We start from the raw sequence: 57,671 nt of genomic DNA, 5'->3' as shown, positions 1-57,671 counted from the left end.
TCACCCGCTTTCGCACGTTTTTGGTAATCCGCCCATTCATAGGTAACAGGGTTAGTTTTTACACCAACTTTAGCCCAGTCCGCCATGATAAGTTCAGCCATACGTTTTGGATTTGGGTTAGACGCACGTACAACAGGTTGAATCCAAAAATCAGTTTCAAAACCATTTGGGTAACCCGCTTCTGCTAAAAGTTGTTTTGCTTTTTCTGGATCGTACGGATAATCTTGAACTTCATCGTTGTAACTCCAAATTGTTGGAGGAAGTGGATTTTTAGCTGGTGTACCCGCGCCTTGGTAAACCGCTTCAATAATCGCTTTTTTATCCACTGCGTAGTTCAGTGCTTGACGAACTTTGACATTATCAAACGGTGCTTTTTCGGTATTGAATGCGATATACGCCACGTTCAAACCTTTTTGTTCCAAAAGTTGTACTTTTGGATCTGTTTTCATTTTTGCTAAATCCGCTACATTCGGGAATAAAATTAAATCACAAGATCCCGCCTGTAATTTTGCATAACGTGTTGTCGCATCTGGCACAATATTGATAACTAAACGATCCAATGGTGTTCTACCCTTCCAATAGTTTTCGTTTGCTACATATTGAGCAGCTTGATCCGTTTTGTAATCAACAAAAACAAATGGCCCCGTTCCCACTGGACGATTATCAATTGTTTCTGGCTTACCTGCTTTCAGCATTGCATCAGCATATTCTGCGGAATAAATAGAAATAAAATCCATGCCTAAACTTGCCAAGAAAGTTGCATCTTTCTTGTTTAAGGTAATACGAATTGTATTGTCATCTACTTTCTCCACTGATTTCAACAATTCAGGGAATTTCATTGCTTTGAAATATGGATAAGTCCCTTTAGATACATTGTGATATGGATGATTCGGATCTAACTGACGTTGGAATGAGAATACAACATCATCCGCATTAAAATCACGTGTTGGGGTAAATTCTTTTGTTGTATGGAATTTAACACCTTTTCTTAAATGGAATGTGTAAGTTAAACCATCATCGCTAATTTCCCAGCTTTCAGCTAGGGCAGGTTCAATATCTGTTGAGCCTTTTTTAAATTCAACTAAGCGGTTATACACTTGTTGTGAACTTGCATTATAAGACGTCCCTTCCATCACAAGAGCAGGGCTAAATCCTAAAGGTGCTTTTGCTGTACAGTAAACAAAAGTATTGTTAGATGCAGATTTAGTTTCAGCTTGTGCGGTCGGTTTATTTGCTGAACCTGATTGATCACAAGCTGCTAATACAAGCGTTGCAGCCGCAAGAGTTAGTGTTGCTTTTAGCTTCATGATAGTTCCTCACTTTGTTGGCAGAGATTTATTCGAGCATAGTGATACCAAAATGCTAGATAAATCCTATCTAAAATAAATGTTTAATAAGATATAAGCAAATATCACTTTTTTTAAATAAAAAAATTCTATGGATTATAACAAATTAATCTAAGGATTTTTCCGTAAATGATCGCCATCATTTTTGTGTAATTTCATAAGCGACCAAACTAAGGCGATTGCAAAAAGTGATGAGGTTAAGAAAGTATAGCCAAATGCCTGTTGTAAGCCATCACTCGCGCTAAAGAAATGTCTATAAAGATTTAGAATTATCGATGAAATAGCAATACCAAATCCAATTCCAACTTGCTGCACAATACTTAATACTGTAGAACCTGTGCCTGCCTGTTGTTTTGAAAGATCGCCTACAGTCAACGTATTGATTGAAGTAAAAATTATCGACATGCAAGCACCGTACCACATGAGATTGCAAATAATCCAAGTCAGAGAGCTTTGTTTATCTAACCAAGCCATTGAAATCACAGAGCCAGCCATCAAAAGTGCGGATGAAATTAACGTTGTTTTATAGCCCCAACGATTTAAAATTCGTCCAATTAATATTTTCAAAATCACAGAAATTAGCGCAATCGGCGCTAAGAGCCAGCCAGACATTTCAGCACTATAACCGAAAGATAATTGAAACATCAAAGGCAATAAAAAGGGAACGCCAGATGCAGATAATCGGATAAAAATATTGGCAATAATGCCTAATCTGAATGTACGAGTGCGGAAAAGGGATAAAGGTAAAATGGCATATTCATTGTTTTTGGCATAACTAGAATAAGCCACGAGTAACAGAATACCAACGACTAACACGCTATAGGTTGTAATTGCACTATGCTGGCTTTCACCAAGTAAATCCAAACCAAGCGTGATGCCAACTAATCCTAATGCAAATAGTAAAAAACCTGTCCAATCTAGTTTCTCTGCTTCGCCTTTGATGTTACTCATCACGCTACCCGATGCCAAAATCCCTAGTGCACCAATTGGAATATTAATTAAAAAAATCCAGTGCCAACTGGCGTGAATGACTAACCATCCACCTAAAATAGGCCCTAGAATTGGTCCGATCAAACCTGCAGTTGCCATTAAATTCCAAGCATTAACTAATTGTTGTTTCGGGACAGCTTGAATAATTGCTAAACGCGCCACTGGCATCATAAAAGCACCGCCTATCCCTTGAATCACTCTGGCTAAGATTAAACTTTCTAAATTAGGGGCAGCAGCACAAGCGATAGAACCTAAAATAAAAGTCAACACTGCACCACGAAAAACGCTCAATGTCCCAAATTTTACAGCCGCCCAAGCGGTAAGAGGAATAAATAATGCAACAGCTAAAGAATAAGCAATAATCGCCATTTGCATTTCAAAGGCGGGTTTATGTAAATCAGAAGATATTGCGGGTAAAGCTGTATTTAGAATGGTCGCATCGAGGCTTTGCATAAAAAGCGCCATTGCAGCCACCCACGCTAAACCGCGATAGGCATTGGGTTCAATCATCGTGTTCCGTGAAAATGGTACAACCAATTCTCAATAAAATCGGCAATTTGCAGAATGCGGTTAATATCCAACAAAGTGCGGTCAATTTCAAGGGGATAATTCGTTGCAACTGCGAGCACATATTCGTCAATTTCGGGTAAAGATTTTGTCATTTCCTGACGATGGAGCAAAATCTTTGGAATTGGCTCTTGTTTAAAGCCTTCCACCAAAACTAAATCCGTTAAAGTGCGGTCAAATTGTTGTGCTAAATAATCCAATGAAACAGGTTTTGGTGTTTCCGTCATGATAGCCCAGCGTTCATCATTCGCTAAAATGACTTGAGAAGAACCCGCCTCTTTCATACGCCAACTATCTTTTCCTTCTTTATCAACTTGCATATTGTGATGGCTATGTTTAATCACTGAAACGCGAATGTGACGAGCGATAAGTTCTGGAATAAGTTTTTCTAATAATGTTGTTTTGCCACTACCGCTATAACCGGTAATTCCAAGTAAAGGAATCTGATTGTTCATAAAAATAACCTTAAAAATCACCGCACTTTAGATACGGAAAACCCCGAGATATCGGGGTTAATAAATTAAGAATGTTTTGCTACATAATTGGCAAAAATAAGTCCGCCGATAGCAAGAAGAGCAACAATGCCAAGCCCTATAGTAAGCCACATATTATTTTCCCTCCACTAATTGACGAAATTTACGCCCCATTACGAGACAAACATAAGCAATAATGAGCAAAAAACTAATATTTAATCCTTTTAGGAAAAGCGGTTGCTCGCCATAAAGTATAACAGGCATTGCTAGAATAGCAACTTTTGCCACATCATCACTAAGTTTTGACCAAGCCTCTAAAGAGCTTTTTTCAATGGGTAATTTAAATAAATTCAGCATAGTTTCTCCGATTAATAAAAGAGAAATTTTGCTGGAATAGAAAGAAAATTACTCAACTAGCTTTATAGTTTTCGATCTAGATCGCAGAAATAATAAAAAGCGAATAAAAAAATTAAGATAATATGCGCAATAAAACAGGCTGAAATTCTGTTTGTTGACCTAATTTCCTGCTATAAGATTTTACAAAAATGAAAGAAAGTGCGGTTAACCCAAAAATTAAAATGGCACGCAAGATTTCATTGTGGCTGATGTAATCAGACAACATGGTTGCGATCAATAAAGTCAAAAGCGGTACAACATACATCAATAATGCCGACAACAACATAGACTTTTCTTCTAATCCAATTTCAACAATTTGACCTTCGCATAATGGCATTAATGTTTCCACATTAAAAATATGCTCGCCCCGTTTTCCGTTTAATTCTGAAAGGCTTGATGTTCCACAACTGTTTTTAGCTGCGCATTGGCCACAGGCACTTTGGGATTGGCATTTCACTTTGGCAATGCCATTTTCATAGCTAATAACAACGGCACTTTCTCTTAGCATTGGGATTCTCCCATATAAATATCAAAGCGATGATTTTTCGTTTCACGGCTAAAGTGCGGTTGCTTTCCATCAAGAAACTCCGCATAGTCAGGACGCTTCACAACCACACGTTTTTTAGCTAATTGTAGTGCAGGTAAAAGTAATTCATCGGCATCTAAATCTGCTCCAACTAAATGCTGGAATACGCGCATTTCTTTTTTTACTAACGCAGATTTTTGTTTATGCGGATACATTGGATCGAGATAAACCACATCGGCATAATCAATATTAGGATCAAGTTCATTAATATGGCGAACATTCAACAAACGCAAATTTTGTTGCAACATCTCGCCGATTTCCTCATCTTGATAAGCACGATTTAAACCATCTTGCAGAAGTAAAAAAATAACAGGGTGGCGCTCCACTAAACGAACTTGGCAGCCAATCGACGCCAGCACAAAGGCATCACGTCCTAAACCTGCTGTTGCATCAATAACGGTTGGCAATTCCGAACCTTTAATCCCGACCGCTTTTGCTACAGCTTCACCGCGACCACCACCGAATTTACGACGGTGAGCCATTGTGCCACCAGCAAAATCAACATAAACCGCTCCGAGTTTAGGTTCGTCTAATTTACGAAGTTCTAAACGTTCATCGGTTTGAACAAGCGCAAGTGGGCTTTGTTCATCATGAATAATGTTATATTCAGCACAAAGTGCGGTCAATTCTGCTAGTGTTTTTTCTGGAGATTCAGAAATCAGCTGAATTCCTACTTGCGAATGAGCCATACGCCGCTTTCCATGTGGTCAGTGTAAGGGAATTGGTCAAATAACGCGGCTTTTTCAATGCGGTGCGTTTTTGAAAGTTCAACAAGATTATCGCACAGCGTATGTGGATTACAGGAAATATACAAAATGCGATCGTAATTTTGTACAAGTTTCACTGTATCAGGATCAAGCCCTGCGCGAGGTGGATCGACAAAAATGGTATTACATTCATAAGATTTTAAATCAATCCCTTTCAATCGGTTAAAGGCTCGAACCCCATTCATAGCCTGCGTAAATTCTTCTGCAGACATACGGATAATTTGTAAATTATCGACTTTATTTTCAGTGATATTAAACTGTGCGGCAGCTACGGAAGGTTTGGCGATTTCTGTTGCTAATACCTTACGGAAATTTTGTGCAAGTGCGATAGAAAAATTGCCATTACCGCAGTAAAGTTCTAATAAATCACCTTCACTATTTTGGGTACAATCAATTGCCCATTCAAGCATTTTGCAGTTTACCGTTGCGTTTGGCTGAGTAAAACTATTCTCGACTTGTCGATAGACATAATTTCTGCCATTCACAGGTAAAACTTCATCCACATAATCTTGCTCAAAACAGATTTTTTGTTTACTTGCACGCCCGATTATTTGCACATCAAAATCTTGCTTTTCGAGTAAATCTTTCAGGTTTTTAGCCGCACTTTCCCATTCTTCAGTGAGTGTTTTATGATAAAGCAAGCTCACAATAATCTTATTACTCAAGGTGCTAAGATAATCAATTTGGAATAATTTTTTGTGTAGCACCTCTTGTTGTTTTAACAAAGGTAATAAGGTTTGCATCATACGATTAATCAGCATGCTAGCGATTGGAAATTCATCCACGCGATAACGCTGTAGCGTCGCTTGATCAAACATAATATGGTAAAAATCATCTTGCTCATGCCAAATACGAAACTCCGCACGCATACGATAATGGCTTGTTGGAGAGTCAAAAACTTGAATATCCGGCGCATTAAAAGGGCGCAAAAGTGCGGTTAATTTTTCAAGTTTTTTTTGTAGCAGTTCGTTGTATTGAGAAATCGGTAATTGCATAGAAATTAGTATTCATAGGGCGTATGAAGACGAATCGTTCATACAAAGATAGGAGAATAAAGTTATCAGCCGTGAATTACGCGTGATTTCACAAGCTATTCAAAAACAAAAAGCAGACTTCCGCCTGCCTTGTTCAACATATCTTATTCGCCGGAATAATCTTCACCGCCAGAGGCAGCTTCACTCACATCACCAGATAAGGTGTAAACACGTTTTTTAGTGTTAATACGAGTACGATATTTATTCCAAGTTTTTTCAAAGAAAGTCTCTGCTGCGCGCTCACCACGGCAAAAAGCGACGAAATCTTTTTCTTCTTTAGTCGCTGGCTCACGTTCCCCTAAGTCCAATGCTTTGAACGCTTGACCATATTGCTCAAGCACTTGTGATTCCTTGATTGTGTAATCACCGTGACGGGAAAAACCACGTGGGTAGTTTTTGTCGTCAAAGAAACGACGCGTTACGCTAAAACTTGCAGCCATAATATTCTCTCTTCTTTCATTAATATTTACAAAATAGGGCAGGCATTAAACCAATTTTTCGTTATTTTTGCAATAAACCTTTTACGGTTTGTACATAATCTTTCACGAAATCATCGTAATTTAAACCTTCAGGGTTTACACGGAATTTACCATTTACATAAAAATCAGGTACACCACGCACTTTAAATTGTTCTGCTGCATTCACTTGTTTATTAACCAAACCATTTACTGCGAAACTATTAATGCCACCATCAAATTGCTCGGAGGTTACACCATTCGATAAGAAAATAGTTCTAATATCATCCATTGATTTCAAAGCATCCTTTTGAGCAGCTTCAAATAATGGTGCCTTTACTTTACTTTCTGCACCTAATGCCATTGCTAACGCCCAAGCTCGCGTTAAGTTTTCAGACTGGCGACCTAAGAAATTCACATGATATTGTTTAAATTTCACATCTTTTGGTAAAGCATCTGCGACTTGTTGTGGAATTTTGTATTCCATTTCAAAGGCATAACAATGCGGGCAATAGAATGAGAAAAACTCAATCACTTCTTTTTGCTGTGAAGCCTGTTGACTCACTTGAACATATTGTTTGCCTTCCTGTAAATCTGCTGCAAAACTATTTACAGACATAAGCGTGCTGATACCAAAACCTAACGCAAGTAATACTTTTTTCATTTGCTTTCCTTTTTATTTAATGATACCGCGAGCACGGAGCAATGCGGTTTTAAAATCTTCTTCGTAATCTTTTTTGAGACCAGGAATTGGCTCATGTTTATCTGTACCATCCATTTTTAACTGATAAATAATCACTTCATCAGTTAATTCATTTAATGGCTTTTGGAAACCTGATTCATTGGCAATTTTTTGCAAAATTTCCATTAAGCTCAAATCCGGGTCTTTAGACCAATAAGGTTGTAAAAGTTCCAAAACTTCATTTAAACGCTTACATTTCATTGCTATTTCCTTTTTAATCGTAAAAAATAGGCAAATGATACTTGAAATAACGATAGATTAAAATATGACAATCACAATAAGCGCGGTAATTTTGGCTGGTGGCAAAGCACGCAGAATGGGCGGGCAAAATAAAGGATTACAGATTTTAGGTAAACAATCTTTAATTCAACATGTTATTAATCGCTTGCAACCACAAGTTCATGATATTTCAATTAACGCTAACCGAAGTCAAACAGAATATGCAAAATTTGGCTTTCCTGTTTTTTCCGATGAACTGCCCGATTTTCGGGGGCCATTGAGTGGTATGCTAACAGCCCTAGAAAAGACAAAAAGTGACTTTATCCTTTTTACACCTTGTGATACACCTTTTTTTCCTACGAACCTTTTAGATAAACTCAAAAGTGCGGTTAAAAATCACCGCACTTTAATTGCTTATGCTTGCGATGAAGAACGTGAACATCCCGTTTTTTGTTTGATGTCCATTCAGCTAAAGGAAAAATTACGACACTATTTAGCATCGGGTGAACGACGCCTTTTACAGTTTATGAAAGAAAATGGCGGGATTTCAGTAAAGTTTACGAAAGAAGAAGGCAACTTCGAGAATTTTAATACGATGGATGATTTAAAGAAAAACAGTCATCTAACCGAACACTAACAAAAGTGCGGTTTATTTTTATTATTTACGAGCACCAAATATCGCAATCAATTCTTTCACTTTTACGCGTTTTTCTGAATTCTGACTAATAGAACGTTGGACTTTTACCCGTTTAAATTTTGCACCGTTATAAATTTCACGGGTAAATTTAGTATCGTGATTAGAAATCAATATGGGAATCTGTTTTTCTTTTTGTATAGATTTCGCTAAATCTGCCAAGGCACGTTGCTGCATCAACCCAAACTCATTGCCCGCATAACCAGTAAAATTAGTATCCTGTTGTAGCGGAGCATAAGGCGGATCGCAATAAATCACCGAATCCTTATCGGCAAATTCAAAAGTTTTTTGAAAATCACAACATAAAAACACCGCACTTTGCGCTTTATGAGCGAAATAACGTAATTCATCTTCTGGAAAATAATGAGTTTTGTAAGCACCAAAAGGTACGTTAAATTCATTTTTGCTGTTATAACGGCATAATCCGTTAAACCCAAAACGATTCAAATACAAAAAAATAATCGAACGTTCGAAAGGATCCGTAGATGCATTGAATTGGCGACGTTTGGCATAGTAATAATCGGATGTATTGGCATCATAATCAAAGAAAATCGGCTTACAAGCTTCAATATAACCATCTACATTTTCTTTAACAATATTGAATAGATTGATTAAATCAGGGTTGATATCTGCCAAAATATAGCGTTCAAAATTAGAATTAAGAAATACTGCTCCAGCGCCCACAAATGGCTCAATTAAGCAGTTTTTTTTGTTTGGAAAGGCTTTATTTATATCGTCCGTTAAGCGAAATTTTCCCCCCGCCCATTTTAAAAATGGACGGTGTTTTAACTTAGGTTTTAAAGATTGTTTTTTCGGACGTAACATCTTAATCCGTTTGAGTACAACGACGAATTGCGTTTAACACGAGGGTATGATCGGTATCATTCGCCACATAAGCTTGGCCTAGAGATTTGAGTAGCACCAGACGCAATTTACCCGCTAGAACTTTTTTATCACGCATCATATGCGGTAAATAGTCCTCCGGCTGCATCGTATCCGGTGATACGGTGGGCAAATTGGCACGAGCAAGTAATTTTTCAAGGCGAGACACATCTACAATAGAAATATCTCCAAGCTCTTTCGAAAGCGCCGCTGCCATCATCATTCCCGTCGAAACAGCTTCGCCATGAAGCCAGTTTCCATAACCTAAGTGAGTTTCAATGGCATGTCCAAAAGTATGTCCAAGATTGAGCAATGCACGATCGCCCTTTTCTGTTTCATCTCTCGCAACCACATCCGCTTTAATTTGACAACAACGAGAAATACAATGTTGAAGCGCCTCAGGATACAAAGCGACAAGTTCATCAATATGTTGTTCTAGCCATTCAAAAAATTCGTAATCTAAAATGGCGCCATATTTGATAACTTCGGCAAGACCCGCGTTTACTTCACGTTTAGGAAGCGTATTAAGCGTGAGCGTATCAATAATAACCATTGATGGCTGATAAAACGCGCCAATCATATTTTTGCCTAATTCATGATTAACCGCCGTTTTACCGCCCACTGAAGAATCCACTTGTGAAAGCAATGTGGTTGGAATTTGAATTAAACGCACGCCACGCTGATAACTTGCCGCAGCAAATCCAGCAACATCGCCAATTACGCCGCCACCCAATGCAATAATCGTGGTATCTCGTCCATGATTACCTTGTAAAAGTGCGGTGAAAATTAAGTTTAAAGATTCAAGCGTTTTGTATTTTTCGCCATCTGGCAATAAAACATGATCGACCTCGCAACCACGTTTTTCCAACGCATAAATGACTGTATCAAGATAAAACTGTGCGACCGTGGGATTCGTTACAATCATCACGCGATCCCCACGTTTAATTGGGTAACTACGTTCATCTTGTAACAATCCGCTACCAATTAAAATAGGATAGCGACGCTCTTGCAATTCCACGTTGACGCACAGCATAATTTATCCTTAGGTGTGTTTAAAGTGCACCATTCAATCCATTCATATTATCAATTAAATCAACTATTTGATTTACCATTACTTTGGCATTTTGCTCATCGGTTGGCAAAGTGATGTCCGCAATTTCTTCATAAAGCGGGTTGCGAATTTTTGCTAAATCTTCCAATACTTGACGAGGATTCTCTGCATCTTGGAGCAATGGACGTTTTTTATCACGTTGAGTACGTTGGAATTGTTTTTCCACCGTTGTTTCTAAATAAATCACGATACCGCGTGCAGATAAATAATTACGACTCTCTTTAGAAAGCACTGCGCCACCACCAGTTGAAAGTACAATGCCTTGCATTTGAGTAAGCTCATTAATAATGCGTTCTTCACGCTTACGGAAGCCTTCTTCACCTTCCAAATCAAAAATCCAGCTAATGTCCGCGCCAGTACGCTCTTCAATCACGGCATCGGAATCAATAAAATCCATATTAAGCTGTTGTGCTAATTGACGACCGATAGTGCTTTTACCTGCACCCATTGGTCCCACTAAAAAAATATTACGTTTTTCCGCCATTGTTCTTTTCTAATTAAATTAAAGGTGAAATAAAAATTTGATCTTTCTAACAAAAATACACAGTCCAAAACAAATTTGACTACTTGAAAGATCTCCCCAAAAATGGCCTAGATTATCGCAATAAACCACCCTATTTTTCAACCTTTCTAGGGAATTTATTTTCCACGAGAAACCATTCAGGTGTGGAATAATCAATATTCTCAATCATCTATGAAGTTTTCAAGCTACAAAGTAATAACAAAAATAGCGCGTTAAATACGCGCTATTTTTAGTCTATTTTTTAATTTTATTTTTTAGGTTAATGCATCAGTTGAAGCATTAAATTTCACATTTGATGAAGTGTAAGCCTCAAAGTGCGGATGTTTTTTCATAAATTTAATGAAGCTTTCCGCATCAGGTAAGTAGGTATCAACGCCCTCATATTTTGGATCGTTAAATAATTTACCAAAAGTTTTATAACCATCTTTACCGCTAGCTACATAGGCATTGGTACCAACGAGATAACGTTTATTATCATCAATTGGTTCCCACTGTTGGGTTTGTTTATTCAAAACTTCCACGCTGACTAAGCGTTTACCTTCCGCGTTTGGTGTTTCATTCGCTTCGTAACGAATGCCTGCGCCATAAGGGAATGCCCCTGTAGAACCATCAACTAAAGCAAATTGCATCGCATCTTCAAGTACTTGTTTCACTAATGCACCTTCCATTTTATAGGTATATAACGTATTACCGAAAGGCAAGAAAGTATAAGCATCATTAAAAGTTACATTGCCCGGTAAAATATCCGCACGCACACCACCTGCATTTTGAATCGTTAAATCCACTGTTTTGAGTTCGTTATACATTGTTTCTGCAATAAAACGCGTTGCGATAGAACCTTCTGGATTTGAGCCTACTTTATTTGGGATACGGTTTGCTGAACCACCTGGCATTGCAGAACCTGTGATAACACCAACAATTTCTTGTGCTAAACGATCTTTTTCACTTTTATATTTTGAAATAAGCATGTCTGTTTTTGCATCATGATCATCAAGTGAAATACTCTTCATTGATTTTAAAGTATCAAGTGCTTTTTTACGTTTATCGCCTGTTAATTCAGTCCATTTACCTTCCGCATTTTTCACTTGAAGTTTATGAGAACTCATTAACACATGAGGAATTTTACGGGTAATAGACGCAATACCTTCAGGACTGAATTTCACGCCTAAGTCCCCCACCACTGCAGAATAAGCCCAACCTTCCATTACAAATACCGGTTCGCCATTCGGATTTTTAAATTCAAGCGGATATTCATAGATTACTGGCAATTTTAAACCACGTAATTCATCATTTCCGTATAAATAATGTGAATCTCCAGTAACAATAACGTCAATATCATTTACTTTTTGAGCGATTTCGATATTTTTTTCACTTCCTGCATGTGAAAGTAAAATGATTTTATTAATGCCTTGTTGTTTTAGCGCATTTGCCATAATTTGTGCGGTAGCAATTTCATCATAGAACTTCACATCCTTACCTGGTGAAGAGGAATTAACCGTTTTATTCACGGTATCTAAACCGATAATAGCAATTTTTTCTCCATCCACAGTGAAAATATCGTAAGGTTTCCATTTGTTATATAAAATTGAATTTTTATCAGGAATAACATTGGCTGAAAGTACTGGGATTTTTAATGGCTCAAGTAGTTTTAATAAACCTTCATTGCCCGCATCAAATTCATGATTACCCAAAGTAAAATAATCAAAATTACCTGCATTCATGACAGCCGCATCAGCGGAACCGCCAAAAAGGGTGAAATACAGCGTACCAGTAATCGCATCACCAGCATGTAGCACTAATGGATTTTTATACTTTTTACGTAACTCATAAAGTTTTCCATTCACAGCAGAAAAACCACCAATATCAACCTTTGTTTGTTGACCATTTAAATTAATTCTCGCTTCGTGCGGTTCCAAGTAAGAATGGTGGTCGTTAATATGTAAGATACTTAACTCCACAGCTTTATGAGCTTGTGGCGCTTCTTTAGCAAAGGTTGAACCAGAGCAAAGCATTGCTAACGCACTAACTGCAAAGGTAACTGATTTTTTAGATAAAAACATAATGGCTCCTTATGAGTAAACGGATTAATTTAAGCCTTCAAGCATTGCTTGGAAAGTCTTATAACGAATAGCATAGTTATTGTGTTGAAGATTTTCACGTGCTTGATCTAAATACGAAAAATCATCAACCTCGACCCCTTTAAATTGGCGAGCAAACATCATATTAGCTAGAGCGAGACGGGGCTTAATTTCTGAAGAAGGGGTTATCAAACTCACTCGATTCTCGGTAATAGAAAAAGTTGTTTGATTAGGAAAATCTTGACGTATTTGTTCAATAATTTTTTGAAATATGCCTTTAGCATCCAAAGACAATAATATGATTTGATCTGCCTTTGCTCCCCGTTCTATTAAAGCCTGAACAAATTGCTCCGAATTATCTGTTTGACGAATATAAATTTTTGCCTGCTCATTCGCTAAAAAAGACACAAGTAAGTTTTTCTTCATTTCCTGAATTAAATTAGCATCGCCAGTATTTATCGGCTCAAAGTATAAGTAATCAAGAAATTTAGGAGTGAGATTTTTATCTGTTTTAAAAATGCGAGTGAGGATTTTTTCACTTATTTGGATCTGATTATCAAGAAATTGGGGAGGTAAAGAAAAAAGTGCGGTGAGTTTTTTCTGTAAAATCGAAACTTGTTGTTTTTCTTGTTTGGCTAAAGCAATTGAAAATTGTTGTTTTAAAGCCTCAGCAGACTCAGTAGATACTGATTGTTGAGAAGACGGAGGGGGACTCGCTATCACAGACTGTTGAATGCTAATACATGACGCTAATCCAAGTAACACAGAATGAAAACCGATTTTCATAATAAACCTCATTTAACTGATATTTTATCAATGTAAAATACCGCTTAACGCGTAAACTTGACCTAAAACTGTTTAAGAATTTCTTAGATTATACGTAAAACAAAATTGTATGTGAATGATAATGTTTACTTTTTCAAGAGAATATAACGTACTTATTAGAATGCTCATCCAAAACTTGCAATTTTGCTCAAAAAGTATAAAATTCGCAGGCTTTTTGTCTATATATACAGAGAAAAAAGTAAGCTATATTCTTAAATCGCTTTCGAGTTTAGGAATATTCTTTTAGAAATTAAACATTTAGAGGAAGGTTATGGTAACCATTCGTTTATCTCGTGGCGGAGCTAAAAAACGCCCATTTTATCAAATCGTAGTAGCTGACAGCCGTTCACCACGTGACGGTCGTTTCATTGAGCGTGTAGGTTTCTTCAACCCAATCGCACAAGGTAACGCAGAACGTGTTCGTATCGACCTAGACCGTGTTAACCACTGGGTTGGTCAAGGTGCATCACTTTCTGATCGTGTTGCGAGCTTGGTAAAAGAAGCACAAAAAGCAGCATAATTTTGCTTTTTGATTTAGTTCTTAAACTAAGATAGGTGAGAAATATGGAACAACAACGTATTGAAGTTGTGGGCAAACTAGGCTCAACCTACGGTATTCGTGGGTGGTTACGTATTTATTCATCAACAGAACAAGCTGAAAGCATTTTTGAGTATCAACCTTGGTTTTTAAAAATCAAAGGTGAATGGCAGCCAACAAAATTAGAAAACTGGCGTCATCATAATCACGAAATCATCGTGAAATTAAAAGGCGTTGATGATCGTGAAGCCGCACAAATTTTAGCAAATGTTGAAATTGGTGTAGATTTATCTGTTTTCCCAGAACTGGAAGAAGGCGATTATTACTGGCACGATTTAATTGGTTGCTCAGTCGTAAACCTAGAAGGTTATACAATGGGAACGGTGACAGAGATGATGGAAACGGGTTCTAATGATGTTTTAGTAGTTAAAGCCAATACTAAAGATGCTTTTGGAAAACAAGAACGGTTAATTCCGTTTTTGTATGAACAAGTAGTTAAAAGAGTCGATCTCACCACGAAAACTATTGAAGTGGATTGGGACGCTGGTTTCTAATCTCAAGTATGCACAAACGTAATGTAGTAGGCTTTTTATGTGGATAGGGGTGATTTCATTATTCCCCGAAATGTTTAAAGCGATTACGGAATTTGGGGTTACAGGCAGAGCCGTAAAACATAATCTTCTGCAAGTGGAATGTTGGAATCCAAGAGATTTTACATTCGATAAGCATAAAACCGTGGATGACCGCCCTTATGGTGGTGGCCCGGGAATGCTGATGATGGTGCAACCTTTACGGGATGCGATTCATGCTGCGAAAGCAGCGGCAGGAGAAGGCGCAAAGGTAATTTACCTTTCGCCACAAGGACGTAAACTCGATCAAGGCGGCGTAACAGAGCTTGCTCAAAATCAGAAATTGATTTTGGTATGTGGACGTTACGAAGGGATTGATGAACGATTGATTCAAACTGAAATTGATGAAGAATGGTCAATCGGCGATTACGTTCTAACCGGAGGGGAATTGCCGGCAATGACATTAATTGATGCTGTTGCTCGTTTTATTCCTGGTGTATTAGGCAAACAAGCTTCCGCAGAAGAAGATTCTTTTGCAGACGGTTTATTAGATTGCCCGCATTACACCAGACCGGAAGTGTTAGAAGGATTAACTGTGCCACCCGTGCTGATGTCGGGACATCACGAAGAAATTCGGAAATGGCGATTAAAACAATCGCTACAAAGAACCTGGCTCCGACGCCCTGAGCTCTTAGAAAGCCTAGCTCTGACTGACGAACAACGTAAACTGTTAAAAGAGACGCAAGCCGAACATAGCAGTTAGTTTCAGTTACATCTAGGATCAATAAAGGATCAAACAATGTCTAACATTATCAAACAACTTGAACAAGAACAATTAAAACAAAACGTACCTAGCTTCCGCCCAGGTGATACTTTAGAGGTTAAAGTATGGGTAGTTGAAGGTAGCAAACGTCGTTTGCAAGCATTCGAAGGCGTGGTTATTGCAATTCGTAACCGTGGCTTACACTCAGCATTTACTTTACGTAAAGTATCTAACGGCGTAGGCGTTGAGCGTGTATTCCAAACTCACTCTCCAGCTGTAGATTCTATCGCAGTTAAACGTAAAGGTGCAGTACGTAAAGCTAAACTTTACTACTTACGTGAACGTTCAGGTAAATCAGCTCGTATTAAAGAGCGTTTGGGCGAATAATTTCGCAAAGAAAAAGGCTTGGAATTCCAAGCCTTTTTTGCATTCATTATATTAATCAGCACTATAATACAATTTTCCGATTTCAATTTTTTGACGACCAGTCTCTTCTCGCCATTTATTACTATCACGTAAAGAATACACACAACCGCAATATTCCTGTTGATAAAACCGCTCCCGCTTACTAATCTCAATCATGCGTTGCGAGCCACCTTCTTTACGCCAGTTATAATCCCAATAAATAACATCATCATATTTTTCCGCAGCGCGATGCCCACAGCCATTGATTTGATTCATATCCTTCCAACGAGAAATCCCCAGGCAACTAGTAAACACAGGGAAACCATGTTCATGAGCATATTCAGCAGCTTTTTCAAAGCGCATATCAAAACACATAGTGCAACGAATTCCCCTCTCAGGCTCCCATTCCATGCCTTTGGCACGATCAAACCAATTTTGACGATCATAATCTGCATCAATAAATGGAATGCCAAATTTTTGGGCAAAACGAATATTTTCTTCTTTACGAATTAAATATTCTTTGAGTGGATGAATGTTCGGATTGTAAAAATAAATCGTAAATTCAATGCCTGATGCAAGGATTGCTTCCATCACTTCACCCGAGCAAGGCGCACAGCATGAATGTAAAAGAAGTTTATTATGCCCATCCGGCAACTCAAGTTTTTCACGAATAAAAGGTGCGTTAGGATCTTTGCGTACTTTTTGTTTACGAGTTTTACCTTGAAAATTAACCGCTCTTTGCTCAGGTTTAGATTGAAGTTCTGTATTCATAAAGTTTAATTAAAATTAATTAGTTCAAGTATATAAGCTAAATCAAGGGCTAATAATTTCTATCCACAGACAAATAAGCTAAAGAAATCAACGCCTTCTTATAATCACTCTCTGGCAACATTGCAATTGCATCTACTGCTTTTTGAGCTTCTTCTTTTGCACGATTCATCGCATAATCTAAAGACTTATGCTCAGCCATAATAGCTAATACTTCATCAATAGCTTCACGTTTACCGCCTTGCTCAATCGCTTCGCGAATTAAAGCCGCCTGTTGAGCATTACCATGACGCATAGCATGTAGTAGAGGAAGAGTTGGTTTTCCTTCAGCTAAATCATCGCCTACATTTTTACCTAGAGCTTGCGCATTTGCACTATAATCCAATACATCATCCACAAGCTGAAATGCAGTTCCAAGATAACGCCCATAATCTTGTAAAGCCTTTTCTTGAGCTTCTGTTCCGCCCGCAACTATTGCCGCAGCCTGACCAGCCACTTCAAACAAACGCGCAGTTTTGCTATAAATTACACACATATAATTAGCTTCACTCGTTTCAGGATCATTAACATTCATTAGCTGCTGAACTTCGCCTTCCGCTAAAACGTTAGTCGCATCGGCCATGATTCCCAAAATCTTCAATGACTCTAATTGTGCAACTAATTGAAATGCACGCGTATAAATAAAGTCTCCTACCAGTACACTTGCAGCATTCCCAAATTCTGAATTCGCCGTAGCCCGCCCACGACGCATATCGGACTCATCCACCACATCATCATGTAGTAAAGAGGCAGTATGAATAAATTCAACAAAAGTAGCACAAGTAATTGAATTAGAGCCTTCGAATCCTAAAGATCGAGCCGCAAGAACTGCGATCAATGGACGGATCCGCTTACCGCCGCCTTGAACAATATAAAAACCTAACTGCCCTATTAATGGAACATCTGAATTAAGCTGAGCAAGAATATTTTGATTAACTTTTTGCATATCGGGATCTGCAAGTTTCTGGATCTCGTCCATGCTCATAAGATCTTGTTTCTTCATTTTTTCATCTATTATTAGTCAAAAGTGCGGTGCATTTTACCCGAATTTTCGGACTTTCTGAAATCAATCCGCAAATGAAGGGAATTTTTTTATTTTATTGTAAATAAATTCTTGCCATAGGTAGGATTTTTCCGTAAAATTTGCGGCCTATTTATATGAATTTTTAAGTGTGGACTGCTAAAGAGCAGGGAAACACAATTAAGCGGAGTATTTATGTACGCAGTTTTCCAAAGTGGCGGTAAACAACACCGTGTGAGCGAAGGTCAAGTTGTTCGTTTAGAAAAACTTGAACTTGCAACTGGCGCAACAGTTGAGTTCGATTCTGTGTTGATGGTCGTTAATGGTGAAGATGTTAAAATCGGTGCACCAGTAGTTGCTGGCGCAAAAGTAGTGGCTGAAGTAGTTGCACAAGGTCGTGGCGAGAAAGTTAAAATCGTTAAATTCCGTCGTCGCAAACACAGTCGTAAACAACAAGGTCATCGTCAGTGGTTCACAGAAGTGAAAATCACTGGGATTCAAGCATAATTTCAGAGGAGATCAAGTAGATGGCAACTAAAAAAGCTGGTGGTTCAACTCGTAACGGTCGCGATTCTGAAGCTAAACGCCTTGGTGTTAAACGTTTCGGTGGCGAATCTGTATTAGCAGGTAGTATCATTGTTCGTCAACGTGGTACTAAATTCCACGCGGGTAGCAACGTAGGTATGGGTAAAGACCACACTTTATTCGCAACTGCAGATGGTAAAGTTAAATTTGAAGTAAAAGGCGAGAAAAGCCGTAAATACGTAAGTATTGTTACTGAATAATTTAAAATCTATTCGATTGAAACGCCCTACAATTTTGTGGGGCGTTTTGTCTTTTTTAATTTTACATAAGCGAGCAAGCAATGAAACAACAACCTTTATTAGGCTTTACCTTTGCGCTTATTACCGCTATGGCTTGGGGATCCTTACCTATCGCTCTCAAACAAGCTTTGTCTGTAATGAATGCGCAAACTATCGTATGGTATCGTTTTATTGTAGCCGCAATATCATTATTAGCCCTACTTGCTTATAAAAAGAAATTACCTGAACTAATGAAAGTCGGTCAATATGCTTGGCTTGCTCTTATTGGGGTAATTGGCCTTACCGGCAATTTTCTATTATTTAGTAGTTCACTGAATTATATTGAACCTTCAGTTGCACAAATTTTTATTCATTTATCCTCTTTTGGAATGCTAATCTGTGGTGTACTGATCTTCAAAGAAAAATTGGGGCTGCACCAAAAGATCGGGCTTTTCTTATTGTTAATTGGTTTAGGCTTATTCTTTAATGATCGTTTTGATGTATTTGCTGGACTCAATCAGTATTCAACAGGTGTCATCTTAAGTGTAGCAGGATCCCTTATTTGGGTCGCTTATGGAATGGCGCAAAAATTAATGTTGCGTAAATTTAATTCACAACAAATCTTGCTAATGATGTATTTAGGTTGTGCCATAGCCTTTATGCCGATGGCTGAATTCTCGCAAGTACAAGAACTCACACCTTTAGCTCTGATTTGTTTTATTTACTGTTGTTTAAATACCTTAATTGGGTACGGCTCTTATGCGGAAGCACTTAATCGTTGGGATGTATCAAAAGTCAGTGTTGTTATCACACTTGTACCTCTTTTCACGATCCTATTTTCTCATATTGCGCATTATTTTAGCCCATCAGATTTTGCCGCACCAGAATTGAATAATATTAGCTATATTGGCGCATTTGTTGTAGTATGCGGGGCAATTTTATCCGCGATTGGACATAAATTATTACCGCATAAAACTCATTAAAGTGCGGTTTATTTTGGAGAAGTTTTAATGAAATTTATTGATGAATCCCTTATTCGAATTGAGGCTGGGGATGGTGGCAACGGTTGCGTAAGTTTTCGTCGAGAGAAATTTATTCCGAAAGGCGGCCCCGATGGTGGCGACGGTGGCGACGGTGGTGATGTATATTTACAAGCCGACGAAAACCTCAATACCTTAATCGATTACCGTTTTAATAAACGCTTTGCGGCAGAGCGTGGAGAGAATGGACGGAGTTCAGATTGTACCGGACGTCGCGGTAAAGATATTATTTTACCTGTTCCCGTAGGAACTCGCGCTATTGATAATGACACCAAAGAAACCTTGGGAGATTTAACCCAACACGGTCAAAAAATGTTGGTAGCCAAAGGTGGTTATCACGGTTTAGGGAATACCCGTTTCAAATCATCGGTAAACCGTGCACCGCGTCAAAAAACAATGGGAACACCAGGCGAAAAACGCGATTTATTATTGGAGTTAATGCTACTTGCTGATGTGGGAATGCTGGGTTTACCTAATGCAGGTAAATCCACTTTTATTCGTGCCGTTTCAGCAGCCAAACCAAAAGTTGCAGATTATCCATTTACTACCTTAGTACCAAGTCTCGGTGTAGTGAAAGTTGATGACTCACACAGTTTCGTAGTCGCCGATATTCCAGGATTAATTGAGGGCGCAGCAGATGGTGCAGGACTAGGCATTCGCTTTTTAAAACATCTAGAACGTTGCAGAGTGCTTATTCATTTAGTCGATATTGCTCCAATTGATGGCTCTAATCCAGCAGATAATGTCGCTATTATTGAATCTGAACTTTTCCAATACAGTGAAAAATTATCAGAAAAACCACGTTGGTTAGTATTCAATAAAATTGATACGATGAGCGATGAAGAAGCTGAAGAGCGGGCTCGAGAAATTACTGAACAATTAGGTTGGGAAGAAGACTATTACCTGATTTCAGCTGCAACAGGGAAAAATGTTCCACCACTTTGTCATGATATTATGGACTTTATCATAGCAAATCCACGCGAAGCTGAAACACAACAAGTTTCACCTGAAGAAGTGAAATTCAAATGGGAAGATTATCATCAGGAACAACTAGCGGAGCATCAACTTGATATTGACGAAGATTGGGATGATGATTGGACCGAAGAAGATGATGAAGGAATTGAGTTCATCTATAAACCTTAAGAAGGTCTAATTTTGTAAGCATTTAAAATGCAAAAGCACCTAAACAATAGTTTAGGTGCTTTTTACTATCAATCAATGCTCAAAAATTTCAGAATCAGTAAAGAAATAAGCAATTTCACGATTTGCACTTTCCACACTATCCGAACCATGAACCGAATTCTCGCGCTGACTCAATGCAAAATCTTTACGAATTGTACCTTCTGCTGCAGTTTCTGGATTCGTTGTACCAATCAAAGTGCGGTAATCTTTCACTGCATTTTCTTTTTCAAGAACAGAAACCACTATCGGTGAAGACATCATATAATCAACTAAAGGAGAAAAAAATTCTTTGCCTTGATGCTCGGCATAAAAGCCTTCAGCCTGCTCACGAGTTAAGCGTACTATTTTAGAGGCTATGATTTTAAAGCCATTTTGCTCAAAACGCGTTAAGATCGCCCCAATTAGATTGCGCTTTACCGCATCAGGTTTAATAATCGAAAAAGTTCTTTCTGCCATCATATCTCCCTACTTCAATGATTTTGATAACATTAAATTTGCTAAAGTTTGCACACCAATCCCTGTTGCTCCAACAGCCCATAAATCACTACCAGATTTACGATAAGTCGCGGAACAATCAATATGCAACCAATTTTGTTGATAATTTTTTATAAAATACGATAAAAATGCAGTTGCAGTACTTGCCCCCGCTCCAACAGGAACCGAACCAATATTAGCAATATCGGCAAAAGATGAATTAATTTGTGAGCGATGAAAATCTTCAAATGGTAAACGCCAGAAAGGTTCATTTTCTGTTTGTGCTGATTGGAAAAGGTTCTTCACTAACTCATCATCCATAGATAATACCGAATGATAGTCGTTTCCTACAGCCACTTTTGCTGCGCCAGTTAACGTCGCACAATCAATAATAAAACCTGGATTTTGGTTATCAGCCTCAATCAATCCATCAGCTAACACCAAACGACCTTCAGCATCCGTATTCAACACTTCTGCGCTCACGCCATTTTTATAAGTAATAATATCCCCAAGTTTAAAGGCATTATTGCTTACCAAATTTTCTGCACAACATAAATACAGTTTAACGCGTTGATTTAATCCACGAGCGATAGCGAAACCTAATGCCCCCGTTAATAATGCAGCCCCGCCCATATCGGTTCGCATTGTACTCATTCCATCACTTGGTTTAATGCTGTAGCCGCCACTGTCAAAGGTAATCCCCTTGCCAACTAAACAAGCTAACACTGGCGCATTCGGATCTTGTGTTGGATTGAAATCAAGTTGCAACATAGCGGGCAAGTTAGCAGAGCCTTTACCCACCGTCCAAATTCCATGATAACCTCGTTGCTCAAGTTCCTCACCAGAAATAATCTTAAAACTTACCGCACTTTTTTCATCATAAATATCAGCTTGGTTTAAGATAAATTCAGCCGCACGCTCCGCTAATTTCACAGGTGTTAAACTTTGTGCTGGTTCATTAATAATCCCACGCACAAAATCACCACATTCGATACGCGCCAATAATTCATCTTGTAGAGCATGATCCAGATGAGGAAACTCAATCCCATAATCTTGTTTTGCGGTATAAAAACCTTGATAAAACGCCCAACAAAATTCTAAATCCCATTCTTCACCGACCAATTCCACATCTTTAATTCCCTGCCCACGCAATTTACGAGCGGCTTGTTGAACTAAAGCGCGGTCAGTTTTTTGATTATTTTTTAAATGAATCGTAGCTTTATTAGAGTCAAAGCTCAAAATAGCATTTTTGCCCCAAGCGTCAGATGCTTGGTTTATTGATAATATAATTTCCATTTTTATTTCTCGAATATAAGCTCATAGCGGAATAAAACTATACCAGTTTTATTTTTTATTTAACATTATTTAAAACTCTTTGACACCATTCTCGATGGTTCAAATACCAAATTACCGTTTTTCTTAATCCAGATTCAAAAGTCTCTTTAGGCACCCAGCCTAACTCATTATTGATTTTACTTGTATCAAGCGCATAACGAATATCATGACCAGGTCTATCGTTGACATAGCAAATCAAATCTTCATATTTATCAATATGTTTTGGTTTATTAGGTAAACATTCTTCCACCAAAGAGCAAATGGAACGTACTACATCAATATTGGACTTTTCATTATTTCCGCCAATATTATACGTTTCCCCAATATTTCCTTTCGTCAAAACGCTATACAATGCAGCAATATGATCTTCAACAAATAACCAATCTCTAATTTGTAAACCATCGCCATAAATAGGCAGTGTTTTTCCCTCTATCGCATTTAAAATCATCAATGGAATTAATTTTTCAGGGTACTGATACGGGCCATAATTATTTGAACTATGTGTAATGATTGTCGGTAACCCATATGTTCTATACCAAGCCTGAACAAGATGATCGCTTGCCGCCTTTGAAGCAGAATAAGGGCTACTAGGTTTATAAGTTGATGTTTCAGTAAATAATCCCTCATTACTTTTTAAATCTCCATAAACTTCATCGGTGGAAATATGTAAGAATCGGAAGCTGGATTTTTTTTGATTATCTAAACGATGCCAGTAATCTAGAGTTGATTCAAGTAGCTTATAAGTTCCTACAATGTTAGTTTGTATAAACTCCGAAGAAGCATTTATAGAACGATCAACATGACTTTCAGCGGCAAGATGGATAACGGCATCAGGTTGATATTGTGCAAAAATATAAGACAACGCTTTAGTATCACAAATATCTGCTTGTACAAAAGCATAACGTGGATGGTTTTCTACGGTTTTAAGTGAGGATAAATTTCCTGCATAAGTCAGCTTATCAACATTTACGATCTTATTATTTGTCTTTTCAAGAAGATAACGGACAAGCGCAGAACCAATAAAACCCGCTCCACCAGTAACTAGAATTGTTCTATTTGTATTCGACATTTTACCCGAGTCTCGTTATAAACAATTTCAAACGAAAAGTGCGGTAAATTTTACCGCACTTTTAAAAATGATTTCATCAATAATGATTACGCATAATACATCTCAAACTCAACTGGATGTGGTGCCATATTTAAACGTTCCACTTCTTTACGTTTGATACTGATAAACGCATCAATAAAATCTTTAGCAAATACGCCACCTTTAGTTAAGAATTCATAGTCTTTTTCTAATGAATTCAACGCTTCTTCTAGTGAGCTTGCTACCGCTGGAATATCTTTTAATTCTTCTGGAGGAAGATCATAAAGATTTTTATCCATTGCATCACCTGGGTGGATTTTGTTTACTACACCATCAAGACCTGCCATCAATAATGCAGCAAATGCAAGATATGGGTTTGCCAATGGATCTGGGAAACGTGCTTCTACACGAATCGCTTTCGGGTTGGTTACTGCAGGGATACGAATTGAGGCAGAACGATTGCTTGCAGAATAAGCTAACAATACTGGCGCTTCATAACCAGGCACTAAACGTTTATATGAGTTCGTACTTGGATTAGTAAATGCATTTAATGCTTTAGCGTGCTTAATGATACCGCCGATGTAGTAAAGTGCGGTTTCTGAAAGGCCTGCATATTTATCGCCTTGGAAAATATTTTTTCCGTCTTTGCTTAATGACATATTACAGTGCATGCCCGAACCATTATCGCCCGTAATTGGTTTTGGCATAAAACATGCTGTTTTGCCGTGCTCTAATGCAACGTTTTGCACGACATATTTATAGATTTGCGTTTCATCTGCTTTTAAAGTTAGCGTATTAAATTTAGTCGCAATTTCGTTTTGTCCCGCAGTCGCCACTTCATGATGATGTGCTTCGATAACTAATCCCATTTCTTCTAAAATCAAACACATTTCAGAGCGAATATCGTGTGCCGTATCAATTGGAGCAACCGCACAGTAACCGCCTTTTTTCAATGGACGATAAGCGTTGTTACCACCTTCGTATTTTTTGTTGGTGTTCCAAGCAGCTTCTATATCATCAATAGAAAAAGACGCTTTGTTCATTGATACATTAAAACGCACATCATCAAATAAGAAGAATTCTGGCTCTGGGCCGAAAAAAGCTTGATCTGCAATACCAGTTGAACGCATATAATTTTCTGCACGAATTGCAATAGAGCGCGGATCACGATCATAGCTTTGCATTGTTGTTGGTTCATAAACACTACAACGAATAGAAAGCGTTGGAATTTGCGCGAATGGATCGACAACTGCGGTTTCAGCCATTGGCATGAGCAACATATCGGCTTTATTAATGGTCTTCCATCCTTCTACAGAGGAACCATCAAACATCTTGCCATCTTCAAACATTTCTTCATCCACAAGGCTTACTGGAATGGATATACCATGCTCTTTGCCTTTAATATCGGTGAATCGAAGAAGTACAAATTTTACATTATTTTCTTCAATTAGCTTAAATACATTGGCGATTGCATTTGTGTTTGGCATTAGGGAGTCCTCTATAATTAGTCCGATTAAAATAAGTCCGCATTATAACGTAACCATACTATTTTTTCATGAGATTTATTTTTCTTATTCTGGCCATAGCAGAAAAAGAAAAATGCATGTATAATTTTTGCCCCTTCGACAAATGTAGAAACGTAGGGTGCAACTCGTTGCACCATTTTTTATGTTAACGATGCAATAAGAAATTGCATCTCATCTAATCAAAGCATTAAACAATGAAAAACGAAATTGACATTAAAAAACTCCGTAACATCGCAATTATTGCGCACGTTGACCATGGTAAAACCACTCTTGTAGATAAACTTCTTCAACAATCTGGTACTTTTGAATCTGCACGTGGTGATGTAGATGAACGAGTTATGGACTCAAACGATCTTGAAAAAGAACGTGGCATTACAATTCTTGCAAAAAATACCGCAATTAACTGGAACGACTACCGCATTAACATCGTGGATACTCCAGGACACGCAGACTTCGGTGGTGAAGTTGAACGCGTACTTTCTATGGTGGACTCTGTTCTATTAGTTGTTGATGCTTTTGACGGCCCAATGCCACAAACGCGCTTCGTGACCCAAAAAGCATTCGCTCATGGCTTAAAACCTATCGTCGTAATTAATAAAGTTGACCGCCCTGGTGCACGTCCTGACTGGGTTGTAGATCAAGTATTTGATTTATTCGTAAATCTTGGTGCAACCGATGAGCAATTAGACTTCCCAATTATCTATGCTTCAGCATTAAATGGTGTTGCGGGTCTCGAACACGAAGAATTAGCGGAAGATATGACGCCGTTATTTGAAGCGATCGTTCAACACGTTGAACCGCCAAAAGTAGAACTTGATGCACCATTCCAAATGCAAATTTCACAATTAGACTACAACAACTATGTAGGTGTTATCGGCATTGGTCGTATTAAGCGTGGTTCAGTTAAACCAAACCAACCAGTTACTATCATCAATAGTGAAGGAAAAACTCGTCAAGGTCGTATCGGTCAAGTACTTGGTCATCTTGGTTTACAACGTTATGAAGAAGATGTTGCTTACGCGGGCGATATCGTGGCGATCACTGGTTTAGGTGAATTAAATATTTCTGATACGATTTGTGATATCAACGCAGTTGAAGCGCTTCCATCATTAACCGTTGATGAACCAACTGTAACCATGTTCTTCTGTGTAAATACCTCTCCATTTGCAGGCCAAGAAGGTAAATACGTAACATCTCGTCAAATTCTTGAACGTTTAAATAAAGAATTGGTTCACAACGTAGCGTTACGTGTAGAAGAAACCCCAAACCCAGATGAATTCCGTGTGTCTGGTCGTGGTGAATTACATCTTTCCGTGTTAATCGAAAATATGCGTCGTGAAGGTTATGAGCTTGCCGTTTCTCGTCCTAAAGTAATCTATCGTGATATTGACGGTAAAAAACAAGAGCCATACGAACAAGTGACTATCGATGTGGAAGAACAACATCAAGGTTCTGTGATGGAGGCCTTAGGTATCCGTAAAGGTGAAGTTCGAGACATGCTACCTGACGGTAAAGGCCGTGTTCGCTTAGAATACATCATTCCTAGCCGTGGATTAATTGGCTTCCGTGGTGACTTTATGACCATGACTTCTGGTACAGGCTTACTTTACTCAAGCTTTAGCCACTATGATGAAATCAAAGGTGGAGATATCGGTCAACGTAAAAATGGTGTGTTGATTTCTAATGCAACAGGTAAAGCACTTGGCTATGCATTATTTGGCTTACAAGAACGTGGTAAGTTAATGATTGATGCAAACGTAGAAGTTTATGAAGGTCAAATTATCGGTATTCATAGCCGTTCAAATGACTTAACCGTAAACTGCTTACAAGGTAAAAAACTCACCAATATGCGTGCGTCAGGTAAAGACGATGCGATTGTCCTGACTACACCTGTAAAATTCAGTCTTGAACAAGCGATTGAATTTATCGACGACGATGAGTTAGTGGAAGTAACGCCTGAGTCGATTCGTATCCGTAAAAAACTTTTAACGGAAAACGATCGTAAACGTGCAAATCGTACAACGACAAGTACTAGCACGCATTAATAGACAACGCTAGCACGAAAATTTGTAAAAAATTAACCGCACTTTTGGAATATAACTAAAGTGCGGTTATTTTTATGCTCAATTTACTAAGGAGAAAGTCTTTCTCTAATCCAATTATCGCTTTCTTTACGATAACGAATGCGATCATGTAAACGGCTTGGTCGCCCTTGCCAAAACTCCACGGTTACTGGCAAAACTAAATAGCCGCCCCAATAATCTGGTCGAGGCACCTTTAACGGATGTTTAGCAGCAACCAATGCTGCTTTTGCTAACAAAGATTTATAATTAGAAATCACCGCACTTTGCTCACTTGCCCAAGCTCCTATGCGACTGGTGTAAGGGCGGGTAGCAAAATATTTATCGGATCGTTCTGCTGGGATTTTAACCGCCTTACCTTCAATTCGCACTTGGCGTTCCAATTCAGGCCAAAAGAAAGTCAGCGCAACATAAGGATTACGCTCAATACAGCTACCTTTTCGGCTAAGATAATTCGTAAAAAAGACAAAACCTTGCTCATTGACTTCTTTTAGCAAAACCATTCGGCTATTTGGGCGACCTTGTTCATCAACAGTCGCAATATTCATTGCAGTAGGCTCATTCACTTGTGCATGAATTGCCTCTTTCTGCCACTGTTCAAATTGCGAGATTGGATTTTCATAACAATCATGTTGTGAAAGCACTCGTTTAGTATATTCATCGCGAATATTGTGTAACTCCATTTTCTCTCCTTTCAAATTTGGTGGAAAACGCAAATAGAATAAAGGCTGTAAAATCGTTCGTCAATTTTCATAAAATAAAACTCAAATGACATCAAATCTTGCAATTATTTGAAATATGCGTATTATCTAGCCCCCTATATTCAACCTCGGGTTCCCTAACCCCGATTTATTTAAACTAAAAAGGTACAACATGAAATTAAACTCTCCGATCTTTAATGATCAACAAAAACGTCGTGCAATCATCTGGCTCAGCTTTTTCCACATATTCATAATTGCAGCGAGCAATTACTTTGTACAAATCCCTTTTGAAATTACGCTGAAATTAACCGCACTTGGTGCAGCAAATGATTTTTCTTTCCACAGCACTTGGGGAACGCTCACATTCCCATTTATCTTTTTGGCTACTGATTTGACTGTGCGTATTTTCGGTGCGGAAGATGCAAGAAAAATTATCTTCGTGGTGATGTTTCCTGCACTTATTGTAAGTTACGTCATATCTGTTTTATTCTCTGAAAGCAAATTCCAAGGTTTCGAATCATTAACGCATTTTGATCTGTTTGTATTCCGTATTGCTATTGCGAGCTTTGCCGCTTACGTAGTAGGACAATTGCTTGATGTAATCGTATTTAACCGCTTACGCCAGTTAAAAACATGGTGGGTAGCACCAACTAGCTCAATGACATTTGGCTCAATGGCGGATACGTTTGTATTCTTCAGTGTCGCCTTCTACCAAAGTGCAGATCCATTCATGGCTGAACACTGGGCACAACTCGGCTTTGTAGATTATCTATTTAAATTATTTATAGGAATTATCTTGTTCGTCCCAGCCTATGGCGTAGTATTAAATGTTATTTTACGAAAACTACAAATGCTCGTAGCAGAACGCGTTCCTGCATAAACCAAATTTCTGACGCATATAAAACAATTAACCCCGCTCTTTTGAGTGGGGTTAATTATTAAGAAGCTCATTAAATCGCTTGAGAGCGCCATAAAGTCTTCCTATTATATTCTTCTCTACACTTACGTTGCTAAAGCTGTGTGGTAAAAAAGTATAAATTTATAACCTCACTTTTTTATATCAAAAAAATATATTTTCTAGCTAAAAGTTATTGGCGCAACCTTCTTATTTTTTTAGAAAATACCGACCTACTTAGTTCTAAAAGAGAGGGAATATTTATGCTTTTAACCGGATTACTTTGCGGAATTTTACTCGGATTTGTGATGCAGCGTGGGCGCTTTTGTATTACTGGCGCATTTCGCGATATGTATGTCACCAAAAATAACAAAATGTTTGTAGCCCTTTTATTGGCGATTACCGTACAATCTATTGGTTTTTTCCTGTTAAAGGAAATCGGGGTATTAAATGTTGATCCAGCTGAAAATTTTGCCTTTTTAGCCGTGATTATCGGTGCCTTTGTGTTTGGTATCGGCATTGTTCTTGCTGGCGGTTGTGCGACAGGTACATGGTACCGTGCTGCGGAAGGCTTAGTCGGCAGTTGGGTCGCGTTATTCACTTATATGTTGTTAAGTGCCATCATGCGTACTGGCCCATTAGGGGAATTCAATAAAACCTTACGCAGTATCAATATTGAACAACGCAATATTTACGATACATTCGGTATTTCACCTTGGTGGTTAGTCGCATTATTAACTTTAGTGACGGCTTTCTATGTGTACAAACACCTAAGCAAACCAAGCGTAAAAGTCGCGGCATTAAAACCAAAGAAAACGGGGCTTCCTCACTTATTATTTGAAAAACGCTGGCATCCATTTTTCTCTGCCGTATTAATCGGATTAATCGCACTTGCGGCTTGGCCACTCAGTGTCGCTACTGGCCGTGAGTTTGGACTTGGGATCACTGGTCCATCAGCCAATATTATGCAATTCCTCGTTACTGGCGACGGTAAATTTATTAACTGGGGCGTATTCTTAGTCTTAGGGATTTTTATCGGGTCATTCATCGGCGCGAAAGCGAGCAATGAATTTCGTATCCGTGTACCAGATGCTACCACGATTCTACGCAGCGGACTCGGCGGTATTCTCATGGGGATTGGCACAACCCTTGCGGGTGGCTGCTCTATCGGTAATGGATTAGTCGAAACCGCCTTTTTCTCTTGGCAAGGTTGGGTTTCATTGCCATTGATGATTCTCGGCACTTGGGTAGCTGCCTACTTCACTATTATCCGACCACAACGTTTAAAATTAGCAAAAGTATCATAAGGAGTTTATATGATCATTAAATTACCAACACTTGGCCTTGTTTGCCCATTTCCTCTAGTTGAAGCGAAGGAAGCCATGGCTAAGTTAAATAAAGGCGATGGCCTAGAAATTGAATTTGACTGTACCCAAGCTACTGAAGCTATCCCTGCTTGGGCTGCTGAAGAAGGCTATGAAGTAACAAACTTCGAGCAAATTGATGATGCCAAATGGTCAATTACGGTGATTAAATAATAAAAAAGAGCGGTTAAAAACAAAAACATGATTAACCGCCCTTTTTCAAAAATTAAATTAATTTAACAGGCACTTTCACGACTAATTTTTTAATTTTTTCTGTTTTTCCATTCACTACGCAGCAAGGTTTATGCGGTTCGTAAGGATAAAATACAGCGAACATTTTTGGTTTCATTGTGACGGTAAATTTATTATCAATATCTGCACAAAGTTGATAATCGTCTGCTTCATTATAAGATTCATATTTAGACAAATCAGGATAATTAGCGCCAACTTCTATATTTTCCGTGCCGCGGATTAACACCTGAACATCTAAGTATTCATGATGTAACTCTGTTTTTTTGCTACTTGGCTCTGCTGTTTCTGGCTCCATTACGTTCATATAAATTTGATCGTTAATATCATGGCGACCATTTTCTAACGCATTCAAATCTAATGTATTTAAATAATCACATACTTCAGCAATCACTTTTGGTAAACCAACTTTAAAATTTGGGCTGGTTAAACTGCTAATAATCATAGAATTTTCCTTATAGTGGATAAAAGTTATCCTATGATACCAAGTCGGTTAAATTAAATAAAGCTACCGATTACATCATCTCTCTTGATTAGTCCAATTAGCTCTTACAGTACCGAGCGGAAGAGAGCAAACATCTTGCCAACTTATTGACGCATAAAGTCTAAACAATGAAATTACGGCATTAACACAAGCATTCTCAGAAAAAATATTATCGAGAGGCTTATGAGGACCTGTAAAATGAAAAATAACAGGAGAAATATCAAGACTATTAATTGAAATCATATGATCTAATTGAAAATTATAACGCTTGTCTAATGGTATCCAACAATCTTTAAAATAGTAATTTAGTATATCTTGATCGCCATAAATTAAACGTTCTTTTAACTTTTCATGTAATTCAAATAATTCTTTAGAAAATGATGAAATACCTAAGCGATACTTCTCCATATTCAAATATAAAACTCCCGCATTAAAATAATCCCCATCTTGATAAGGATGGCCTATACGAGTTATATAAGGATCTAAAACTGCGGCTAATGAGCGTCGAGAAAAATCTAAGCATTCAAAAGGAAGCATAATATTGCCATTAATCACGATATCACAATCAAGATAAATCCAATAAGGAATATCGCTATAATGAAGTAATCGATCAATATAAAATCTTAAATAAGTAGCAGAAGTAATATAATTATTTGCACTGAAAGAATCTAATTCTAATTTATCTATATGAATTAATTGTAATGTTGAATAGCGTTTAGCAAAATAAGGTTGAAGATCATTTTGCCACGACGCAGAAATATCTCCTGTATGTAAAATAAAAACAGAGAGATTTTCATGGTGCATTAATAAAGATTTCAGTGTAATTTCTACATAAGGAAGATAGTTGGCATCACTAGCCATAATTACATTATATTTCATAAGGGGAATCTAATTTGAGTGAGTCACAATCAACTTTTTTAGAGCAAAATAAAAGTGACACAATCATAACAAGTTGACAATGTGAAATAAAGTTACCCACTAAGGCAAAACATCCTGTATAATGCTCAGGCTTTATTTTCTACATTAGCGTGCGGCTATCAAAAGCAATTTTAAGCGCTCGAAAGTGCGGTTATTTTTACAAAAGATTTCTTTTGCTAGTCGCAATCTGGAAAATAAGGCATTGTTTTTAATATAAATTTTAAGGAAAACATTGTGAATCCAATTGTTAAACAATTTAAATACGGTCAACATACCGTTACTCTAGAAACCGGCGCAATTGCACGTCAAGCAACGGCAGCGGTTATGGCAAGCATGGACGATACCACGGTATTCGTGACTGTTGTGGCTAAAAAAGATGTGAAAGAAGGTCAAGATTTCTTCCCATTAACCGTAAACTATCAAGAGCGTACTTATGCAGCGGGTAAAATCCCTGGTGGTTTCTTCAAACGTGAAGGTCGTCCATCTGAAGGCGAAACTTTAATTGCACGTTTAATCGACCGTCCAATTCGCCCATTATTCCCAGAAGGTTTCTTCAACGAAATCCAAGTTGTGGCAACTGTGGTTTCTGTAAACCCACAAATCAGCCCTGACTTAGTAGCAATGATTGGTGCTTCTGCAGCATTAACTTTATCTGGCGTGCCTTTCAATGGCCCTATTGGTGCGGCACGTGTTGGTTTCATCGACAACCAATTCGTATTAAACCCAACTATGGCAGAACAAAAACAAAGCCGTTTAGACTTAGTGGTTGCAGGTACTGATAAAGCAGTATTAATGGTTGAATCTGAAGCTGATATCTTAACTGAAGAACAAATGTTAGCAGCGGTCGTATTTGGTCATCAACAACAACAAGTTGTAATCGAAGCGATCAAAGAATTTGCAAAAGAAGCTGGCAAACCTCGTTGGGATTGGGTTGCACCACAACCAAACACAGATTTAATCAACAAAGTAAAAGCGATTGCTGAAGCACGTTTAGGCGATGCATACCGCATTACTGAAAAACAAGCACGTTACGAACAGATCGACGCGATTAAAGCGGATGTGATTGCACAAATCACAGCTGAAAATGAAGAAATCAGCGAAGGTAAAATCGTAGATATTTTCACCGCACTTGAAAGCCAAATCGTTCGTGGCCGTATCATTGCAGGTGAACCACGTATTGATGGTCGTACCGTTGATACCGTTCGTGCATTAGACATTTGCACTGGGGTATTACCACGTACTCACGGTTCTGCAATTTTCACCCGTGGTGAAACGCAAGCATTAGCTGTTGCAACGTTAGGTACTGAACGTGATGCACAAATCATCGATGAATTAACAGGTGAACGTCAAGATCACTTCTTATTCCACTACAACTTCCCTCCATACTCTGTAGGTGAAACCGGTATGATCGGTTCGCCAAAACGCCGTGAAATCGGTCATGGTCGTTTAGCAAAACGTGGTGTAGCAGCAGTTATGCCAAGTCTTGCAGAATTCCCGTATGTTGTGCGTGTTGTATCTGAAATCACTGAATCTAACGGTTCTTCTTCTATGGCGTCTGTATGTGGTGCGTCTTTAGCATTAATGGATGCAGGTGTACCAATCAAAGCCGCTGTTGCAGGTATCGCAATGGGCTTAGTGAAAGAAGAAGAGAAATTTGTGGTTCTTTCAGATATCTTAGGTGATGAAGACCACTTAGGTGATATGGACTTTAAAGTAGCGGGTACACGTGAAGGTGTCACCGCGCTTCAAATGGACATTAAAATTGAAGGTATCACCCCTGAAATTATGCAAATTGCATTAAACCAAGCGAAAAGTGCACGTATGCACATTCTTGGTGTAATGGAACAAGCAATCCCTGCTCCACGCGCAGATATTTCCGATTACGCACCGCGCATCTATACAATGAAAATTGATCCTAAGAAAATCAAAGATGTCATTGGTAAAGGTGGTGCAACAATTCGTTCACTAACTGAAGAAACTGGTACATCAATTGACATTGATGACGATGGTACCGTGAAAATTGCCGCAGTAGATAGCAATGCAGCGAAAAACGTAATGGGACGTATTGAAGAAATCGTTGCAGAAGTTGAAGCTGGCGCAATTTACAAAGGTAAAGTGACTCGCCTTGCTGATTTTGGTGCATTCGTAGCAATCGTTGGAAATAAAGAAGGTTTAGTTCATATTTCTCAAATTGCTGAAGAGCGCGTAGAAAAAGTTAGCGATTACCTCCAAGTGGGTCAAGAAGTAAACGTAAAAGTTGTTGAAATCGATCGTCAAGGTCGTATTCGTTTAACAATGAAAGACTTGGCTCCAAAACAAGAAACTGAAATTAACCAAGAAGATTCTGTAGAAGAACAAGAATAATCTTGGGATATCGAATCAAAACTTGGTAGCAACCGCTGCCAAGTTTTGTTGTTTTCCAACTTTTAGGCATAAAGAAAGCAAATGCAGTGTTTTCGCTTATCTCGCCATTTTATAGTCTATTTATTTAGCTTATGTGCGATCTTACTCCTTGCAGGCTGTGTTCAGTCTAGGGGCGGTTTTGTGTCTAAAAATCATGTCGTGTTGGCGGAACAAAATCCGAATACTCACTTTGAACAAGAAGTGATGATCGTGCGATTAAGCCAAGTACTACTCGTTGGAAAAATGAGTAATGAAGAACGTGCATCGCTACATTTTGAACGTGGCGTACTCTATGATTCCCTTGGGTTATGGGGACTTGCTCGTTACGATTTTACTCAAGCCCTTGCATTACAGCCTAAAATGGCATCTGTGTACAATTACTTAGGGCTTTATTTATTGCTTGAAGAAGATTACGATGGCGCATTGGAAGCATTCAATACGGTGTTTGAATTAGATTCAAGTTATGACTATACCCACCTTAATCGTGGTTTAAATTTTTATTATGTAGGGCGCTACCATCTTGCTCAGCAAGATTTCTTACAGTTCTACCAAGCCGATACAAAAGATCCCTATCGTGTCTTATGGCTATATTTGAACGAACAAAAATTAAAACCACAAGAAGCCCAAACAAACCTTGTTGAACGAGCAAAAGGGCTATCAGAGGACTTCTGGGGTACACATATCGTTCAATATTACTTAGGACACATCTCTGTAGAAGAATTACAACAACGTGCGAATGAATTTGCTGAAAATTCACAACAATATGCTGAAATTCTCACAGAAACCTATTTTTATCTAGCAAAACAAAAACTCAATGTAGGGCTAGTAGATGAAGCGGCAGCTTTATTTAAACTAGCTATGGCAAATCAGGTTTATAACTTTGTTGAGTATCGTTTTGCCGCGTTTGAACTAATGAAATTAAAACCGGTTCAAACAGAAGACGAAAAAGAAGAGAAAAGTGCGGTAACAAAAGCGATTGTTTTCTAAAAATCAATCGAAAACTCACCGCTCTTTACAGTAGAACGAATAGAAAAATTCATTTGCTCTGCTCAACTTAATAAACCGAAGGCCTCTTTGAGCTTTCCTTATTTATATTCGAGTATTTTAATGACTGACAAAATTACTTTTAATGACTTAGGCTTACCTGAGTTCATCTTAAAAGCTGTTTCTGACTTAGGTTTTGAAACCCCTTCTCCAATTCAACAAGCTTGTATCCCGCATTTGCTCAGTGGCAATGATGTGCTAGGTATGGCACAAACGGGTAGTGGTAAAACCGCTGCCTTTGCACTGCCTTTATTAGCTCAAATCGATCCAAGTGAAAAACATCCACAAATGTTAGTGATGGCGCCTACTCGTGAACTTGCTATTCAAGTTGCCGATGCGTGCGAACAATTTGTTAAATATGCTCACGGCTCCCGTATTGTTACCTTATATGGTGGTCAACGTTATGACATCCAACTTCGTGCATTAAAACAAGGGGCACAAGTGGTTGTGGGTACACCTGGCCGTATTCTTGACCATATTCGTCGCGGAACATTAAATCTTTCTGAACTTCGTTTTATCGTATTAGATGAAGCAGATGAAATGCTACGTATGGGTTTCATTGATGATGTAGAAACCGTCATGGCAGAATTACCAGAAAATCACCAAACTGCGTTATTCTCTGCAACAATGCCTGAACCGATCCGTCGTATTACGAAACGTTTTATGAATGATCCGAAAGAAGTGAAGATCAAGGTTAATAACGAAAATGCCCCAGATATCGACCAAAGTTGTTGGTATGTGCACGGCGTGCGTAAAAATGAAGCCCTTCTTCGTTTCTTAGAAGTGGAAGATTTTGATGCTGCGATTATCTTTGCTCGCACTAAAACCGGTACTTTAGACATTACAGAACTACTTGAAAAAAATGGTTTCCGTTCTGCCGCACTTAATGGTGATATGACACAACAATTGCGCGAGCAAACACTCGATCGCTTACGTAACGGCAGTTTAGATATTGTTGTGGCAACCGATGTGGCCGCACGTGGTATTGATATTGAACGTATCAGCCTTGTGGTGAACTACGACATTCCGCTTGATGCAGAATCTTATGTACACCGAATTGGCCGTACTGGTCGTGCAGGTCGTTCTGGTCGTGCTTTATTATTCGTTGAGCCTCGTGAGCGTCGTTTACTTCGTAATATTGAACACCTAATGAAAAAAGGTATCAATGAAGTAGAATTGCCAAATCATCTTGTGTTACAAGAATGCCGCCGCAAAAAATTCGTCGCAAAAATTACGAAACAACTCGAGCATCACGATTTAGAACAATATCGTAGTTTATTAGAAGACTTATTCACAGCCGATCAGGATCAAGAAGATATTGCTGCAGCAATGTTGATGCTGCTCCAAGGCAAACAAAAACTCATTCTTCCACCTGATCCACTAATGGAAAAACGTCGTCGTGAACGTAATGAACGAGGCGATCGCCGTGAAAATCCACGTTCAGCTGAACGTCGTGGCGAACGTAAAGGCTACGGAAATCCACAACCAATGGATTTATATCGTATAGAAGTGGGTCGTGCGGATGGTGTAGAAGTTCGCCATATCGTGGGGGCAATTGCTAACGAAGGTGATATCAATAGCCGCTATATTGGTCATATCAAACTTTATGATGACTACACTACCGTTGAATTGCCACAAGGTATGCCGAAAGAACTGCTTCAACAATTCGGTAAAACACGCGTATTGAATAAACAAATGCAAATGTCTTTCTTAGGTGCGGTGAAGTCTGATAGTTCGCGTGGCGGCGATGATTTTAACGGTAAACGTAAAGGCCGTGGTGGCGATTTTCGTGGAGAACGCGGACGTAATGAACGCACTGGTGACAATCGTGGAAATCGTAAATTTAATGAAAAAAGTAACCGCACTTTTAGCGATAAACCACGCCGTGATCGCCGAGGATAATATCCTTAAGATATAACGAATAGTGCTATTTCCTAATGTTTTTGCCATCATTTAAAATTTAGCACTATTGATAAAGTAGAATTAGCCCCTTGAACCTCAAGGGGCTTTTTATTGTCTATTGCTTAAATTCTGGCTACAATCCCGCAAAATTTTTATATAGGAAAAATCATTGAAAGGTCTCTTTTTACGTATTATTACTGCCTTGGCTTTATTGCTTTGGGCTATTGATATGGTATTCCCATGGCAATTTCTACGCCATGCTGAAGAAAACCACTATACAGCAATTCAAGAACGAGGCTCACTCATTGTGGGCACAATGAACAACCCTATTTCTTATTTTATCAATAAAGACGGCGAACGAGGCTTTGAATATGAATTGGCCAAAGCATTTGCTGATTCACTAGGTGTAGAACTCGAAATTAAAACTTTCGATAATCAAGAACAATTATTTAATGAGTTAGATAAGCATAATATTGATTTAGCTGCCGCTCACCTTTTATATCATCCTAATAATGCAGAACGTTTCCAAATTGGCCCAGCGTATCATTCAGCTTCATGGCAATTAGTTTATCGAAAAGATGAACAACGCCCTAAAAATCTAGGCGATATTAAGAAAGAAATTTATATTGCTAACAATTCATCATTGGAAGAAACACTAAAAGAATTACAAAAACAATATCCACAATTAACTTGGAAAAGAAATCAAGCGTTTACTCAAGAAGAACTATTACTACAGCTGTCTGAAGGAAAAATTCCTTATATCATTGCTAATTCCATTGATATCGCAGCGATCCAACAAATCAAACCAGAATTAGCCATTGCCTTTGATATTACTGATGAGGCAAACATTCACTGGTATTTACCGAATAATGCCTACAATGATCTGCAAGCTGCCTTACTCAATTTTATGAATAATGCACAAGAAACAGGGCTAGTAGATAATTTAAAAGAAAAATATTTAGGGCATATTTCACAATTTGATTACGTGGATACGCGCTCTTATATGAAAGCAATTGAAAATACCCTGCCACAATTCTCACCGCTCTTTGAAAAATACAAAGGTGAATTAGATTGGCGATTACTCGCAGCAGTCGCTTATCAAGAGTCTCATTGGAATCCTGATGCAACATCACCTACGGGCGTGCGTGGCATAATGATGTTAACTAAAAATACCGCACAACGTATGAAAATCATCGATAGAACAGATCCTGAACAAAGCATTAAAGCGGGATCAGAATATTTACACTGGCTGATTAGTCAAATTCCAGAAACCATTGAAAAAGAAGAAAGAATTTGGTTTGCCTTAGCCGCCTATAACATGGGATTGGGTCACTTAATTGATGCGCGTCGTTTAACTAAAAATCTTGGTGGAAATCCAGATTATTGGATCGATGTGAAAAAAAATCTGCCTTTATTAGCAAAAAAACGATATTATTCCCAACTGAAATACGGCTATGCGCGAGGCTATGAAGCCCATCAATATGTAGAAAATATTCGCCGCTATATGAATAGCATTGTGAATTATCATCGAGTCCAAGAAAATCAAACAACGAATGATAATGCCAACAACGAAAGTGCGGTTGAAAATTCAGAAGAAATAAAAGAAAAAAAGGATAAATAAAATGTTAAAACGCAAAACTTTTCTTAAAAAGAAAACCAATTTACAACAAACCTCTTTATCACGTAATCTACGTCTGAGACGCTTGAAACACCGTAAACAACAGCAATTTGCGAGACATTCATTACAATTTGTCGTACAAGAAATTTGTTGTTAATTAAAGCATCTCTCTCCAACAAAAAAATGGATGCTCGGCACCCCATTTAACAAAAGCAGAAATAATCCCTGCAACGATACCAACAAATACTGCCACGCCATAACGACGACGGTTTGCTAGACTTTGAGTAAAAATACCTGACATATTTTGCTCTCCAATAAAAGTAAAGAAAAAAATAACCGCACTTTTATGTCATTGTTTATACAATTTAAAGTGCGATCCCTATTTTGTCTATATAACAAAATATGGGTAGAATACTAGAATATTTTGTGGATTAGTCAAGTTATTATTCTGATTTCACACCAAGATTCCCAATTTTCACGCCTAATAATCCAATAAAAACGGGATCAAAATAATCACCCAGAAATTTGAATAACTCATTTAGTTCTATAAAAGAGCGTTGAATTTTTATTTGATCTTCTACTTTACGAACAAACTCATAACGTACTCTATTTTCTTCAAAATATGCTGTTAAAGTTAGGTAGATAGTTTCAAAAAAATGGCTTTTAGCCCCCTCTTCACCAGGATCACTAATGCGTACATTCCATGTATTATTAAATAGGACTTGAGGCTGATTTGACATTTTTATACTCCTTTTTACTATTTTTAGCCTAAGAAAAACCCGATTATAAAGTTTCTGTAATCAAAAAATTTATAATCGGGCTTTTCAAACATTTTCCCTGCGTGTTTCGCTTTACGTTGGTAACTCCCTTTCCCTTTACGTTTTTTCTCAACACGCTGGCGAAATAATTTATCATGCAATAATGCCATCACTGCATTATCTTTGATCACTCCTCGAGTGTGCTCATAAACGGTTTCATTTTCAACCGCACTTTTTTGTTGCTTTGCCATAATTTTTCCTCAAAAAAGCCGCGAAAGGATTTCCACGGCGGGAGTATTATACGCGCAAACGTTTAAATTACAAAATCTCAAGTACACTTTCTGGCGGACGCCCGATTTTAGCTTTATTACCATTGATAACAATTGGGCGTTCAATAAGCGCTGAATGTTCACTCATGGCTTTTAATAATTCAGCTTGAGAGAGAGCTAAATTATCTAAATTTAAGCTTTTATATAAATCATCTTTCGTACGCATCATTTGACGCACATCATCAATTCCTAATTTTTGGGCAATGCTTTGTAATTCATCAATGGAATACTGCTTTTGCAAATACAATTCAACGATTGGCTGAACACCTTGATTTTCTAATAATGCTAGCGTTTCACGACTTTTTGAACAATGAGGGTTGTGATAAATTACGACAGACATAGGATTTCCTCTTAGTAGCTATAAACACTATAAATTTTAACTTATAATGGCGAAAAATACTTATAGGAAAAAAAATTATGCTAGAAATGTTGAAAAGCTGGTACTCGCGTCGCTTAAGCGATCCACAAGCGATGGGACTATTAGCAATATTATTATTTGGCTTTATCTCCATTTATTTTTTTGGAGATTTAATCGCGCCTTTGTTGATTGCTCTAGTGTTATCCTATTTACTAGAAATGCCGATTAATTTTTTACATCAACATTTAAAATGCCCAAGAATGCTAGCAACAATCATCATTTTTGGTGGCTTTATTGGACTAGCAACAATCTTCTTTTTAATCCTCATGCCAATGCTATGGAATCAAACTATTTCCTTATTAAGTGATTTGCCCGCAATGTTTAACAAGCTCAATGAATGGTTACTAAACTTACCAGAGCATTATCCTGAGCTCATCGACTATTCAATGGTAGATTCTATTTTCAATTCTGTTCGAGAAAAAATCCTTGGTTTTGGTGAATCTGCGGTAAAACTTTCTTTAGCCTCCATCATGAACTTGGTTTCTTTAGGGATTTATGCCTTTTTAGTGCCATTAATGATGTTTTTTATGTTGAAGGATAAATCAGAACTTTTACAAGGTGTGAGCCGTTTCTTACCGAAAAATAGAAACTTAGCCTTCAAAGTATGGAAAGAAATGCAACAACAAATTTCCAACTACATTCATGGAAAATTATTAGAAATACTGATTGTCACGCTTATAACCTACATTATTTTCTTAATATTCGGGCTAAATTACCCGCTCTTATTGGCTTTTGCTGTTGGTCTTTCAGTTCTCATCCCTTATATTGGCGCGGTAATTGTCACGATTCCTGTTACATTAGTTGCTCTATTCCAGTTTGGAATCAACCCAACGTTTTGGTATATCATCATCACTTTTGCTGTAAGCCAGCTCTTAGATGGAAACTTACTCGTCCCTTATTTATTTTCTGAAGCAGTGAATTTACATCCATTGATTATTATCATTTCAGTATTAATTTTCGGTGGTTTATGGGGGTTTTGGGGCGTATTCTTTGCAATTCCTTTAGCGACTTTAGTGAAAGCCGTTATAAATGCCTTACCTCAAGATTAAAAGTCTAAATTAAAAAGTCATACAAATAAAAAAATAGTTAACCATGAATTTTTGGTTAACTATTTTTTATTGAAGTTTATTCTAAGAATAGAATTTAACTAAGGTAATTCATCAATTTCCTTATCTACTTTAGGCGGGATCATATGTTCACGGCGTAATCCAACATCGTATGCAATTGCGATTGCAATAAAGATTGAAGAATATGTACCAAATCCAATACCCACAAGTAATGCTAAAGAAAAGTTATGAATTGATGGACCACCAAAAAAGAACAATGCAACAACAACAATTAATGTTGTAGCAGAGGTCATGATGGTTCTTGATAAAGTTTGCGTTAAAGAAACATCAATAATATCAATCGTATCTAGACGTCTTATTTTTCTGAAGTTTTCACGCACACGGTCAAAGACCACGATACTATCGTTAATAGAATAACCCACAACAGATAAAATCGCTGCAACGAAGGTTAAATCAATTTCGGTTTGTAACGCTGAAAACACACCAAGAGTAATAATTACGTCATGTGCAAGAGATGCAATACCGCCGAAACCTAAACGCCATTCAAAGCGAGAACCTACATAAACTAGCATCATCGCTAATGTTGCTAATGTCGCATACACAGCGCCTTGAGCCAATTCTTCCCCTACGTTTGGTCCAACGAATTCAACACTACGAATCTTAATGCCAGAATCTACTTCTTGGAGCATTCCTTTTACACGATCGCCAATGCCAGAATCATTATCCGTAGCTGGTAAACGAATCATGACATCTTGAACAGAACCCGTTGTCTGCACAATTGGGCTTTCAATACCATTTTGATGGAGCTTACCACGGATTTTTTCTAAGTCTACAGATTGTGAAAAATGGGTATCAAAAACAACCCCACCGGTAAAATCCAATCCCCAGTTAAAGCCCTTTGATATGATAAAAAATAGCGAAACGACCATTAAAAGTGCGGAAAAAACATAGCCCCATTTACGAATTTTCATAAATTCGGTCAATGGGAACGGGAGTTTAATCCCATTGATTTCACGGATAAAATGTCCGTCTTTATCTTTTGCAAAAATTTTCATCGTTCCCTACCTAAATTGATAATTTCTTAAGTTGTTTGCCGCCATAAAGCGCATTAACTAATGCACGTGTTCCTGTAATTGCGGTAAACATTGAAATTGCCACACCAAGTGAGAGTGTAATTGCAAATCCTTGTATTGGACCAGTTCCCACTGCGTACAATATAATTGCGGTTAAAATTGTCGTTAAATTTGCATCAAAAATAGAACTAAATGCCCCGTTATAACCTTCGTTAATTGCTTGTTGAATTGGACGACCATTTCGAATTTCTTCTTTAATACGTTCAAAAATCAACACGTTGGCATCCACCGACATACCTAGGGTTAATACGATACCAGCAATCCCGGGCATTGAAAGCGTCGCACCAGGTAAAATAGACATTAAACCGACTAACAACACAATATTAATGACCAAAGCAAAACTTGCGATAATACCGAACATTTTGTAGTAGAACAGCATAAAGACAATCACAGCAATGAGCCCCCATAAACTCGCATTAATCCCTTGCTCTACATTTTGAGCTCCTAAAGATGGGCCAATTGTACGTTCTTCAACAATTTGAATTGGTGCAATTAATGCCCCAGATTTCAATAAGGTAGAAAGATTGTGCGCTTCCGCGATACTATCAACACCAGTAATTTGGAAATTAGAACTGAAACGACCTTGGATCGTCGCCACATTAATGACTTCCTCATGTTTTTCTAAAATGGTTTTACCATTTTCGTCTTTTTTGCCATTATCTTTATATTCAACATAAAGTGTTGCCATTGGTTTCTTGTAATATTTTTTGGTGGTTTGAGACATGATCTCACCGCCTTCCCCATCCAACGTTACACTTACTTGCAAAGTGCTTGAATGTGGATCTAAACCGGAACTTGAATTAATAATATGCTCACCACCTAATACCGCGCGTTTAAATAATGCAACAGGATGACCTTGGCGATCATATTTAATTTCCGTATCGGCTGGTAACATATTACGAGAAATTGCATCGGCTGTAACATTTTGATTTACGATACGAAACTCAAGCGTCGCTGTTGCCCCTAAAATTTCTTTTGCTCGTGCTGTATCTTGTATTCCAGGTAATTCAATAACAATACGTTCTGCACCTTGCCGTTGAATCACAGCTTCAGATACGCCTAATTCAGTGACACGTTTACGTAAAATAGTTAAGTTTTGCTCAATTGCTAAGTCACGTGCTTCATTTAATGAAGCGGTAGATAACCCTAAATTGATACTATCGTTATCCAATTCTGTTATATCTAAGGTTGGATGTAACTGATGAATAATACGTTCTGCTTTAGAGCGTTGACTTGCATCGACCAATGTGACAGAAGTACCAAAATGCTCAGTATTTTTAATTGTCTTATATTGAATTTTTTCTTTACGCAGTTCGTTACGTAAACTGTCTTGTAATTGATCTTGGCGTTTTACAAGTGCCGCATTCATATCGACTTCCATCAAAAAACGAACCCCACCTCGTAGGTCTAATCCCCATTTCATGGGGGCTGCACCAAACATACTTAACCAAGCTGGAGTGGCAGGAGCGAGGTTTAATGCGGTGGTGTAATTATTGCCAAGACGCTCAGCTATCTTATCTTTAGCGAAGAGTTGATCATCGGTATTATTGAAACGAGCTAGAATTGAGCCGTTCTCAAGCACGATAGATTTAGTTGGAAGATTATTGGTTTTAAGCACATCTTGAATTTGTCCAAGCACGCTAGTATTCGCTTCTTGACCACGTGTACCGGAAATTTGCACCGCAGGATCTTCACCATAAATATTTGGAAGAGAATATAAAATCCCGATGGCTGCAATAAAAATTACCATCAAATTCTTCCATAATGGATAACGATTTAACATAGTTTTCCTTTTCTAACGCACAGAGCCACAATTCGTGGCTCTGAAAAATAATTTAACGTTACTCTTAAAGTGATTTTAATGAACCTTTAGGAAGAACGCTCACAATGTAGTTACGATTAATCGTAATTTCTGTCGTGTCGTTTAACGCAATCACGATACTATCGCTACCTTCGGTTACTTTAGTAATTTTGCCGATTAAACCACCAGCGGTTAAAACTTCAGTACCCTTTGCAAGCTCAGACATCAATTTTTTATGTTCTTTATTGCGTTTAGCTTGAGGGCGATAAATCATAAAGTAAAAAATTAAACCAAAAATCACGAAAATAAATAACGTGGACATCGGGTTTTGTGCTTCCATTGTATGTTTTCCTTGTTAATTTAAGTTAAAAATTGCGCTTAAAATACCATAAATTGGCTCATTGGGAAAGGTGAACCACACCCAATATCCTACGTTATGGCGATTAATTTTATTTTTTCAAGATAACGATAAATTCTTTTTCCGAAGCGTAATATTGCTCGACCAAAGCAACAGAATTTTCCTTTGCAAAAATAGAAAAATTTTCCACCGCACTTTCAAGGTTTAAGATCAACATTAGCTCATCATTTTTATCCAAATTTTTTAAGGCTTTTTTGGCACTTAAAAGAGGAATTGGACATCGAAGTGCGGTTAAATTGAGCTGATATTTCATTCTTTAACTTGACGACGAGCACTCATGCTCTTGCCCATTTCAGCCAAAATATCCGCACTTAAACATTCACGCCCCATTTCAAATAACGGTTCTTCTAACGCAATATGACGCTCATAACCTTGAACAAAGCGTTCAATTAAATGTTCATCAATATTTTGACGTTGTTCAGAAATAAGCTCTTCTAACTGCGCAGATAGTGCATTCCAATTTTCATGCAAATATTCGTGCTGTTTTTCTAATTCATCAATGGAGCTTTGTACTTGCGGAGCCACTTTGACTAATTGAGGGAAAAAATCTAATTCTTCGTCCTCATGATGTAACGGCGCGGCACGATTGAAATAAGTTAAAATCTGCTCAACATCATTTAATACAGCCTGAGTATAGCCGTGTTTTTCTAGATAATCAGGCAAAATGCTTAACTGGCGACAAAAGCGTTTTACCTTACTATGACAAGCATAAAGCATTTCAATAGGTTCATTCCAGGTGGCGAATTGTTGAGGTTCAAGAATTTGCATAAGGTTTCCTTTGTTAAAAAGTGCGGTCAGAAAACATTTCATTTTTCTACCGCACTTTTATCAATTATGATTTATCCGCTAATTGTAATGGTGGAACAGGTTTGCCCATACGAGCATAGAATTCCACCACAAAATCATCAAAACGATCATCTTCAATCGCTTGACGAATTTCCGCCATTAAACGTTGATAATAGCGTAAATTGTGAATGGTATTTAAGCGTGCACCTAAAATTTCACCGCATTTATCTAAATGATATAAATAGGCTTTGGTGTAGTTTTTACAGGTGTAGCAATCACATTCAGGATCTAATGGGCTCGTATCATCGCGATATTTTGCATTACGGATTTTAACAATACCATCCGTCACAAATAAATGGCCATTACGTGCGTTACGGGTTGGCATTACGCAGTCAAACATATCAATACCACGACGAACGCCTTCTACTAAGTCCTCCGGTTTACCTACGCCCATTAAATAACGAGGTTTGTCAGCCGGGATTTGTGGGCAGATGTATTCTAAAATGCGGTGCATGTCTTCTTTTGGTTCGCCTACTGCTAAACCGCCCACCGCATAACCGTCAAAGCCAATATTCACTAAGCCTTCTAGTGATACTTTGCGTAATTCTTCAAACACGCCGCCTTGAATAATACCAAATAGCGCATTTTTATTGCCTAATTCATCAAAGCGATCACGGCTGCGTTTTGCCCAACGAAGAGACATTTCCATGGATTTTTTCGCATAATCGAAAGTCGCTGGATAAGGCGTACATTCATCGAAGATCATCACGATGTCAGAACCTAAATCATATTGAATTTCCATAGATTTTTCAGGTGAAAGGAAAATGCGCTCACCGTTAATTGGGTTTTGGAATTTCACGCCTTCTTCGGTGATTTTACGTAATTTACCTAAACTAAATACTTGGAAGCCACCACTGTCAGTTAAAATCGGACGATGCCATTGCATAAAATCGTGCAAATCACCATGTTTACGCATGACTTCTTGTCCTGGTCGAAGCCATAAATGGAAGGTGTTACCCAGTAAAATTTCTGCACCTGTCGCACGCACTTCTTCTGGCGTCATGCCTTTTACTGTACCATAAGTACCCACTGGCATAAATGCAGGGGTTTCTACACTGAACGTGCCTTGTGGACGTTCAAATACCAAGCGACCACGACGAGCATTGCCGCTTGTTTTATCTAATTCATACTTCATTTTTGCTCCAACGAATAAACAGTTCGAAGATTTTTTTAAACAAAAAAGCCTGTTAAAAAATACAGGCCTTGTGATATCATATTTCCAATGCTCTTTGAGCAGAGGCGGATCTACTAAGATAGTCCGCCAGTTGCCGCTGTCGGGCTATTTCGTAGATCCTGAGTTTGTTAATCATACTAAGGATAAAAATATGACTAAATTTATGATTAAGTTGGTCATCATTATTCTACTTTGCCTGTTATTGAAAAGTAGCACTGGCTATTAGTAGTTGATGCCGACAAGGGATGGTTACCGCCATCTCTTGTTCTTTATTGTAGGTGCTGACTAATTACAAGTCAAACAACTTATTCCAATCCTCTCACATTAGGATTTTTATTAATAAACATCGCATCGCCAAAACTAAAGAAACGATATTTTTCTTGCACTGCATGCTTATACGCATTCATGGTATTTTTATAACCAGCAAAAGCTGAAACTAACATAATCAGTGTGCTTTCAGGTAAGTGGAAATTAGTAATTAAGCAATCCACCACTCGGAATTTTTTACCAGGATAAATAAAAATAGAGGTATCAGAAAAATAAGGCTCAATTAAATCTGGATTGCCAAATTCTTCCGCAGAAAGCGCCGCACTTTCAATAGAACGAACAGAAGTGGTTCCTACTGCAATCACACGTTTACCCGCTTTTTTTGTTGCAATAATTGCATTGCAAACTTCTTGAGAAACTTCTACGTATTCTGCATGCATCACATGCTCTTCAATATTCTCGACACGAACAGGCTGGAATGTTCCTGCGCCTACATGCAATGTGACAAATTCAAAATTCACACCTTTCTTTTTAAGTTTTTCAAGCAAGGGGTCATCAAAATGTAAGCCTGCTGTTGGTGCTGCTACAGCGCCCGGTACTTTACTATAAACGGTTTGATAACATTCTTGATCGGCTTCTTCATCTGGACGGTCAATATAAGGCGGCAATGGCATATGTCCAATGGCTTGCAACACATCTAAAAGAGCTGTTGATTTATCACTTAATTCCACTTCAAATAATGCACCATGACGCGCTGTCATTACCGCTTTAATTCCATTATTTTCGCCTAATTTATCTTCACCTAAAAATAATTCAGCCCCTTCTTTTGGTGATTTTGATGAACGAATATGCGCTAAGAAACGATGCTCATCTAACATGCGTTCAACTAAAACTTCAATTTTTCCACCGCTGGCTTTACGCCCAAACATTCTTGCAGGAATGACACGAGTATTATTGAAAATCAATAAATCGCCTTCATCAATTAAATCCAATACATCTGAAAAAGTGCGGTCAATTACCGCGCCATTTTCCCCGTTCAAATGTAATAAACGGCAAGATGCTCTATCCTCTTTTGGATAGCGAGCAATAAGTTCATCAGGTAAATCGAAATTAAAATCTGAAACACGCATAATAAAGTTTAGGTTAAATAAAATAGGCGATAAGTCTAGTTTGAATCGGGGATGATCTCAAGAAAAAATAAAAATCTTATCTTCTATCATAGTTAAACTTTTTTATTTATCTATTAAGGTGATGCAAGTTAAGGAGTATTTAAGATAAAAAATGGCTAGCAATTACGCTAGCCATTTTGATGAATTATAAATTTGCTTTTTTAGTTGCTTTTGCGTTTACATCACAATTTTTGATGATGATCTTATCGCTAGTTTTGCCTTTTTGAATTAAATTCACCGGTACAACAGAATCAAATTTATCTAAAGTTAAACCACTATCTACATTCCAAACATAGTCACCAGAAGTGAAACTTGTAAAATCGTTTTGTGATTTATCACGAGCAAAATCTTTTGCAATAATTTTGTTACCTAAACTAACCATTGCCGCAACGGGCTCTTGGTTTTCAAATTGATACACTGCAGTCACAGTTTTTTTATTGCAAGAATAAACTACTGTTTTGTCAGTAATAGTTGATGCAGTTTGAGCCGCCATTTGAGCCGATGCTTTTTCCATTACTGGCGCTTCTTTTGCACATGCAGATAATACGATAGCGGCAGCAAATGCCGGTAAAACTTTAGTAAAGTTCATTATTAAATCCTCTTAATTAAGCCTCAATCTGAGGCGCTACTTAGGTACGTTTAATTAAATAAAGTTCCCAATGTTAAATCAAAAAATCTATTAACATGAAACTAGATTCTAATTGTCATTTTACGACTTTTTATACTAAAAGTGCGGTAATTTTTTAATGTTTTTCTAAAATCGGTTTAAGGAATCTGGCGGTATGAGAGCCTTCGACTTTAGCGACTTCTTCAGGTGTGCCAGTAGCAATAATTTGTCCGCCACCGCTTCCCCCTTCAGGACCAAGATCGACAATCCAGTCTGCCGTTTTAATCACATCAAGATTGTGTTCAATAACGACAATAGTATTTCCTTGGTCGCGTAATCGATGCAGTACTTCAAGTAATTGCTTAATATCAGCAAAATGCAAACCAGTTGTCGGCTCATCTAGAATATACAAAGTTTTACCTGTATCACGTTTAGAAAGCTCAGTCGCTAGCTTAACGCGCTGCGCTTCACCGCCTGAAAGTGTTGTGGAAGATTGGCCTAATCGAATATAAGATAATCCCACATCCATCAAGGTTTGTAATTTTCTTGCAATCATTGGAATCGCATCAAAAAACTCGCGAGCTTCTTCCACCGTCATATCTAAAACTTGATGAATCGTTTTACCTTTGTAACGAATTTCTAAGGTTTCGCGATTATAGCGTTTACCTTTGCATTGGTCGCAAGGAACATAAACATCGGGTAAAAAATGCATTTCAACTTTGAGTACACCGTCACCTTGACAAGCCTCACAGCGTCCACCACGTACGTTAAAGCTAAAGCGTCCTGGATTATAACCACGCGCACGCGCTTCTGGCACGCCTGCAAAAAGTTCACGAATCGGGGTAAATAAGCCTGTATAAGTCGCTGGATTTGAACGTGGCGTGCGCCCAATCGGGCTTTGGTTAATATCAATAACTTTATCGAAATGTTCTAATCCCTCGATAGATTGATAAGGTGCATAATCGGTTTTTTCAGCTCTATTTAATGCATTTTGCGCAAGTGGAAATAAAGTATCATTAATGAGTGTTGATTTTCCTGAGCCTGATACACCAGTAACGCAAGTAAACAAACCGACGGGAATATCTAAATTCACATTTTTTAAGTTATTACCTGATGCTCCTTTAAGCTTGAGCCATTTTTTCTTATCAAGTGCAGTGCGTTTTTTAGGAATTTCAATTTTATCTGCGCCTGATAAGAATTTTCCTGTGATGGAATTTGGATTCAGCATAATTTCATCAGCGTTTCCTTGCGCAATAACTTGTCCGCCATGCACGCCAGCACCTGGTCCAATATCAATAATATGATCAGCCGCACGAATTGCGTCTTCATCGTGTTCCACGACAATTACCGTATTACCAAGATTACGCAGATGAATTAATGTATTAAGTAAGCGTTCATTATCACGTTGGTGCAAGCCAATAGACGGTTCATCTAATACATACATTACACCAACAAGCCCCGCACCAATTTGGCTAGCAAGGCGAATACGTTGTGCTTCACCGCCTGAAAGAGTTTCAGCAGAACGAGAAAGAGAAAGATAATTCAAACCTACATTTACTAAGAACTGCAAACGCTCGCGGATTTCTTTAAGAATTTTTTCCGCAATTTGTGCTTTTTGACCGGTTAAAGAAAGCGCGGTGAAAAATTCGAGCGTTTCACCAATACTTTTTTCCGCGATCATCGGTAAATTCGTTTTTCCGATATACACATTACGCGCTTCTGGTCGTAGACGAGAACCACCACAGTCTGCACAAGGTCGATTGCTAATATTTTTCGCTAACTCTTCTCGCACCGACATTGATTCCGTTTCTTTATATCGGCGAGCCATATTATTCAAAATACCTTCAAAAGGATGCTTGCGAATAACCACATCTCCACGATCATTCATATATTGGAATTCAATTTCCTCTTTGCCTGAGCCATGCATAATGATGTGTTGAATTTTTTTTGGCAAAGATTCATAGGGCGCTTCAACATCAAAATCATAATGTTTCGCCAATGAGGTGAGCATTTGATAATAATAGAAATTTCGACGATCCCAACCTTTTACCGCGCCACCAGCAAGGGAAATAGTTGGATTTTGCACCACACGATCTTCATCAAAATATTGTTGCATACCCAAACCATCACAAGTAGGGCAAGCTCCGGCAGGGTTATTAAAGGAAAATAAACGAGGTTCTAATTCTGGCACAGAATAACCACAATGCGGACAAGCAAAATTTGCCGAAAAAACTAATTCTTCCGCTTTCGGATTATCCATATCTGCCACAATCGCGGTGCCACCTGAAAGCTCTAATGCGGTTTCAAAAGACTCAGCTAAACGTGTTGCTAAATCTGACCGCACCTTAAAGCGATCAACTACCACTTCAATAGTATGTTTTTTCTGTAACTCTAATTTTGGTGGATCAGATAAATCGCAAATTTCGCCATCAATACGCGCACGAATGTAACCTTGTGCAGCAATATTTTCTAAAATTTTAACGTGTTCACCTTTTCGATTTTTGACAACTGGCGCAAGTAACATCATCTTTCTGTCTTCTGGCAAACTTAATACTTTATCCACCATTTGACTAATCGTTTGTGCCGTTAATGGAACATCATGATCTGGACAACGCGGTTCACCTACTCGGGCAAACAATAAACGTAAATAATCGTAAATTTCCGTAATTGTTCCCACCGTAGAACGTGGATTGTGTGAGGTAGATTTTTGTTCAATCGAAATTGCAGGGGAAAGTCCCTCAATAGAATCCACATCAGGCTTTTCCATTAAAGATAAAAACTGACGCGCATACGCCGAAAGAGATTCAACATAGCGGCGTTGCCCTTCCGCATAAAGTGTATCAAACGCTAAAGAGGATTTTCCCGAACCTGAAAGCCCAGTAATCACCACAAGTTTATTGCGTGGAATAGTTAGATTTATATTTTTCAGGTTATGGGTTCGGGCCCCGCGAATATCGATATTTTCCATAAAATAACTCAAAAGAATGAAATAAGTTTAAATTCTGCGATCATTATCGCATATTTTAACATCTGTGCAAATATCCAGTTAAAATATATAGATCTTTTGAAAAATTTCAGGCAAAATAACCGCACTTTTTTAGATAAAAAATGAGGTTTTTTTATGGCTGGAGTTAATAAAGTCATTATTGTGGGTCATCTAGGCAATGATCCAGAAATTCGTACCATGCCGAATGGCGATGCTGTAGCAAATATTAGCGTAGCAACGAGTGAAAGCTGGAACGACCGTAATACTGGCGAGCGCCGTGAAGTAACGGAATGGCACCGCATTGTATTCTATCGTCGTCAAGCGGAGATTTGCGGTGAATATTTACGCAAAGGCTCTCAAGTATACGTAGAAGGTCGTTTAAAAACGCGTAAATGGCAAGATCAAAATGGTCAAGATCGTTACACCACAGAAATTCAAGGCGATGTAATGCAAATGCTTGGTGCGCGCAATCAAAACGTAGGTGGCTACCCTAGTGATATGGGAGCTGCACCACAACCTTCTTACCAAGCTCGTCAAACTAACACTGGTGGTAATTATCAATCATCTCGTCCTGCGCCGCAACAAGCTGCACCACAGGCTGAGCCACCAATGGATGGATTCGATGACGATATCCCATTTTGAGTTACATATAATTAAATATTGTAAAATATAACACAAAAAAATGAGAGAAACCTTATAAAACAAGGTTTCTCTTTTTACGTTTATTATAGCCAGACGAAAGTCTGGCTGTAATTAAATAACTCAAACCATTAGGATAATGGTTTGAGTTGAGATTGTAGGTAGAGATATTATAAGGAATTTGAGTTATTGGAAGTAATTGATAATTTTGAGGTAAGCTTATGGTTTATATATGTTTTGAAACTAAGCTAAAGAGATTTTGTCTCAGCATACTTTCAGCTTCTGAAATATTCATCCTCCACATATCTGCCAATATTGCAATGGCAATATCAGCATTCCAAGGGAATAAAGCTTGTGTTTTAAAATTCCCAAAAGGTCCATCAGTTTCAATTAATATTTTTTCTATTGGCATAAGTTGAGCTAAATCATCCCCCTTTTTACTACTTAACATTGCGGGTCCTACAGAAAAATAGCAGCCCATTTCAATCGCTCGTTTTAACTGTTGCTTTGTGCCTGAAAACCAATGAAGGATTGGCAGGTTATCATTTACTTGACTTAATTCATCTAGTACAGCATTTGCACTCATCCTAGAATGTATACTTAAGATTTTTCCGCCAGATTTTGCTGAGCTTCTTAAAATATGGCGAAAGACCTTTAATTGTGTTTCCCAATGTATTTTAAACTCTTTTCCGCCATCCAAACCAATTTCACCCACATAGCGAGTTTGGTTTAATAATGCATCAAACAATTCCAATTCTTGCCAACGTTCATGAGCTAGTTGGGGATGCAATCCCAAGGCGGTACGAATACGAGGACAATCTTTTGCTAATGAACTTGTTCCACACCACGCTTTTGGTGTAGTTGTAACAGATAAGACATAAATATTTTCATCTTTACATCGTTTTGCAACGTATTGTGGATTAGTATATAAATCCAAATGGCAATGCATATCCATCATAATATTTGGTTCTCTATTAAAAGTTGCTCCACTTCATCCAACCCATTTATAAAAACATTTGCAAACTGATTTAATTGTTGAGTGGATAGTGAACCACTTTGTAAAACCCATTGATTGATGTTGCGATGATTTTTTTGACGAATAGCACTTATTAAAGCAAATAAATCATCTCTTCTGTCCTGATTTATTAAAATTTGCCGAATGTCATTAAATTCATATTGGGCATCATTGGTAATACCAGCATAATGCAATGACGCTCTACGAATCAGACATGGAACACAAACCCCGCATTGTTGATTTTTGCGTTTCCAATGGCTACACGAAACAGTATCAGGGATAATTTGCTTTAATAATGGTAAATTTTTGCATTCTGCTATCATTTGCCCTTTGGTTTTAAATTGATAAGGATTTCTTAAAGTGAAAGGAATATTGACCGCAGTGAGAAATTTTTGTATTTCTTGGATAAAATAAGGGTGAGTGGTACGGGTACTTAAAGTGCCTACTCTGCGTACTGTTAAAGGTGCATTGATTGAAATTACCCCATTTTCAGGAACTAAAATATCAATCTTTTTTTGCGCGACTTCCTGTAATGCATAAGCTGATACAATGGCAAATGCCAAAAAATTTAAACTTCTGGTTCGCATTGTGATTTCAGTGCTTTTTCCATTATTTGAATGAGGTTGTGCAATCGCATTAAATTGGGAAAATTGATTAATATAACCATTTCGGTTAAGTTGCTGAATAATAGCTTGCTGGCGTGATTTATCACCTTTATAAGAATGACTAACTAAAACTGGTGAATGCCCCAACTCCAATAAATCAACTACCCCAATTGCTGAATCTAACCCACCTGAAAATAAACAAACACAGTCCTTATTTCTTAGATCTACCAATTTGGTTCTGCCACTTAATTTATAGGGCTGTGGCGGTAACTGTCCGCCTGCCTGAAAATCAAATTGCCAAATATCACCACTTAAAAAGTGTAAAATCTGTTCTAAATGAACTTTGTTTGCTTGCCAAATATCTGGCTGGCACAATGGTAACGTGATAGAAAAGGAACGACACCAGCCATTTGCAGTATCTTTTCGCAAAATAAAAGTATCTGCTGCTGTAACTGCCATAGCAATAGTTAGAAAATCCATTACTTGATTATTGAGTTCAACACCTAATCTTCTTACTCTATCCAAAACCATATTACCAATATGAGCGATTTGTAGACTTTTATCACCCATACCATAAAGACGAATAGGTAAAACACCATTAGGCAAATTTTTTAATTGCTCAATATCGTGGTGAAAAAATAATTGATTCATCAATAATCCTCCCATTCTTCCCAAATTTCCAAAATAGCTTGGTTTTGAATTTCTCGCATTTGTTCAATTGTTAACTGGCAAACATCATCCGTAAATTTAGGGGCAAGCTTAATATCTACTACTTCACGAATGAGTTGCCGTAAATCATTTTCCGCGTTGGCAATTTGCACAGGATCATCGCCTTTCTTCCAAGCCTTACCGGCATCGTGTGCAATTTGCAGAAAAATACTTTCGGTTAAATAACAAATCATCATTTTACCAATGACTTCAGTGGTAATGTTATTTTCATCAAAAGTTGTCATTCCTTCCAATGCTTCTGATAAAGCAATATTCATTGCAGAACGAATTTTGTCTGAATCACCGTGATGACCAGCCAAAAGTTCGGTAATTTGGTTGATGGCTTCATCGCAAGGCTGACCATTTAAACTATGTAAATTAACCGAATATTGTTGCTGCTGGCTGCCTGAAAAAATACCAAATAAACCCGAGCCTGCTTGGGTAATTTTCCCCAATTTTTGGACAGCTATATGCTTACCACCACTGGCTTTTCGTGCATAATGCCCAAGTGCTTTACGGACATCATCACGCCCACCGCTTCGTACAGCCCTACCGATTGCTTGACGCAATCCCTTTAATCTCTGTGGGTCTGGTGTTTGTAACGATGTCTGACTATCATCAACCCAAGAGGGTAATAGAGGCGAACGACCATTTGGCCCTACGCTAGATTGTGAAGTACCCATTGCTTACTCCTTGTACCAAGTTTCACTTTTTAATCTTTTGTTCAACCACGGATAGTTAATGTCTTTATTTTTCAATTCAGCAATAAAGCGAGTTAAAATTTTTGCACCGTCTTCTGAATTTGCCGCTAGCAAACAAGCCCCCATAAAACCATCTGGGCTTTTATCCCAATTATCCAGCTTTCTTAATTGTTCAATCAATGCTTCCATAACGGAGATTTGTTCATCAATTGTTAATCTCTGAATAGCGTTCTGAGTATTTTGTGAGCCTGTTCTTGATTTAGTTACAAGTAAAATACTTAAAACATCTTGGGCTTTTTGAGAAAGTTGAGCAGTGTAAGTATTTAGCGGAATGGTTTCTCTAGATAAATAAATTGCTGCTCGTAAATTAACATCAGATAATTTTGGCTCTAATTTTACCCATTCTTTGATAAATGTTTGAATGGATTTATTTTCGGAGAGCATTGATAAATTTTGCTCATTGTTCTTTTCAAGCCCTTTTAATAATTCAGAGTTACCATCTTCTTCATTGATACTCTGATAAAATTTTGTTACCACATCAGAATCCACGCATCGCTCAAAAATAACCAACTTGGTAATAATCGCTTCATCTAATGACATTTGACGCTTGTTTGCGATTTTGGTACGCATTTTAATGGTATTTAAAATGCGTTTTACAATTCTAGGATTACCGTGAATATTAGGTGAATTTGCTAATAAAGGCGCTACTCTGTTTGCGCGTTCAAAATCTGACAATAGAGCTTGATTGTGTTGCTCTTCAATAGTTTTGGCTACTTCTTCTGGATTTAAAGATTGACTTTTCCAAGATTGTTGCAAATGAGTTTCTAAAAATTGGCGTAAGCTTGCTAATTTTCCGGTTGGTACTTTTTGATGAATGGCGTACAGCATATATAAATACGCACGAATTTCAAGCACACCTGCTTTGGGTACACGAATAGGAATCTGTATGAGCTTATCCAAATAATCAATTTGATGACGATACGACAAATCTTTGTAATGCTCCGCAACTGAATGGCGAATCATTTCCTCGTCGGCCGCGATAATGAACGCCGTCCGATTTAAAAACAAAAATAAACGAATCGCCTCCAATGTCTGAATAGCATTAGCAGGCAGACAACGGTCAAGATTATCAATTACAATAACCAGCTTTTTACCTAAATCCTGTAATATTTCGCTATATTCTTTTCTAAACTCATCTATTTGTTGTGGTGGTGTTTGTTTCTCTTTTGGCTTGATAAGATTTTTCCCTGAATCAACAAGATTTTTCCCTACTTCTACAATTTGCTTACTTTCTGTTTCATTTTGAACACCATCCAATGATTCTTTTGCTGTTTCAAATGTTTTGGAAATTAAGCCAAAAGTTGGCACTCCTGCAGCCAACGCAGCTCCTTCGGCCATTAAACCAAGCAAACGCAAACCATTAATTCTCGCAAATAAGTTTTTGGATTTTTTCAAGATGGTTTCTTCATCTTTGGCGGCCTGAATCAAATGGCTTGCAATAGTTTCCAAAAGCGCCGCTCTGGCATCATCAAATCCCTGATAGAGCCAAGCATCAAATTTAATTATAATCCACTCATCAGGCTTGATTTGTTGCTCAATCAAATTTAACAAAGAGGACTTACCTGCTCCCCAGTTACCAAAAATACCTATTGAAACTGGTAGCATAGCCTCAGATTCCAATATTTCAGTAACAATTTGGGATACCTCACCAAAATTGAGATAGTCTTCTTTAGATTCAGTATCTGACCACACTAAATTACCCTTATTTATAAAAATATAGATTTTTATATACTAACACATTTTTCAACAAGCATTTTTAATGTTTTTATAATGATAAGTATATAGAAGGTATCAAGATTGATGGATGAGTTATCGAAATTAAAAGATATTAGGAAAAGGGATGGAAGTGGAATAAAACAAATTAAACTACTATAATCGACCAGCTTTTCCTTCTTTCAAGGATTTTATAGATAAACATTGTCAATTTGGTATCTCATAGCAAGCACATTGTGTAAAAAGTGAATGACTAAAACCTAATTATTTGATTTTAAATAACTTTATGATTTACATTTTACTATAAAATAGAAACAACCATTTTAATTCAAACGAACTCAAAACAAAAAGGAAGCAATT

General features: G+C 37.9%; 61 protein-coding genes (1 of these 61 running past the window's edge). 20 read left to right on the top strand and 41 right to left on the bottom strand.

Going from position 1 to position 57,671, the window contains the following annotated elements; translation table 11 throughout:
- From AAX15_RS02600 to AAX15_RS02555, 10 genes are all read right to left on the bottom strand, one after another.
- A protein-coding gene (locus AAX15_RS02600) for an ABC transporter substrate-binding protein (protein ID WP_046939003.1) crosses the window boundary here: on the bottom strand, nt 1-1,307 show its 5' portion. The gene continues 337 nt to the left of window position 1, outside the view; the window shows 1,307 of its 1,644 coding nt (coding positions 1-1,307); the start codon lies at nt 1,305-1,307; the stop codon falls past the left edge of the window.
- Nucleotides 1,308-1,457: 150 nt separating this feature from the next.
- Nucleotides 1,458-2,846, bottom strand: coding sequence for an MDR family MFS transporter (locus AAX15_RS02595; RefSeq protein WP_046939002.1), 1,389 nt, complete (start codon nt 2,844-2,846; stop codon nt 1,458-1,460).
- Nucleotides 2,843-3,358 (bottom strand): molybdopterin-guanine dinucleotide biosynthesis protein MobB, encoded by a 516-nt coding sequence (mobB, locus tag AAX15_RS02590; protein WP_046938999.1) that lies wholly within the window; start codon nt 3,356-3,358, stop codon nt 2,843-2,845. Before mobB ends, AAX15_RS02595 begins: the two co-directional genes overlap by 4 nt.
- 153 nt (nt 3,359-3,511) lie before the next feature.
- Nucleotides 3,512-3,733 carry a hypothetical protein gene (locus AAX15_RS02585; RefSeq protein WP_009500105.1) on the bottom strand — a complete coding sequence of 74 codons (222 nt, stop codon included), beginning with the start codon at nt 3,731-3,733 and terminating at the stop codon, nt 3,512-3,514.
- A gap of 112 nt (nt 3,734-3,845) precedes the next feature.
- Nucleotides 3,846-4,280 (bottom strand): SoxR reducing system RseC family protein, encoded by a 435-nt coding sequence (locus tag AAX15_RS02580; protein ID WP_046938998.1) that lies wholly within the window; start codon nt 4,278-4,280, stop codon nt 3,846-3,848.
- Nucleotides 4,274-5,047 (bottom strand): class I SAM-dependent methyltransferase, encoded by a 774-nt coding sequence (locus tag AAX15_RS02575; RefSeq protein WP_046938997.1) that lies wholly within the window; start codon nt 5,045-5,047, stop codon nt 4,274-4,276. The genes AAX15_RS02580 and AAX15_RS02575 overlap by 7 nt, the downstream gene beginning before the upstream one ends.
- A complete protein-coding gene (gene trmA / locus AAX15_RS02570) occupies nt 5,029-6,120 on the bottom strand; it encodes a tRNA (uridine(54)-C5)-methyltransferase TrmA (RefSeq protein ID WP_046938996.1) in 1,092 nt (363 codons plus the stop codon). Before trmA ends, AAX15_RS02575 begins: the two co-directional genes overlap by 19 nt.
- A 143-nt stretch (nt 6,121-6,263) precedes the next feature.
- A complete protein-coding gene (locus AAX15_RS02565; RefSeq protein ID WP_005626449.1) occupies nt 6,264-6,599 on the bottom strand; it encodes a MaoP family protein in 336 nt (111 codons plus the stop codon).
- A gap of 61 nt (nt 6,600-6,660) precedes the next feature.
- Nucleotides 6,661-7,278 carry a thiol:disulfide interchange protein DsbA gene (gene dsbA / locus AAX15_RS02560; RefSeq protein ID WP_046938994.1) on the bottom strand — a complete coding sequence of 206 codons (618 nt, stop codon included), beginning with the start codon at nt 7,276-7,278 and terminating at the stop codon, nt 6,661-6,663.
- A 12-nt stretch (nt 7,279-7,290) separates the two neighbouring features.
- Entirely contained in the window at nt 7,291-7,557 is a 267-nt protein-coding gene (locus AAX15_RS02555; RefSeq protein ID WP_005631120.1) for a YihD family protein, read from the bottom strand.
- Between the two features lie 64 nt (nt 7,558-7,621).
- Here AAX15_RS02555 and mobA point away from each other — a divergent pair, with 64 nt between their 5' ends.
- Nucleotides 7,622-8,212 (top strand): molybdenum cofactor guanylyltransferase MobA, encoded by a 591-nt coding sequence (gene mobA, locus AAX15_RS02550; RefSeq protein WP_046938993.1) that lies wholly within the window; start codon nt 7,622-7,624, stop codon nt 8,210-8,212.
- Nucleotides 8,213-8,233: 21 nt separating this feature from the next.
- Here the strand turns inward: mobA and AAX15_RS02545 are convergent, their stop codons facing one another.
- The 5 genes from AAX15_RS02545 to AAX15_RS02525 form a co-directional block, all read right to left on the bottom strand.
- Complete coding sequence (locus AAX15_RS02545) at nt 8,234-9,094, bottom strand: Dam family site-specific DNA-(adenine-N6)-methyltransferase (RefSeq protein WP_046938992.1); 861 nt, start codon at nt 9,092-9,094, stop codon at nt 8,234-8,236.
- A 1-nt stretch (nt 9,095) separates the two neighbouring features.
- Nucleotides 9,096-10,184 (bottom strand): 3-dehydroquinate synthase, encoded by a 1,089-nt coding sequence (gene aroB / locus AAX15_RS02540; protein ID WP_046938990.1) that lies wholly within the window; start codon nt 10,182-10,184, stop codon nt 9,096-9,098.
- 19 nt (nt 10,185-10,203) lie between these two features.
- Nucleotides 10,204-10,746, bottom strand: a complete 543-nt coding sequence (gene aroK / locus AAX15_RS02535; protein ID WP_005626436.1) for a shikimate kinase AroK — start codon at nt 10,744-10,746, stop codon at nt 10,204-10,206.
- 293 nt (nt 10,747-11,039) lie between these two features.
- Nucleotides 11,040-12,845, bottom strand: coding sequence for an NAD nucleotidase (nadN, locus tag AAX15_RS02530; protein WP_046938988.1), 1,806 nt, complete (start codon nt 12,843-12,845; stop codon nt 11,040-11,042).
- A gap of 24 nt (nt 12,846-12,869) precedes the next feature.
- Entirely contained in the window at nt 12,870-13,649 is a 780-nt protein-coding gene (locus AAX15_RS02525; RefSeq protein WP_046938986.1) for a hypothetical protein, read from the bottom strand.
- A 310-nt stretch (nt 13,650-13,959) separates the two neighbouring features.
- Between AAX15_RS02525 and rpsP the strand changes: the two genes are divergently transcribed.
- The 4 genes from rpsP to rplS are packed head-to-tail and all read left to right on the top strand — an operon-like array spanning nt 13,960 to nt 15,945.
- Nucleotides 13,960-14,208, top strand: a complete 249-nt coding sequence (gene rpsP, locus AAX15_RS02520; RefSeq protein ID WP_005626429.1) for a 30S ribosomal protein S16 — start codon at nt 13,960-13,962, stop codon at nt 14,206-14,208.
- A 44-nt stretch (nt 14,209-14,252) separates the two neighbouring features.
- On the top strand, nt 14,253-14,780 hold the full coding sequence (gene rimM / locus AAX15_RS02515; RefSeq protein ID WP_046938985.1) for a ribosome maturation factor RimM: 528 nt from the start codon (nt 14,253-14,255) through the stop codon (nt 14,778-14,780).
- 37 nt (nt 14,781-14,817) lie between these two features.
- On the top strand, nt 14,818-15,558 hold the full coding sequence (gene trmD, locus AAX15_RS02510; protein WP_046938984.1) for a tRNA (guanosine(37)-N1)-methyltransferase TrmD: 741 nt from the start codon (nt 14,818-14,820) through the stop codon (nt 15,556-15,558).
- Between the two features lie 36 nt (nt 15,559-15,594).
- Nucleotides 15,595-15,945 (top strand): 50S ribosomal protein L19, encoded by a 351-nt coding sequence (rplS, locus tag AAX15_RS02505; protein WP_005626422.1) that lies wholly within the window; start codon nt 15,595-15,597, stop codon nt 15,943-15,945.
- 51 nt (nt 15,946-15,996) lie between these two features.
- Here rplS and AAX15_RS02500 read toward each other — a convergent pair whose 3' ends face one another.
- Both AAX15_RS02500 and ispB read right to left on the bottom strand, forming a co-directional pair.
- Entirely contained in the window at nt 15,997-16,734 is a 738-nt protein-coding gene (locus tag AAX15_RS02500; RefSeq protein WP_046938982.1) for an epoxyqueuosine reductase QueH, read from the bottom strand.
- A 49-nt stretch (nt 16,735-16,783) separates the two neighbouring features.
- Complete coding sequence (gene ispB, locus AAX15_RS02495) at nt 16,784-17,773, bottom strand: octaprenyl diphosphate synthase (protein ID WP_046938981.1); 990 nt, start codon at nt 17,771-17,773, stop codon at nt 16,784-16,786.
- A gap of 213 nt (nt 17,774-17,986) precedes the next feature.
- On the opposite strand from ispB, the gene rplU reads away from it, so the two are divergent.
- From rplU to cgtA, 4 genes are all read left to right on the top strand, one after another.
- Nucleotides 17,987-18,298 (top strand): 50S ribosomal protein L21, encoded by a 312-nt coding sequence (gene rplU, locus AAX15_RS02490; RefSeq protein WP_005626416.1) that lies wholly within the window; start codon nt 17,987-17,989, stop codon nt 18,296-18,298.
- A 20-nt stretch (nt 18,299-18,318) separates the two neighbouring features.
- The gene (rpmA, locus tag AAX15_RS02485; protein ID WP_005626413.1) at nt 18,319-18,576 is read left to right on the top strand and encodes a 50S ribosomal protein L27; all 258 of its coding nucleotides are present in this window, start codon (nt 18,319-18,321) and stop codon (nt 18,574-18,576) included.
- 80 nt (nt 18,577-18,656) lie between these two features.
- The gene (locus AAX15_RS02480) at nt 18,657-19,577 is read left to right on the top strand and encodes a DMT family transporter (protein ID WP_046938979.1); all 921 of its coding nucleotides are present in this window, start codon (nt 18,657-18,659) and stop codon (nt 19,575-19,577) included.
- A gap of 27 nt (nt 19,578-19,604) precedes the next feature.
- Nucleotides 19,605-20,777, top strand: a complete 1,173-nt coding sequence (cgtA, locus tag AAX15_RS02475) for an Obg family GTPase CgtA (RefSeq protein WP_046938977.1) — start codon at nt 19,605-19,607, stop codon at nt 20,775-20,777.
- Nucleotides 20,778-20,849: 72 nt separating this feature from the next.
- On the opposite strand, the gene ndk is transcribed toward cgtA, so the two are convergent.
- From ndk to glnA, 4 genes are all read right to left on the bottom strand, one after another.
- Nucleotides 20,850-21,272 (bottom strand): nucleoside-diphosphate kinase, encoded by a 423-nt coding sequence (ndk, locus tag AAX15_RS02470; protein WP_046938976.1) that lies wholly within the window; start codon nt 21,270-21,272, stop codon nt 20,850-20,852.
- Between the two features lie 9 nt (nt 21,273-21,281).
- Nucleotides 21,282-22,586 (bottom strand): aminopeptidase PepB, encoded by a 1,305-nt coding sequence (pepB, locus tag AAX15_RS02465; protein WP_046938975.1) that lies wholly within the window; start codon nt 22,584-22,586, stop codon nt 21,282-21,284.
- A 55-nt stretch (nt 22,587-22,641) separates the two neighbouring features.
- Nucleotides 22,642-23,694, bottom strand: a complete 1,053-nt coding sequence (gene rfbB, locus AAX15_RS02460) for a dTDP-glucose 4,6-dehydratase (RefSeq protein WP_046938974.1) — start codon at nt 23,692-23,694, stop codon at nt 22,642-22,644.
- A gap of 86 nt (nt 23,695-23,780) precedes the next feature.
- Nucleotides 23,781-25,199: a glutamate--ammonia ligase gene (glnA, locus tag AAX15_RS02455; RefSeq protein WP_046938973.1), complete on the bottom strand. Its 1,419-nt coding sequence runs from the start codon at nt 25,197-25,199 to the stop codon at nt 23,781-23,783.
- 233 nt (nt 25,200-25,432) lie between these two features.
- Here glnA and typA point away from each other — a divergent pair, with 233 nt between their 5' ends.
- A complete protein-coding gene (gene typA / locus AAX15_RS02450) occupies nt 25,433-27,283 on the top strand; it encodes a translational GTPase TypA (RefSeq protein ID WP_046938972.1) in 1,851 nt (616 codons plus the stop codon).
- Nucleotides 27,284-27,369: 86 nt separating this feature from the next.
- On the opposite strand, the gene pdxH is transcribed toward typA, so the two are convergent.
- Entirely contained in the window at nt 27,370-28,002 is a 633-nt protein-coding gene (gene pdxH, locus AAX15_RS02445) for a pyridoxamine 5'-phosphate oxidase (protein ID WP_046938971.1), read from the bottom strand.
- A 190-nt stretch (nt 28,003-28,192) separates the two neighbouring features.
- On the opposite strand from pdxH, the gene AAX15_RS02440 reads away from it, so the two are divergent.
- The 3 genes from AAX15_RS02440 to AAX15_RS02430 all read left to right on the top strand — a co-directional run bounded on the left by AAX15_RS02440 (nt 28,193) and on the right by AAX15_RS02430 (nt 30,453).
- Nucleotides 28,193-28,900, top strand: a complete 708-nt coding sequence (locus AAX15_RS02440; RefSeq protein ID WP_005631081.1) for a 7-cyano-7-deazaguanine/7-aminomethyl-7-deazaguanine transporter — start codon at nt 28,193-28,195, stop codon at nt 28,898-28,900.
- A 278-nt stretch (nt 28,901-29,178) separates the two neighbouring features.
- On the top strand, nt 29,179-30,222 hold the full coding sequence (locus AAX15_RS02435) for a YeeE/YedE family protein (RefSeq protein WP_046938970.1): 1,044 nt from the start codon (nt 29,179-29,181) through the stop codon (nt 30,220-30,222).
- A 9-nt stretch (nt 30,223-30,231) separates the two neighbouring features.
- Complete coding sequence (locus AAX15_RS02430; protein WP_046938969.1) at nt 30,232-30,453, top strand: sulfurtransferase TusA family protein; 222 nt, start codon at nt 30,232-30,234, stop codon at nt 30,451-30,453.
- A gap of 52 nt (nt 30,454-30,505) precedes the next feature.
- Here AAX15_RS02430 and nanQ read toward each other — a convergent pair whose 3' ends face one another.
- Nucleotides 30,506-30,973: an N-acetylneuraminate anomerase gene (gene nanQ / locus AAX15_RS02425; protein WP_046938968.1), complete on the bottom strand. Its 468-nt coding sequence runs from the start codon at nt 30,971-30,973 to the stop codon at nt 30,506-30,508.
- A 75-nt stretch (nt 30,974-31,048) separates the two neighbouring features.
- On the bottom strand, nt 31,049-31,891 hold the full coding sequence (locus AAX15_RS02420; protein ID WP_046938967.1) for a glycosyltransferase family 8 protein: 843 nt from the start codon (nt 31,889-31,891) through the stop codon (nt 31,049-31,051).
- A 273-nt stretch (nt 31,892-32,164) separates the two neighbouring features.
- Here AAX15_RS02420 and pnp point away from each other — a divergent pair, with 273 nt between their 5' ends.
- The 5 genes from pnp to AAX15_RS09520 all read left to right on the top strand — a co-directional run bounded on the left by pnp (nt 32,165) and on the right by AAX15_RS09520 (nt 39,054).
- Nucleotides 32,165-34,294 (top strand): polyribonucleotide nucleotidyltransferase, encoded by a 2,130-nt coding sequence (gene pnp / locus AAX15_RS02415; protein ID WP_046938966.1) that lies wholly within the window; start codon nt 32,165-32,167, stop codon nt 34,292-34,294.
- A gap of 81 nt (nt 34,295-34,375) precedes the next feature.
- Nucleotides 34,376-35,320, top strand: a complete 945-nt coding sequence (nlpI, locus tag AAX15_RS02410; protein WP_046938965.1) for a lipoprotein NlpI — start codon at nt 34,376-34,378, stop codon at nt 35,318-35,320.
- 120 nt (nt 35,321-35,440) lie between these two features.
- Complete coding sequence (locus AAX15_RS02405; protein ID WP_046938964.1) at nt 35,441-37,279, top strand: DEAD/DEAH box helicase; 1,839 nt, start codon at nt 35,441-35,443, stop codon at nt 37,277-37,279.
- A gap of 169 nt (nt 37,280-37,448) precedes the next feature.
- Nucleotides 37,449-38,900 (top strand): membrane-bound lytic murein transglycosylase MltF, encoded by a 1,452-nt coding sequence (gene mltF / locus AAX15_RS02400; RefSeq protein WP_046938963.1) that lies wholly within the window; start codon nt 37,449-37,451, stop codon nt 38,898-38,900.
- Nucleotide 38,901: 1 nt separating this feature from the next.
- Complete coding sequence (locus AAX15_RS09520) at nt 38,902-39,054, top strand: hypothetical protein (protein WP_005631066.1); 153 nt, start codon at nt 38,902-38,904, stop codon at nt 39,052-39,054.
- On the opposite strand, the gene AAX15_RS09430 is transcribed toward AAX15_RS09520, so the two are convergent.
- From AAX15_RS09430 to arsC, 4 genes are all read right to left on the bottom strand, one after another.
- Entirely contained in the window at nt 39,055-39,198 is a 144-nt protein-coding gene (locus tag AAX15_RS09430; protein ID WP_155397806.1) for a hypothetical protein, read from the bottom strand.
- Between the two features lie 142 nt (nt 39,199-39,340).
- Entirely contained in the window at nt 39,341-39,637 is a 297-nt protein-coding gene (locus AAX15_RS02395) for a DUF5377 family protein (RefSeq protein WP_046938962.1), read from the bottom strand.
- Nucleotides 39,638-39,660: 23 nt separating this feature from the next.
- Complete coding sequence (locus tag AAX15_RS02390) at nt 39,661-39,906, bottom strand: alternative ribosome-rescue factor A (protein WP_046938961.1); 246 nt, start codon at nt 39,904-39,906, stop codon at nt 39,661-39,663.
- 67 nt (nt 39,907-39,973) lie between these two features.
- Entirely contained in the window at nt 39,974-40,324 is a 351-nt protein-coding gene (gene arsC / locus AAX15_RS02385; protein WP_046938960.1) for an arsenate reductase (glutaredoxin), read from the bottom strand.
- A gap of 77 nt (nt 40,325-40,401) precedes the next feature.
- Between arsC and AAX15_RS02380 the strand changes: the two genes are divergently transcribed.
- Nucleotides 40,402-41,451 carry an AI-2E family transporter gene (locus AAX15_RS02380; protein ID WP_046938959.1) on the top strand — a complete coding sequence of 350 codons (1,050 nt, stop codon included), beginning with the start codon at nt 40,402-40,404 and terminating at the stop codon, nt 41,449-41,451.
- A 98-nt stretch (nt 41,452-41,549) separates the two neighbouring features.
- On the opposite strand, the gene secF is transcribed toward AAX15_RS02380, so the two are convergent.
- The 9 genes from secF to uvrA all read right to left on the bottom strand — a co-directional run bounded on the left by secF (nt 41,550) and on the right by uvrA (nt 51,852).
- Complete coding sequence (gene secF / locus AAX15_RS02375; protein WP_046938958.1) at nt 41,550-42,524, bottom strand: protein translocase subunit SecF; 975 nt, start codon at nt 42,522-42,524, stop codon at nt 41,550-41,552.
- A 10-nt stretch (nt 42,525-42,534) separates the two neighbouring features.
- The gene (gene secD / locus AAX15_RS02370; protein ID WP_046938957.1) at nt 42,535-44,385 is read right to left on the bottom strand and encodes a protein translocase subunit SecD; all 1,851 of its coding nucleotides are present in this window, start codon (nt 44,383-44,385) and stop codon (nt 42,535-42,537) included.
- A 64-nt stretch (nt 44,386-44,449) separates the two neighbouring features.
- Nucleotides 44,450-44,743: a preprotein translocase subunit YajC gene (gene yajC / locus AAX15_RS02365; RefSeq protein ID WP_005631054.1), complete on the bottom strand. Its 294-nt coding sequence runs from the start codon at nt 44,741-44,743 to the stop codon at nt 44,450-44,452.
- A gap of 109 nt (nt 44,744-44,852) precedes the next feature.
- A complete protein-coding gene (locus AAX15_RS02360) occupies nt 44,853-45,074 on the bottom strand; it encodes a sulfurtransferase TusA family protein (RefSeq protein ID WP_046938956.1) in 222 nt (73 codons plus the stop codon).
- Nucleotides 45,071-45,589 carry a hemerythrin domain-containing protein gene (locus tag AAX15_RS02355; RefSeq protein ID WP_046938955.1) on the bottom strand — a complete coding sequence of 173 codons (519 nt, stop codon included), beginning with the start codon at nt 45,587-45,589 and terminating at the stop codon, nt 45,071-45,073. The genes AAX15_RS02360 and AAX15_RS02355 overlap by 4 nt, the downstream gene beginning before the upstream one ends.
- Before the next feature lie 64 nt (nt 45,590-45,653).
- The gene (gene tgt, locus AAX15_RS02350) at nt 45,654-46,802 is read right to left on the bottom strand and encodes a tRNA guanosine(34) transglycosylase Tgt (protein ID WP_005645731.1); all 1,149 of its coding nucleotides are present in this window, start codon (nt 46,800-46,802) and stop codon (nt 45,654-45,656) included.
- 344 nt (nt 46,803-47,146) lie between these two features.
- On the bottom strand, nt 47,147-48,238 hold the full coding sequence (gene queA, locus AAX15_RS02345) for a tRNA preQ1(34) S-adenosylmethionine ribosyltransferase-isomerase QueA (RefSeq protein ID WP_046938954.1): 1,092 nt from the start codon (nt 48,236-48,238) through the stop codon (nt 47,147-47,149).
- A 184-nt stretch (nt 48,239-48,422) separates the two neighbouring features.
- Nucleotides 48,423-48,866, bottom strand: a complete 444-nt coding sequence (locus AAX15_RS02340; protein ID WP_046938953.1) for a hypothetical protein — start codon at nt 48,864-48,866, stop codon at nt 48,423-48,425.
- A 154-nt stretch (nt 48,867-49,020) separates the two neighbouring features.
- On the bottom strand, nt 49,021-51,852 hold the full coding sequence (gene uvrA / locus AAX15_RS02335) for an excinuclease ABC subunit UvrA (RefSeq protein ID WP_046938952.1): 2,832 nt from the start codon (nt 51,850-51,852) through the stop codon (nt 49,021-49,023).
- Nucleotides 51,853-52,005: 153 nt separating this feature from the next.
- Here uvrA and AAX15_RS02330 point away from each other — a divergent pair, with 153 nt between their 5' ends.
- Nucleotides 52,006-52,512, top strand: coding sequence for a single-stranded DNA-binding protein (locus AAX15_RS02330; protein WP_046938951.1), 507 nt, complete (start codon nt 52,006-52,008; stop codon nt 52,510-52,512).
- 223 nt (nt 52,513-52,735) lie between these two features.
- Here the strand turns inward: AAX15_RS02330 and qatD are convergent, their stop codons facing one another.
- From qatD to AAX15_RS02310, 4 genes are read right to left on the bottom strand one after another with little or no spacing between them, the layout of a single operon-like run.
- The gene (gene qatD, locus AAX15_RS02325; protein WP_046938950.1) at nt 52,736-53,467 is read right to left on the bottom strand and encodes a Qat anti-phage system TatD family nuclease QatD; all 732 of its coding nucleotides are present in this window, start codon (nt 53,465-53,467) and stop codon (nt 52,736-52,738) included.
- A complete protein-coding gene (gene qatC, locus AAX15_RS02320) occupies nt 53,464-54,780 on the bottom strand; it encodes a Qat anti-phage system QueC-like protein QatC (RefSeq protein WP_046938949.1) in 1,317 nt (438 codons plus the stop codon). Before qatC ends, qatD begins: the two co-directional genes overlap by 4 nt.
- A complete protein-coding gene (locus tag AAX15_RS02315) occupies nt 54,780-55,520 on the bottom strand; it encodes a hypothetical protein (protein WP_046938948.1) in 741 nt (246 codons plus the stop codon). The genes qatC and AAX15_RS02315 overlap by 1 nt, the downstream gene beginning before the upstream one ends.
- A 3-nt stretch (nt 55,521-55,523) precedes the next feature.
- Nucleotides 55,524-57,290 (bottom strand): KAP family P-loop NTPase fold protein, encoded by a 1,767-nt coding sequence (locus AAX15_RS02310; protein WP_046938947.1) that lies wholly within the window; start codon nt 57,288-57,290, stop codon nt 55,524-55,526.
- Nucleotides 57,291-57,671 lie beyond the last annotated feature (381 nt).

Origin of the sequence: Haemophilus haemolyticus (assembly GCF_001008275.1) — a bacterium.
Lineage (GTDB): Bacteria > Pseudomonadota > Gammaproteobacteria > Enterobacterales > Pasteurellaceae > Haemophilus > Haemophilus haemolyticus_P.
The sequence above is the reverse complement of the archived record's forward strand: the minus strand, read 5'-3'. Positions and strand labels throughout refer to the sequence as shown.

Excerpts from the sequence above, each read along its gene's own strand:
- dsbA (WP_046938994.1), bottom strand. The coding sequence starts at position 7,278 with ATGAAAAAAGTATTACTTGCGTTAGGTTTTGGTATCAGCACGCTTATG.
- mobA (WP_046938993.1), top strand. The coding sequence starts at position 7,622 with ATGACAATCACAATAAGCGCGGTAATTTTGGCTGGTGGCAAAGCACGC.
- yajC (WP_005631054.1), bottom strand. The coding sequence starts at position 44,743 with ATGGAAGCACAAAACCCGATGTCCACGTTATTTATTTTCGTGATTTTT.
- arsC (WP_046938960.1), bottom strand. The coding sequence starts at position 40,324 with ATGTCTGTCGTAATTTATCACAACCCTCATTGTTCAAAAAGTCGTGAA.
- AAX15_RS02545 (WP_046938992.1), bottom strand. The coding sequence starts at position 9,094 with ATGTTACGTCCGAAAAAACAATCTTTAAAACCTAAGTTAAAACACCGT.
- AAX15_RS02395 (WP_046938962.1), bottom strand. The coding sequence starts at position 39,637 with ATGTCAAATCAGCCTCAAGTCCTATTTAATAATACATGGAATGTACGC.
- AAX15_RS02405 (WP_046938964.1), top strand. The coding sequence starts at position 35,441 with ATGACTGACAAAATTACTTTTAATGACTTAGGCTTACCTGAGTTCATC.
- qatD (WP_046938950.1), bottom strand. The coding sequence starts at position 53,467 with ATGATGGATATGCATTGCCATTTGGATTTATATACTAATCCACAATAC.
- rimM (WP_046938985.1), top strand. The coding sequence starts at position 14,253 with ATGGAACAACAACGTATTGAAGTTGTGGGCAAACTAGGCTCAACCTAC.
- AAX15_RS02360 (WP_046938956.1), bottom strand. The coding sequence starts at position 45,074 with ATGAAATATCAGCTCAATTTAACCGCACTTCGATGTCCAATTCCTCTT.
- AAX15_RS02595 (WP_046939002.1), bottom strand. The coding sequence starts at position 2,846 with ATGATTGAACCCAATGCCTATCGCGGTTTAGCGTGGGTGGCTGCAATG.
- AAX15_RS02565 (WP_005626449.1), bottom strand. The coding sequence starts at position 6,599 with ATGGCTGCAAGTTTTAGCGTAACGCGTCGTTTCTTTGACGACAAAAAC.
- rpsP (WP_005626429.1), top strand. The coding sequence starts at position 13,960 with ATGGTAACCATTCGTTTATCTCGTGGCGGAGCTAAAAAACGCCCATTT.
- AAX15_RS02435 (WP_046938970.1), top strand. The coding sequence starts at position 29,179 with ATGCTTTTAACCGGATTACTTTGCGGAATTTTACTCGGATTTGTGATG.
- AAX15_RS02525 (WP_046938986.1), bottom strand. The coding sequence starts at position 13,649 with ATGAAAATCGGTTTTCATTCTGTGTTACTTGGATTAGCGTCATGTATT.
- AAX15_RS02340 (WP_046938953.1), bottom strand. The coding sequence starts at position 48,866 with ATGAACTTTACTAAAGTTTTACCGGCATTTGCTGCCGCTATCGTATTA.
- mobB (WP_046938999.1), bottom strand. The coding sequence starts at position 3,358 with ATGAACAATCAGATTCCTTTACTTGGAATTACCGGTTATAGCGGTAGT.
- qatC (WP_046938949.1), bottom strand. The coding sequence starts at position 54,780 with ATGAATCAATTATTTTTTCACCACGATATTGAGCAATTAAAAAATTTG.
- AAX15_RS02430 (WP_046938969.1), top strand. The coding sequence starts at position 30,232 with ATGATCATTAAATTACCAACACTTGGCCTTGTTTGCCCATTTCCTCTA.
- AAX15_RS02420 (WP_046938967.1), bottom strand. The coding sequence starts at position 31,891 with ATGAAATATAATGTAATTATGGCTAGTGATGCCAACTATCTTCCTTAT.
- aroK (WP_005626436.1), bottom strand. The coding sequence starts at position 10,746 with ATGGCGGAAAAACGTAATATTTTTTTAGTGGGACCAATGGGTGCAGGT.
- pepB (WP_046938975.1), bottom strand. The coding sequence starts at position 22,586 with ATGGAAATTATATTATCAATAAACCAAGCATCTGACGCTTGGGGCAAA.
- AAX15_RS02355 (WP_046938955.1), bottom strand. The coding sequence starts at position 45,589 with ATGCAAATTCTTGAACCTCAACAATTCGCCACCTGGAATGAACCTATT.
- AAX15_RS09520 (WP_005631066.1), top strand. The coding sequence starts at position 38,902 with ATGTTAAAACGCAAAACTTTTCTTAAAAAGAAAACCAATTTACAACAA.
- nanQ (WP_046938968.1), bottom strand. The coding sequence starts at position 30,973 with ATGATTATTAGCAGTTTAACCAGCCCAAATTTTAAAGTTGGTTTACCA.
- trmD (WP_046938984.1), top strand. The coding sequence starts at position 14,818 with ATGTGGATAGGGGTGATTTCATTATTCCCCGAAATGTTTAAAGCGATT.
- AAX15_RS02480 (WP_046938979.1), top strand. The coding sequence starts at position 18,657 with ATGAAACAACAACCTTTATTAGGCTTTACCTTTGCGCTTATTACCGCT.
- pdxH (WP_046938971.1), bottom strand. The coding sequence starts at position 28,002 with ATGGAGTTACACAATATTCGCGATGAATATACTAAACGAGTGCTTTCA.
- AAX15_RS09430 (WP_155397806.1), bottom strand. The coding sequence starts at position 39,198 with ATGTCAGGTATTTTTACTCAAAGTCTAGCAAACCGTCGTCGTTATGGC.
- secD (WP_046938957.1), bottom strand. The coding sequence starts at position 44,385 with ATGTTAAATCGTTATCCATTATGGAAGAATTTGATGGTAATTTTTATT.
- uvrA (WP_046938952.1), bottom strand. The coding sequence starts at position 51,852 with ATGGAAAATATCGATATTCGCGGGGCCCGAACCCATAACCTGAAAAAT.
- AAX15_RS02585 (WP_009500105.1), bottom strand. The coding sequence starts at position 3,733 with ATGCTGAATTTATTTAAATTACCCATTGAAAAAAGCTCTTTAGAGGCT.
- AAX15_RS02380 (WP_046938959.1), top strand. The coding sequence starts at position 40,402 with ATGCTAGAAATGTTGAAAAGCTGGTACTCGCGTCGCTTAAGCGATCCA.
- nlpI (WP_046938965.1), top strand. The coding sequence starts at position 34,376 with ATGCAGTGTTTTCGCTTATCTCGCCATTTTATAGTCTATTTATTTAGC.
- rplU (WP_005626416.1), top strand. The coding sequence starts at position 17,987 with ATGTACGCAGTTTTCCAAAGTGGCGGTAAACAACACCGTGTGAGCGAA.
- rfbB (WP_046938974.1), bottom strand. The coding sequence starts at position 23,694 with ATGTCGAATACAAATAGAACAATTCTAGTTACTGGTGGAGCGGGTTTT.
- aroB (WP_046938990.1), bottom strand. The coding sequence starts at position 10,184 with ATGCTGTGCGTCAACGTGGAATTGCAAGAGCGTCGCTATCCTATTTTA.
- rpmA (WP_005626413.1), top strand. The coding sequence starts at position 18,319 with ATGGCAACTAAAAAAGCTGGTGGTTCAACTCGTAACGGTCGCGATTCT.
- AAX15_RS02555 (WP_005631120.1), bottom strand. The coding sequence starts at position 7,557 with ATGAAATGTAAGCGTTTAAATGAAGTTTTGGAACTTTTACAACCTTAT.
- tgt (WP_005645731.1), bottom strand. The coding sequence starts at position 46,802 with ATGAAGTATGAATTAGATAAAACAAGCGGCAATGCTCGTCGTGGTCGC.
- AAX15_RS02330 (WP_046938951.1), top strand. The coding sequence starts at position 52,006 with ATGGCTGGAGTTAATAAAGTCATTATTGTGGGTCATCTAGGCAATGAT.
- AAX15_RS02315 (WP_046938948.1), bottom strand. The coding sequence starts at position 55,520 with ATGGGTACTTCACAATCTAGCGTAGGGCCAAATGGTCGTTCGCCTCTA.
- rplS (WP_005626422.1), top strand. The coding sequence starts at position 15,595 with ATGTCTAACATTATCAAACAACTTGAACAAGAACAATTAAAACAAAAC.
- glnA (WP_046938973.1), bottom strand. The coding sequence starts at position 25,199 with ATGCCAAACACAAATGCAATCGCCAATGTATTTAAGCTAATTGAAGAA.
- ispB (WP_046938981.1), bottom strand. The coding sequence starts at position 17,773 with ATGAAGAAACAAGATCTTATGAGCATGGACGAGATCCAGAAACTTGCA.
- AAX15_RS02500 (WP_046938982.1), bottom strand. The coding sequence starts at position 16,734 with ATGAATACAGAACTTCAATCTAAACCTGAGCAAAGAGCGGTTAATTTT.
- nadN (WP_046938988.1), bottom strand. The coding sequence starts at position 12,845 with ATGTTTTTATCTAAAAAATCAGTTACCTTTGCAGTTAGTGCGTTAGCA.
- secF (WP_046938958.1), bottom strand. The coding sequence starts at position 42,524 with ATGAAAATTTTTGCAAAAGATAAAGACGGACATTTTATCCGTGAAATC.
- AAX15_RS02575 (WP_046938997.1), bottom strand. The coding sequence starts at position 5,047 with ATGGCTCATTCGCAAGTAGGAATTCAGCTGATTTCTGAATCTCCAGAA.
- cgtA (WP_046938977.1), top strand. The coding sequence starts at position 19,605 with ATGAAATTTATTGATGAATCCCTTATTCGAATTGAGGCTGGGGATGGT.
- trmA (WP_046938996.1), bottom strand. The coding sequence starts at position 6,120 with ATGCAATTACCGATTTCTCAATACAACGAACTGCTACAAAAAAAACTT.
- AAX15_RS02390 (WP_046938961.1), bottom strand. The coding sequence starts at position 39,906 with ATGGCAAAGCAACAAAAAAGTGCGGTTGAAAATGAAACCGTTTATGAG.
- AAX15_RS02440 (WP_005631081.1), top strand. The coding sequence starts at position 28,193 with ATGAAATTAAACTCTCCGATCTTTAATGATCAACAAAAACGTCGTGCA.
- AAX15_RS02580 (WP_046938998.1), bottom strand. The coding sequence starts at position 4,280 with ATGCTAAGAGAAAGTGCCGTTGTTATTAGCTATGAAAATGGCATTGCC.
- queA (WP_046938954.1), bottom strand. The coding sequence starts at position 48,238 with ATGCGTGTTTCAGATTTTAATTTCGATTTACCTGATGAACTTATTGCT.
- ndk (WP_046938976.1), bottom strand. The coding sequence starts at position 21,272 with ATGGCAGAAAGAACTTTTTCGATTATTAAACCTGATGCGGTAAAGCGC.
- typA (WP_046938972.1), top strand. The coding sequence starts at position 25,433 with ATGAAAAACGAAATTGACATTAAAAAACTCCGTAACATCGCAATTATT.